Source organism: Flavobacterium branchiicola (genome assembly GCF_018383905.1).
GTDB lineage: Bacteria > Bacteroidota > Bacteroidia > Flavobacteriales > Flavobacteriaceae > Flavobacterium > Flavobacterium branchiicola.
Window position 1 is genome coordinate 1 of the sequence record NZ_JAGYWA010000013.1, and the last position, 52,381, is coordinate 52,381.

At 33.7% G+C, this 52,381-nt stretch carries 57 protein-coding genes; 38 read left to right on the plus strand and 19 right to left on the minus strand.

What is annotated here, in order from left to right:
• Positions 1 to 251 precede the first annotated feature (251 nt).
• From nhaA to KHA98_RS21945, 3 genes are read left to right on the plus strand one after another with little or no spacing between them, the layout of a single operon-like run.
• Complete coding sequence (nhaA, locus tag KHA98_RS21935; protein WP_213260134.1) at positions 252 to 1,403, plus strand: Na+/H+ antiporter NhaA; 1,152 nt, start codon at positions 252 to 254, stop codon at positions 1,401 to 1,403.
• Between the two features lie 25 nt (positions 1,404 to 1,428).
• Positions 1,429 to 1,728: an antibiotic biosynthesis monooxygenase gene (locus KHA98_RS21940; RefSeq protein ID WP_213260135.1), complete on the plus strand. Its 300-nt coding sequence runs from the start codon at positions 1,429 to 1,431 to the stop codon at positions 1,726 to 1,728.
• A gap of 31 nt (positions 1,729 to 1,759) precedes the next feature.
• A complete protein-coding gene (locus KHA98_RS21945) occupies positions 1,760 to 2,161 on the plus strand; it encodes a c-type cytochrome (protein WP_213260136.1) in 402 nt (133 codons plus the stop codon).
• A gap of 71 nt (positions 2,162 to 2,232) precedes the next feature.
• Here the strand turns inward: KHA98_RS21945 and proC are convergent, their stop codons facing one another.
• The 12 genes from proC to KHA98_RS22005 form a co-directional block, all read right to left on the minus strand.
• Positions 2,233 to 3,018, minus strand: a complete 786-nt coding sequence (proC, locus tag KHA98_RS21950; RefSeq protein WP_213260137.1) for a pyrroline-5-carboxylate reductase — start codon at positions 3,016 to 3,018, stop codon at positions 2,233 to 2,235.
• 111 nt (positions 3,019 to 3,129) lie between these two features.
• On the minus strand, positions 3,130 to 4,479 hold the full coding sequence (gene mgtE / locus KHA98_RS21955; protein WP_213260138.1) for a magnesium transporter: 1,350 nt from the start codon (positions 4,477 to 4,479) through the stop codon (positions 3,130 to 3,132).
• Complete coding sequence (gene rsmA, locus KHA98_RS21960; RefSeq protein ID WP_213260139.1) at positions 4,463 to 5,248, minus strand: 16S rRNA (adenine(1518)-N(6)/adenine(1519)-N(6))-dimethyltransferase RsmA; 786 nt, start codon at positions 5,246 to 5,248, stop codon at positions 4,463 to 4,465. The genes mgtE and rsmA overlap by 17 nt, the downstream gene beginning before the upstream one ends.
• 32 nt (positions 5,249 to 5,280) lie before the next feature.
• Positions 5,281 to 5,934, minus strand: a complete 654-nt coding sequence (locus KHA98_RS21965) for a hypothetical protein (RefSeq protein ID WP_213260140.1) — start codon at positions 5,932 to 5,934, stop codon at positions 5,281 to 5,283.
• Positions 5,935 to 6,037: 103 nt separating this feature from the next.
• Positions 6,038 to 6,349 (minus strand): DUF4286 family protein, encoded by a 312-nt coding sequence (locus KHA98_RS21970; RefSeq protein WP_213260141.1) that lies wholly within the window; start codon positions 6,347 to 6,349, stop codon positions 6,038 to 6,040.
• A gap of 123 nt (positions 6,350 to 6,472) precedes the next feature.
• Positions 6,473 to 8,254: a tetratricopeptide repeat protein gene (locus KHA98_RS21975; protein WP_213260142.1), complete on the minus strand. Its 1,782-nt coding sequence runs from the start codon at positions 8,252 to 8,254 to the stop codon at positions 6,473 to 6,475.
• A gap of 54 nt (positions 8,255 to 8,308) precedes the next feature.
• Complete coding sequence (gene lgt, locus KHA98_RS21980) at positions 8,309 to 9,145, minus strand: prolipoprotein diacylglyceryl transferase (RefSeq protein WP_213260143.1); 837 nt, start codon at positions 9,143 to 9,145, stop codon at positions 8,309 to 8,311.
• Between the two features lie 81 nt (positions 9,146 to 9,226).
• Entirely contained in the window at positions 9,227 to 10,498 is a 1,272-nt protein-coding gene (gene serS, locus KHA98_RS21985) for a serine--tRNA ligase (protein WP_213260144.1), read from the minus strand.
• 234 nt (positions 10,499 to 10,732) lie between these two features.
• Positions 10,733 to 11,152 carry a lipocalin family protein gene (locus KHA98_RS21990; protein WP_213260145.1) on the minus strand — a complete coding sequence of 140 codons (420 nt, stop codon included), beginning with the start codon at positions 11,150 to 11,152 and terminating at the stop codon, positions 10,733 to 10,735.
• Between the two features lie 128 nt (positions 11,153 to 11,280).
• The gene (locus KHA98_RS21995) at positions 11,281 to 12,825 is read right to left on the minus strand and encodes a patatin-like phospholipase family protein (RefSeq protein ID WP_213260146.1); all 1,545 of its coding nucleotides are present in this window, start codon (positions 12,823 to 12,825) and stop codon (positions 11,281 to 11,283) included.
• Between the two features lie 76 nt (positions 12,826 to 12,901).
• Positions 12,902 to 13,468 (minus strand): hypothetical protein, encoded by a 567-nt coding sequence (locus KHA98_RS22000; RefSeq protein ID WP_213260147.1) that lies wholly within the window; start codon positions 13,466 to 13,468, stop codon positions 12,902 to 12,904.
• Between the two features lie 158 nt (positions 13,469 to 13,626).
• The gene (locus tag KHA98_RS22005) at positions 13,627 to 14,169 is read right to left on the minus strand and encodes a DMP19 family protein (RefSeq protein ID WP_213260148.1); all 543 of its coding nucleotides are present in this window, start codon (positions 14,167 to 14,169) and stop codon (positions 13,627 to 13,629) included.
• 201 nt (positions 14,170 to 14,370) lie between these two features.
• Here KHA98_RS22005 and KHA98_RS22010 point away from each other — a divergent pair, with 201 nt between their 5' ends.
• Positions 14,371 to 14,649 (plus strand): hypothetical protein, encoded by a 279-nt coding sequence (locus KHA98_RS22010; RefSeq protein ID WP_213260149.1) that lies wholly within the window; start codon positions 14,371 to 14,373, stop codon positions 14,647 to 14,649.
• A gap of 71 nt (positions 14,650 to 14,720) precedes the next feature.
• Positions 14,721 to 15,194, plus strand: a complete 474-nt coding sequence (locus KHA98_RS22015) for a hypothetical protein (RefSeq protein WP_246522489.1) — start codon at positions 14,721 to 14,723, stop codon at positions 15,192 to 15,194.
• A 299-nt stretch (positions 15,195 to 15,493) separates the two neighbouring features.
• Here the strand turns inward: KHA98_RS22015 and KHA98_RS22020 are convergent, their stop codons facing one another.
• Complete coding sequence (locus KHA98_RS22020) at positions 15,494 to 15,667, minus strand: hypothetical protein (protein WP_213260151.1); 174 nt, start codon at positions 15,665 to 15,667, stop codon at positions 15,494 to 15,496.
• Positions 15,668 to 15,918: 251 nt separating this feature from the next.
• On the opposite strand from KHA98_RS22020, the gene KHA98_RS22025 reads away from it, so the two are divergent.
• The 3 genes from KHA98_RS22025 to KHA98_RS22035 all read left to right on the plus strand — a co-directional run bounded on the left by KHA98_RS22025 (position 15,919) and on the right by KHA98_RS22035 (position 18,231).
• Positions 15,919 to 16,476, plus strand: coding sequence for a YdeI/OmpD-associated family protein (locus KHA98_RS22025; protein ID WP_213260152.1), 558 nt, complete (start codon positions 15,919 to 15,921; stop codon positions 16,474 to 16,476).
• A 73-nt stretch (positions 16,477 to 16,549) separates the two neighbouring features.
• Positions 16,550 to 17,452, plus strand: a complete 903-nt coding sequence (locus tag KHA98_RS22030) for a PhzF family phenazine biosynthesis protein (RefSeq protein ID WP_213260153.1) — start codon at positions 16,550 to 16,552, stop codon at positions 17,450 to 17,452.
• 20 nt (positions 17,453 to 17,472) lie between these two features.
• A complete protein-coding gene (locus tag KHA98_RS22035) occupies positions 17,473 to 18,231 on the plus strand; it encodes a DUF2695 domain-containing protein (protein WP_213260154.1) in 759 nt (252 codons plus the stop codon).
• 42 nt (positions 18,232 to 18,273) lie between these two features.
• Here KHA98_RS22035 and KHA98_RS22040 read toward each other — a convergent pair whose 3' ends face one another.
• Entirely contained in the window at positions 18,274 to 19,410 is a 1,137-nt protein-coding gene (locus tag KHA98_RS22040) for a DinB family protein (protein ID WP_213260155.1), read from the minus strand.
• 132 nt (positions 19,411 to 19,542) lie between these two features.
• Positions 19,543 to 19,770, minus strand: coding sequence for a CDGSH iron-sulfur domain-containing protein (locus KHA98_RS22045; RefSeq protein ID WP_213260156.1), 228 nt, complete (start codon positions 19,768 to 19,770; stop codon positions 19,543 to 19,545).
• A gap of 342 nt (positions 19,771 to 20,112) precedes the next feature.
• Here KHA98_RS22045 and metG point away from each other — a divergent pair, with 342 nt between their 5' ends.
• The 12 genes from metG to KHA98_RS22105 all read left to right on the plus strand — a co-directional run bounded on the left by metG (position 20,113) and on the right by KHA98_RS22105 (position 30,615).
• Complete coding sequence (gene metG, locus KHA98_RS22050) at positions 20,113 to 22,248, plus strand: methionine--tRNA ligase (protein ID WP_213260157.1); 2,136 nt, start codon at positions 20,113 to 20,115, stop codon at positions 22,246 to 22,248.
• A 157-nt stretch (positions 22,249 to 22,405) separates the two neighbouring features.
• A complete protein-coding gene (locus KHA98_RS22055; protein WP_213260158.1) occupies positions 22,406 to 22,588 on the plus strand; it encodes a hypothetical protein in 183 nt (60 codons plus the stop codon).
• A 274-nt stretch (positions 22,589 to 22,862) separates the two neighbouring features.
• Positions 22,863 to 23,141, plus strand: coding sequence for a hypothetical protein (locus KHA98_RS22060; protein WP_213260159.1), 279 nt, complete (start codon positions 22,863 to 22,865; stop codon positions 23,139 to 23,141).
• A 47-nt stretch (positions 23,142 to 23,188) separates the two neighbouring features.
• Complete coding sequence (locus tag KHA98_RS22065) at positions 23,189 to 23,452, plus strand: hypothetical protein (RefSeq protein ID WP_213260160.1); 264 nt, start codon at positions 23,189 to 23,191, stop codon at positions 23,450 to 23,452.
• 128 nt (positions 23,453 to 23,580) lie between these two features.
• Positions 23,581 to 24,468: a DMT family transporter gene (locus tag KHA98_RS22070; protein WP_213260161.1), complete on the plus strand. Its 888-nt coding sequence runs from the start codon at positions 23,581 to 23,583 to the stop codon at positions 24,466 to 24,468.
• 339 nt (positions 24,469 to 24,807) lie between these two features.
• Positions 24,808 to 25,515, plus strand: coding sequence for an HAD family hydrolase (locus KHA98_RS22075; RefSeq protein WP_213260162.1), 708 nt, complete (start codon positions 24,808 to 24,810; stop codon positions 25,513 to 25,515).
• Entirely contained in the window at positions 25,515 to 26,144 is a 630-nt protein-coding gene (locus tag KHA98_RS22080; RefSeq protein WP_213260163.1) for a chloramphenicol acetyltransferase, read from the plus strand. The genes KHA98_RS22075 and KHA98_RS22080 overlap by 1 nt, the downstream gene beginning before the upstream one ends.
• A 97-nt stretch (positions 26,145 to 26,241) precedes the next feature.
• Positions 26,242 to 27,375: an OmpA family protein gene (locus KHA98_RS22085; RefSeq protein ID WP_213260164.1), complete on the plus strand. Its 1,134-nt coding sequence runs from the start codon at positions 26,242 to 26,244 to the stop codon at positions 27,373 to 27,375.
• Positions 27,376 to 27,502: 127 nt separating this feature from the next.
• Entirely contained in the window at positions 27,503 to 28,963 is a 1,461-nt protein-coding gene (locus KHA98_RS22090) for a hypothetical protein (RefSeq protein WP_213260165.1), read from the plus strand.
• A 94-nt stretch (positions 28,964 to 29,057) separates the two neighbouring features.
• Positions 29,058 to 29,576 (plus strand): ferritin, encoded by a 519-nt coding sequence (locus KHA98_RS22095; protein WP_213260166.1) that lies wholly within the window; start codon positions 29,058 to 29,060, stop codon positions 29,574 to 29,576.
• 82 nt (positions 29,577 to 29,658) lie between these two features.
• Complete coding sequence (locus KHA98_RS22100; RefSeq protein WP_213260167.1) at positions 29,659 to 29,844, plus strand: hypothetical protein; 186 nt, start codon at positions 29,659 to 29,661, stop codon at positions 29,842 to 29,844.
• Positions 29,845 to 29,922: 78 nt separating this feature from the next.
• Positions 29,923 to 30,615 carry a DUF2461 domain-containing protein gene (locus KHA98_RS22105; RefSeq protein ID WP_213260168.1) on the plus strand — a complete coding sequence of 231 codons (693 nt, stop codon included), beginning with the start codon at positions 29,923 to 29,925 and terminating at the stop codon, positions 30,613 to 30,615.
• 73 nt (positions 30,616 to 30,688) lie between these two features.
• Here the strand turns inward: KHA98_RS22105 and KHA98_RS22110 are convergent, their stop codons facing one another.
• A complete protein-coding gene (locus tag KHA98_RS22110) occupies positions 30,689 to 31,021 on the minus strand; it encodes a single-stranded DNA-binding protein (RefSeq protein WP_213260169.1) in 333 nt (110 codons plus the stop codon).
• A 177-nt stretch (positions 31,022 to 31,198) separates the two neighbouring features.
• On the opposite strand from KHA98_RS22110, the gene KHA98_RS22115 reads away from it, so the two are divergent.
• The 5 genes from KHA98_RS22115 to KHA98_RS22135 are packed head-to-tail and all read left to right on the plus strand — an operon-like array spanning position 31,199 to position 36,787.
• The gene (locus KHA98_RS22115; protein ID WP_213260170.1) at positions 31,199 to 32,725 is read left to right on the plus strand and encodes a carbon-nitrogen hydrolase family protein; all 1,527 of its coding nucleotides are present in this window, start codon (positions 31,199 to 31,201) and stop codon (positions 32,723 to 32,725) included.
• Complete coding sequence (locus KHA98_RS22120; protein ID WP_213260171.1) at positions 32,725 to 33,072, plus strand: hypothetical protein; 348 nt, start codon at positions 32,725 to 32,727, stop codon at positions 33,070 to 33,072. The genes KHA98_RS22115 and KHA98_RS22120 overlap by 1 nt, the downstream gene beginning before the upstream one ends.
• Positions 33,073 to 33,083: 11 nt before the next feature.
• Positions 33,084 to 35,474, plus strand: a complete 2,391-nt coding sequence (locus tag KHA98_RS22125) for a M28 family peptidase (protein ID WP_213260172.1) — start codon at positions 33,084 to 33,086, stop codon at positions 35,472 to 35,474.
• A gap of 21 nt (positions 35,475 to 35,495) precedes the next feature.
• Complete coding sequence (locus tag KHA98_RS22130; RefSeq protein WP_213260173.1) at positions 35,496 to 36,365, plus strand: tetratricopeptide repeat protein; 870 nt, start codon at positions 35,496 to 35,498, stop codon at positions 36,363 to 36,365.
• A 2-nt stretch (positions 36,366 to 36,367) separates the two neighbouring features.
• Positions 36,368 to 36,787, plus strand: a complete 420-nt coding sequence (locus KHA98_RS22135) for an SRPBCC family protein (RefSeq protein WP_213260174.1) — start codon at positions 36,368 to 36,370, stop codon at positions 36,785 to 36,787.
• A gap of 54 nt (positions 36,788 to 36,841) precedes the next feature.
• Here the strand turns inward: KHA98_RS22135 and KHA98_RS22140 are convergent, their stop codons facing one another.
• Entirely contained in the window at positions 36,842 to 37,237 is a 396-nt protein-coding gene (locus tag KHA98_RS22140) for a rhodanese-like domain-containing protein (RefSeq protein WP_213260175.1), read from the minus strand.
• A gap of 149 nt (positions 37,238 to 37,386) precedes the next feature.
• Between KHA98_RS22140 and KHA98_RS22145 the strand changes: the two genes are divergently transcribed.
• The 11 genes from KHA98_RS22145 to KHA98_RS22195 all read left to right on the plus strand — a co-directional run bounded on the left by KHA98_RS22145 (position 37,387) and on the right by KHA98_RS22195 (position 48,937).
• Positions 37,387 to 38,289 (plus strand): LysR family transcriptional regulator, encoded by a 903-nt coding sequence (locus KHA98_RS22145; protein WP_213260176.1) that lies wholly within the window; start codon positions 37,387 to 37,389, stop codon positions 38,287 to 38,289.
• Positions 38,274 to 38,723 carry a GNAT family N-acetyltransferase gene (locus KHA98_RS22150; RefSeq protein WP_213260177.1) on the plus strand — a complete coding sequence of 150 codons (450 nt, stop codon included), beginning with the start codon at positions 38,274 to 38,276 and terminating at the stop codon, positions 38,721 to 38,723. Before KHA98_RS22145 ends, KHA98_RS22150 begins: the two co-directional genes overlap by 16 nt.
• Before the next feature lie 77 nt (positions 38,724 to 38,800).
• The gene (locus KHA98_RS22155; RefSeq protein ID WP_213260178.1) at positions 38,801 to 39,616 is read left to right on the plus strand and encodes an NAD(P)H-binding protein; all 816 of its coding nucleotides are present in this window, start codon (positions 38,801 to 38,803) and stop codon (positions 39,614 to 39,616) included.
• Positions 39,617 to 39,688: 72 nt separating this feature from the next.
• Entirely contained in the window at positions 39,689 to 41,572 is a 1,884-nt protein-coding gene (locus KHA98_RS22160; RefSeq protein WP_213260179.1) for a DUF2207 domain-containing protein, read from the plus strand.
• Between the two features lie 72 nt (positions 41,573 to 41,644).
• On the plus strand, positions 41,645 to 42,121 hold the full coding sequence (locus tag KHA98_RS22165) for a methylated-DNA--[protein]-cysteine S-methyltransferase (RefSeq protein ID WP_213260180.1): 477 nt from the start codon (positions 41,645 to 41,647) through the stop codon (positions 42,119 to 42,121).
• Between the two features lie 169 nt (positions 42,122 to 42,290).
• Positions 42,291 to 43,004: a 3'-5' exonuclease gene (locus tag KHA98_RS22170; RefSeq protein ID WP_213260181.1), complete on the plus strand. Its 714-nt coding sequence runs from the start codon at positions 42,291 to 42,293 to the stop codon at positions 43,002 to 43,004.
• A gap of 90 nt (positions 43,005 to 43,094) precedes the next feature.
• Positions 43,095 to 44,168 carry a winged helix DNA-binding domain-containing protein gene (locus tag KHA98_RS22175; protein WP_213260182.1) on the plus strand — a complete coding sequence of 358 codons (1,074 nt, stop codon included), beginning with the start codon at positions 43,095 to 43,097 and terminating at the stop codon, positions 44,166 to 44,168.
• Between the two features lie 110 nt (positions 44,169 to 44,278).
• Positions 44,279 to 45,718 carry a nucleoside recognition domain-containing protein gene (locus KHA98_RS22180; RefSeq protein ID WP_213260183.1) on the plus strand — a complete coding sequence of 480 codons (1,440 nt, stop codon included), beginning with the start codon at positions 44,279 to 44,281 and terminating at the stop codon, positions 45,716 to 45,718.
• 347 nt (positions 45,719 to 46,065) lie between these two features.
• The gene (tnpA, locus tag KHA98_RS22185; RefSeq protein ID WP_213260184.1) at positions 46,066 to 46,527 is read left to right on the plus strand and encodes an IS200/IS605 family transposase; all 462 of its coding nucleotides are present in this window, start codon (positions 46,066 to 46,068) and stop codon (positions 46,525 to 46,527) included.
• Positions 46,528 to 46,531: 4 nt separating this feature from the next.
• Positions 46,532 to 47,260, plus strand: a complete 729-nt coding sequence (locus tag KHA98_RS22190; protein ID WP_213260185.1) for a hypothetical protein — start codon at positions 46,532 to 46,534, stop codon at positions 47,258 to 47,260.
• Positions 47,261 to 47,332: 72 nt separating this feature from the next.
• Positions 47,333 to 48,937 (plus strand): fumarate hydratase, encoded by a 1,605-nt coding sequence (locus KHA98_RS22195; RefSeq protein ID WP_213260186.1) that lies wholly within the window; start codon positions 47,333 to 47,335, stop codon positions 48,935 to 48,937.
• A 122-nt stretch (positions 48,938 to 49,059) separates the two neighbouring features.
• Here the strand turns inward: KHA98_RS22195 and KHA98_RS22200 are convergent, their stop codons facing one another.
• Both KHA98_RS22200 and dinB read right to left on the minus strand, forming a co-directional pair.
• On the minus strand, positions 49,060 to 49,560 hold the full coding sequence (locus tag KHA98_RS22200; protein WP_213260187.1) for a PAS domain-containing protein: 501 nt from the start codon (positions 49,558 to 49,560) through the stop codon (positions 49,060 to 49,062).
• Between the two features lie 91 nt (positions 49,561 to 49,651).
• Entirely contained in the window at positions 49,652 to 50,734 is a 1,083-nt protein-coding gene (gene dinB / locus KHA98_RS22205) for a DNA polymerase IV (RefSeq protein WP_213260188.1), read from the minus strand.
• Between the two features lie 139 nt (positions 50,735 to 50,873).
• Between dinB and KHA98_RS22210 the strand changes: the two genes are divergently transcribed.
• Entirely contained in the window at positions 50,874 to 51,608 is a 735-nt protein-coding gene (locus KHA98_RS22210; RefSeq protein WP_213260189.1) for a metallophosphoesterase family protein, read from the plus strand.
• Positions 51,609 to 51,656: 48 nt separating this feature from the next.
• A complete protein-coding gene (locus KHA98_RS22215; protein WP_213260190.1) occupies positions 51,657 to 52,187 on the plus strand; it encodes a DUF6646 family protein in 531 nt (176 codons plus the stop codon).
• Positions 52,188 to 52,381 lie beyond the last annotated feature (194 nt).

Below are 52,381 nucleotides of genomic sequence, written 5' to 3' on the forward strand. Positions count from 1 at the left end.
CAAGCTCATTTGCAAAATCAAGTAAAATTGAAAACATGGAAAAAAATAAATCGGAACAAAAGCAATTCTGTTCCGATTTAATTAATTTTATATTATTAATTCAGTCAACCTTTTTCAGGATAACTCACTACATAAAATCTCAATAGCCAGTAACGTTGCGTGTCTGAATTTTTTATTCGTCAGATTTTTTTTAACTTTGAAAAACTGGGCAACAGAAATTATTACTTCTAATTCTTTACAATCTCTCCAAAATGAAACTAACTAAGACTTTTAACTCTTTTTTTAATAATGAAAAATCTGGAGGGCTACTATTATTGTTCGTAACAATTTGTTCTTTATATCTGGCAAATTCAGCTTATTCAACAGAATATGTTGCTTTTTGGGAAAAAGATTTAGGAGGTCATTCTATAACACATTGGATCAATGATGGTTTAATGACGATTTTCTTTTTACTGATTGGATTAGAACTGGAGCGCGAAATTTATCATGGGGAATTATCTAATATAAAAAATGCTTCTTTGCCCATCATGGCGGCTATTGGCGGAATGCTCGTTCCTGCCGGAATCTTCCTGGCGCTAAATTATGGAACTGCAACTCAAAACGGTGCAGGAATCCCAATGGCGACCGACATTGCGTTTGCAATTGGAATTTTATCTCTTCTGGGCAACAAAGTTCCTTCATCCTTAAAAGTATTTCTGACTGCTTTGGCTGTTATAGACGATTTGGGCGCTATCATTGTAATTGCCGTTTTTTACACTTCGTCTATTGCTTTTATCAATCTTGCTATTGCATTGGGAATCTGGATTTTGTTATTTGTTTTAAACCGAATGAAAATTCACAATTTGATTCCGTATTTAATTGGAGGCGCTATTATGTGGTATTTCATGCTAAACTCGGGAGTTCATGCTACAATAACCGGAGTTATATTAGCTTTTGTTATTCCGTTTGGAGATGGCGGCGAAAAAACTTCTTCTTATCGTTTACAGCACTTTTTACACAAACCGGTCAGCTTTATAATTTTACCGCTTTTTGCTATCGCCAATACTTGTATTGCAATTGACTCTGACTGGCATGAAGGACTAAATCATCCCAATACATTCGGAATTATTCTAGGTCTTGTTCTTGGAAAACCACTGGGAATTGTGCTTTTCTCTTCAATTGGAGTAACCGCCGGTTTATGCGCTTTGCCCAAAAACTTAAAATGGTCTCATATATTAGGCGCAGGAATGTTAGGAGGAATTGGATTTACGATGTCTATTTTTATAACTATTCTTGCCTTTACAGATCATGAAACTATTGTTTTTTCTAAAATAGCAATTTTAATCGCTTCCGTTCTTTCTGGTCTTTTTGGTTTTACTTTTTTGAAATTAATCTTAAAAAAGAAAAAAAGCGCAAAACAATGATATAAACAACCTAAAACCCATTATCATGATTGCAAGAATCTGGCACGGAAAAACTAATATTGAAAATTATGAGGCTTACACGCAATTTTTAATTGAAACCGCCATTCCGGATTATGAGAAAACAGCGGGTTTTGTTAAGCTATCTTTTTTAAGGAACATCAAAAATAATGAAGGTCATTTTACACTCATAACCTATTGGGAAAACTGGAAAGCAATTAAAAACTTCGCAGGAAAGTCTATAGATAAAGCAAAATATTACCCGGAAGATGATCATTTTTTATTGGAGTTTGAAGAAAATGTCGAACATTATGAAGTTTTTGCCTAAACAAAAAAATAACTTTTGATGAAAAGATAAAATGAAAAAAATCAGATTCATATTACTTTCTTCCATAGCTGTAATTATTCTGCTTTCCGGAATAATTATTTATAAGATGAATACCGTTTCTGAAAATCCTGAAATTGTCACAACAAATACAATGTTTTGCGGAAACCCCGATTTAACAATCAATCAGGAAAAAGGCAAAATAATATTCGATTCTAATTGTGTAGCCTGTCATAAATTAAACTCTAAATCTACCGGACCTCCACTTCACGAAACCGACTCCATTGTTTTTATAAATTGGTTAACCGATAAAAAACACAAAATTGACAGTACAAAAGTCGAAATACTGGCAATTGATTATCACAAAACAATGTTTTCTAAAACTTTAAAAAAGGAAGATGTCTCTTTTTTAATTGAATATTGTCATTCGAAATAAAATTCTAAAAAATAAAAAATCCAAACCCCAACAAAAAAATTGGAATTTGGAATTTTAAGTATTGTTATTTTTTATTTTAATAATCCTTTGATTTGCTTTAAAGACGTTTTAATACCTTTTATCAAAGAAGAACTGAAACCATTATGCTCCATTTCATTTAAACCTACAATTGTACAACCCTGAGGTGTTGTTACACGATCGATTAATTGTTCCGGATGCACTTTCTCCTCCAATAACATTTTGGCTGCTCCTTTTACCGTTTGTGCCGCAATTGCCAAAGCAGTATTAGAATCAAATCCTATTTCTATTCCGGCTTGCATAGAAGCACGAATATATCGTAATGCATAAGCTGTTCCACATGCGCCTAAAACAGTTGCCGCATCCATTAATTTTTCGTCAATAACCGGAGCAGTTCCTAAATCCTGAAATAAGTCTACAATTGGCATTGCTTCTTCACGATCTGTTTCCGGAAAAGATATACATGTCGCCGATTCTCCAAATTGTGCTGCAATATTAGGCATAATACGCACCACCGGAAACTCATTATTCGTTTTAGACTGAAGCATATCCAAAGATAAACCACTTACTGCCGAAGCAATGGTTTTACTTTGAATAACGGGCAGAATTTCAGCCAGAACAGTATCAACCTGATACGGCTTGATGGTTAAAATCACAACATCAGCTTCCTGGATATTGTGTTTATTATCATTAGAAACGGTGATTCCATATTCAGATAAATATTGAATGCTCGCTGTGTTTCTTCTTGTAACGGTAACCTGATTGTTTTTTGAAAATTTTGCAATTCCTAAGGCAATAGAAACCCCAAGATTCCCTCCTCCTATAATGTGTACTTTCATCTGGTTTGGTTTAATTTATTTCCGGCTGATAAACAGCCTATTTTCCGGCTACAAATTACATAGAATTTAGAGATCTTAAATCACTCTAATAGGCTAATTTGTGGCAAAAATCTAGAATCCAAGAATCATTTTAGCTACTCCAAAGTAGAGCATAATTCCAAATACATCATTGGTTGTAGTGATAAACGGACCTGTTGCAATCGCGGGGTCTATTTTATTTTTATGCAGAAAAAGTGGTACCAAAGTTCCTAAAGTTGCGGCAAACATAATAACCACTATCATAGAAATTGAAATTGCCAATCCTACCAGATATTGACCGTACATTAAAGAATGATACCCTAAAAGTAGTAATGAAATTATTGTTCCTGAAATCATAGACACGGTAATTTCTTTGCTAAAATAACTGCGACTGAATTCTTTTAAAGTTCCGTTTGCTAAACCCTGTACAACGATTGCCGATGCCTGAACACCAATATTTCCCGCAGTTGCCGAAAGTAAAGGCACAAAAATAATTAAGGTTGAATATTTCTGAAAAGCAGTTTCGTTATCTTTTAAAACAAAAGAAGCTACAATTTCGATCACCATACCAATTAAAAGCCATGGTAAACGTGCTTTGGTTAATTCAAGAACACTGTCATTGGTTTCAATGTCTTGTGTAATACCCGCCGCCAATTGGTAATCTTTATCAGCTTCATCTTTAATTACATCTACGATATCATCAATTGTAATTCTACCTACTAAACGTCCTAACTCATCCACAACCGGAATAGCTTCCAAATCGTATTTTTGCATGATACGCGCCACCTCAACATCTTCAGTATCTACATTTACGAAATTTAATTTTCTGATGTAAACATCACCAATTTGGGTTTTGGTCGAAGAAGTAAGTAAATCTTTCAAAGACAATCTTCCTTTTAAACGGTTTTCATCATCAACTACATAAATAGAATGTACTCTTGATACATTTTCAGCCTGAATTCGCATTTCTTTCACGCATGTAAGTACATTCCAGTTTTCATTGACTTTGACAAGCTCTTTTCCCATCAAACCACCCGCCGTGTTTTCGTCATAGCGTAAAAGTTCGACAATGTCTTTTGCGTGTTCAACGTCAATTAACTCCGAGATTACTTCTGCTTTAATTTCCTGCGAAAGTTCAGCGATAATATCGGCCGCGTCATTGGTTTCAAGCTCATCAAGCTCTTCTGCGATTTCTTTTGGAGAAAGTCGGCTTAAGATATTTTCACGCAAATCATCTTCCAGTTCAAGAAGAATCTCTGCAGTTTTATCACTATCTAAAACCTTAAAAATGTAGGTTGCTTCGTCAAAATCCAGTTCATCGAGGATCTCGGCGATATCGGCATGGTGCAAATCATTAAGTAAAACTTCAAGTTCTTTGTCGTTTTTACTAACAATGTGCTCCTCTAATTGCTGGATTAATTCTTTACTAACTTTGAACTCCATCGGCTTCTATTTTTTGAGTCAAAACAATAAATTCGTCAACGCTAAGCTGCTCGGGACGTTTATCAAAGATAGTGTCTTCTCGCAGTTGGTCTGATAAATTTAATGTTTTCAAACTGTTACGTAATGTTTTTCGTCTTTGCTGAAAAGCCGTTTTTACAACCGTAAAAAATAACTTTTCACCACAAGGAAGACTATAATCTTCCTTTCGGGTCATTTTCATCACACCCGACTTGACCTTGGGCGGAGGAATAAAAACATTTTCGTCTACAGTAAACAAGTACTCTGTATCATAGAAAGCCTGGGCCAGAACGGATAAGATTCCGTAAGCCTTTGAGCCTTTTTTCTCGCAGATTCGTTCTGCAACTTCTTTTTGAAACATTCCTGAGAATTCAGGAATCTGGTGTTTAAACTCTAAAGTCCTGAAAACAATCTGAGTCGAAATATTATATGGAAAGTTTCCAATTATTGCGAATTGTTTGTCTTCGTAAACCTCTTTTATATTGTATTTCAGGAAATCCTGAGAAATAATCTTATCTTTTAGTTTTGGATAATTTTCACCCAAATACACCACAGATTCTGTGTCAATCTCAATTACGTGTGTATTAATTGGCTTATCAAGTAAATACTTAGTCAACACACCCATCCCTGGTCCTATTTCTAAAACCTCATCGTATCCCTTTAAGCTCAAAGTATCGGCAATTGCTTTTGCGATACTTTCGTCTTTAAGGAAGTGTTGTCCTAAATGTTTTTTGGCTTTTACTTTTTCCATGTTTGCTCTTTGCTTTCTGCTTTTGGTATTATTTAATGAGCAGATCCTATAATCGTATTCATGAACATATATTGAAAATGAATAACATCAAATTGAATTTTTTCTAAACCTGTCAAAAGTCCAATATTGGCTTTGTAACCGAATTTATAGTTTAAAAAATCTACACTTTTATTTTCCTTATTTGTAAAGGTTTTATTTGTGTTAAATAGTTTTTCATTCTCTCCTTTAAAAGAAGCGTAAACCCCCGGAGAAGCTGTAATCACTTTGTTTTGTTTGTAAAATTTGTCAATTTTACTTTTTAAAATAGCATATTTTTGTTCTACAAATGCATCATAAAGTGCAGTATCATCTGTTACAAAACAATCTTCCTCTGAGATTTCTGCTTTAATCTCATCAATGTATTCATTAATTTCATTCCCTGTATCATAAATCTGTGTTGCAAATCTTGCCATTTCTCCAAATGATTTAGGCGCCTCTTCGTTTTTTATTTTCAACACCTCATATTTAGAAAAGGCAATATTTTTTAAAATTTCTTTCGAAGTATTTCCAATATCCCTAAACTCATTAAGCTGTAAAATAATCGATTTTGAGGTTTCCTCTTCATTCAACACCTCTTTTTTACTTTGACAACAAACATTTAGACTTAACAATAAAAATAAAACAAGTTTTATGTGTAGATGTTTCATAAACAAGACGAGTGAACAAGCACAACTTTTAAATAGAAATTATTATTTTTTGCAAATATACTTTTTTTAGGTATTAAGCAGATAGACCTGTTAATTTTAATCTTTAGTGTTCAGAAATAACTTCCAGTTCTGTTCTGAAAGAAAGCATCTTATCTGCAAATAATTCCAAAGCTTCTTTGTCAAATTGCGGCTGATCTTCCAGATAATATTTCTCCAGAGTATCTTTACTGTCTGTTGTGTATTGCACCGAATACGTAATTCCGCCCATTTCTTCTTCAACTAAAACTTTTACAATTTTAGCCGATGAAAATTTTTGAGTAGCCAGAATTTCCGGAATGTGTTTTTCCTGCATCCATTTTAACCATTGGTCATGAACGCTTTCGTGTATATTGGTGGTGATGTTGTATATTATCATTTTTTTTCTAAGGTTCTGAGGTTCTGAGATGCTAAGATTCTGAGGTTTTTTACTCAAAAACTTAAACCAGACCTACATATTTGTAATTCTATTTTTGGAATTTGGAATTTAAAAATTGGATTTTTACAAATTCTTATCTCCTCTTAACTCCCGATATCTTTTTCTTGCATCAACAAAGTAAATACTGTCCTGATGGTTAAAAATTACCTTTTCATACAAAGGCTTTGCCTTTTCTGTATCTTTTAATTCGTCATTGTAAATTTCTGCCGAAAAGAACAATGCTTCATCCACATAAATTCCGTCTCCGTGATGGTCTATAATTTGCTGATATTGACTTAAAGCCGAATTATAATCTTTCAGACTTTCATAGATTTTACCTAAACGCAACATCGTAACCGCTTCAATTTCCTGACCTTTAAAATTTTTCAAAATACCCTGAAACTGTGTGATAGCTTCTGGCTTTTTATTCTGATAAAGTAAAAAATCACCTTTGGCAAACTGTTTCAAAGCAGTTTGAGTTGAGTCGGCAACTGTATTATCATTTATCAATAAAAAATATTCGAGTGCATCATTGGCAATTAATTGTGTACTCGCTGCTTTTAATTCTTTGAACTGTTTTAAAGCCCATTCAAAATCAGTTTTAAAATAACTGGTTTTAGCGGCTTTTAAACTCGCTTCATGCGCCATAACATCATTCTTTAAATCCAGCTGAATTTGCGAATAGTAAATTAAAGCCTGATTGAATTTTTCTTCCAACAACAAAATATCAGCCAGCTCCATTTTAGCATCTGCTTCCTGATAACTGTTTAGATTTAATGTTAAGGCTTTTTTGACAATCTCCTTGGCTTCTTCCGGTTTCTTTAAATTAAAGGCCAGAAAATGCGCCTGAATCAATTGCAAAGATAAGCTAAAAGGAGTTACCTCATAAGTCGCAAGCAATTGTTGCAATTCTGTGTTAATTGCCGGATAATCCTTTTCCTGTGCTTTATCGATTTTCATCTGCATTAAATAAGCGTTGGACTGAATTAACAAATCCAGATCTTTGGTATTTAGCAGAATAAAATTCAGTATTTCAGTTGCGGTTTCGGTATCATCTTCGTTCATTGCAAACTGACTTAAGTTCACAATACTCGAGAGCGATTCCGGATCACGTTTATAAATTGCCTTTTCCTGAATAAATGCCTTTCCGAACTCTTTTTGCTGGACATAAAACCAGCTTAAATAATGATTCCAGAAAACGTCCTGATCTTTTTGAGTTCTTAGAATTAACGCTTTTCGCATTGCATCTTTAAAAGCCGTGTTATCTGTTTCACCATTCATGAAACGGGATAATTGGGTTTGAATCAAATTACTGTTTTGCTGATTCTGATAAGATTCCGTGAGCAAAAGATCAATCATTTCATCCGTTTTTCCAAGTTGGCCATACAACATTCCAATCTGAAAATTAAAATTGTAATTCGGCTGAACCAACATTGCAGTCTGATAAGCTTTCAGTGCATATTCAAGTAATACTTTCTTTTCGAAAGAATTTCCAATTCCGTATACGTCATTTGGATTTTTTTTAATTTTTTCGATTGCCTGATCGTAATAGCCTTTAGCTTTCGATTCATTTTTCTGCAACTGAAAATTATATCCCAATTCAACTAAAAAAACGCCTTGTTTGTATCTGTTGTAACGTTCCAAAAGTGCTTTTTCAGCCAATGGAAATTGTTGTAATTGCTGATAACAATCTACCGTTCTTAAAAAATATTGAGTATTGGATGGCGAATTGTTTAAAAGCTCTTCATAACTGATTTTTGCTTTCTCAAAATCGCCTTTATCAAAGTAATATTGCGCCAACTGCTCGTTTTGACTAAACGCAAAACCAGAACATAATAAAACGATACAGATCAATATGTTTTTCATATTTCAGTTTTTAAAGTTGAAATTTTCAATCGCAGTCAGAAAGCAAAATAGTATTTACGAAAATTCGATAGATTCTTTTTCTTTTGATTTCCAAACAATCAGCAACAAACCAATTAAAATAAAGGGAACACTCAAAATTTGTCCCATATTAATTAGCATACTGTTCTCAAAACTCTCCTGATTTTCTTTAAAAAATTCAATTATAAATCGGGCTGAGAATAATAAAGTTAAGAAAGTTCCGAAGATTAATCCTTGTGCATTTCTGATTTTTTCGGATTTATACATGAAAAACAAAATTCCGAAAATCAACAAATAAGCAAATGCTTCATATAATTGAGTTGGATGTCTCGGAATCATATCATCTCTTTGAAAAACAATACCCCAATTTCCATTAGTTGGTTTTCCGTAAATTTCAGAATTCATAAAATTTCCCATTCTGATAAATGCACCCGTTACAGGAACTGCAACTGCCATTTTATCTAAAAGTCCTAAGAATTGCACTTTGTATTTGCGGCAATATAAAATCATTGCCGTAATCACTCCGATTGAACCTCCGTGACTTGCCAGACCCTGATAACCCACAAACTGATAAACTCCTTTTATTTTTTGAATTGGTAAAAGAATTTCTATCGGATGTTTAAAAAAATATTCGGGTTCGTAAAAGAAACAATGCCCAAGTCTCGCACCCAAAACGGTTCCAACTATGACATAAATAAGTAAGCTGTCGAGATTGTCTAAGGAAAGATTTTCTTTTTTATAAATATTTCTGACAATATAAAACCCGAGAAGAAGTCCACAGGCAAAAAGAGCTCCGTAATATTTAAGAGGAAAACTATCTGTAATCCAGAATATAACGGGATCGACATTCCAGTTTAAAATTCCATTCATCATGCTCATTTTTTTAATTTCTAAAAATTAAGAAACCTAACAGGTCTTAAAAACCTGTTAGGTTTAATATCTTAAATCTAAAAACTAGTTTATAATATCAAATCCACAGTATGGACGTAAAACTTCTGGAATTACGATTCCTTCCGGAGTTTGGTAATTTTCTAAAATTCCGGCCAAAACTCTAGGCAAAGCCAATGAACTTCCGTTTAATGTGTGTGCTAATTGGTTTTTTCCGTCTTTGTCTTTGAAACGTAATTTCAAGCGGTTTGCTTGGAAAGTTTCAAAGTTAGAAACAGAACTAATTTCTAACCAGCGGTCTTGTGCTGTAGAAAACACTTCAAAATCATATGTTAAAGATGATGTGAATCCCATATCACCTCCGCAAAGACGTAAAATTCTGTATGGTAATTTTAATTCCTGAAGAATATTTTTTACGTGCTCTACCATTCCGTCAAGCGCTGCATAAGAATTATCAGGATGCTCCACACGAACGATTTCTACTTTATCAAATTGGTGCAAACGGTTTAATCCGCGTACGTGTGCTCCGTAAGAACCTGCCTCACGACGGAAACATGGTGTATACGCTGTATGTAAAACAGGAAGATCACTTTCGTTTAAGATAACATCACGAAATAAATTCGTAACCGGAACCTCAGCGGTTGGAATCAAATATAAATCATCAATTGTTGAGTGATACATTTGTCCTTCTTTATCCGGCAATTGTCCTGTTCCGTATCCTGAAGCTTCGTTTACCAAATGCGGCACCTGAACTTCATTGTATCCTGCAGCAGTATTTTTATCTAAAAAGTAATTGATTAAAGCACGTTGTAAACGAGCTCCTTTTCCTTTGTAAACAGGAAATCCTGCTCCGGTAATTTTTACACCCAATTCAAAATCGATGATATCGTATTTCTTTACCAATTCCCAGTGCGGTTGTGCACCTTCATGCAAAACGGGAATATCTCCTTCCTGAAAAACATTCAAATTGTCATCTGGTGTTTTTCCTTCAGGAACAATATCAGCCGGAAGATTTGGCAGTGTGTATAATTTATTTGTTAATTCAACAGCAAGAGCTTCGGCTTTTTCGCTTAGTTCTTTACTTTTTTCTTTTAATGAAACTGTTTTTTCTTTCAAGATTGCTGCTTTAGCTTTCTCTCCGGCTTTCATCAATTCACCAATATCTTTGGACAATTTATTAGATTCTGATAAAGTATTGTCTAATTCTACTTGCGCTGCGCGACGGTTTTCGTCTAGTTGCACCACTTCTTCAACAACGCTTTTAGCATCGATATTTCGTTTTGCTAAAGCCTTGATTACTTTCTCCTGATTCTCTCTAATAAATGCGATTTGTAACATAGCTTGGTTTTTATAACTATTGTATTTTTATATAAAGGAAGCAAATTTAAGCAAATGTTTCCTAAGATTACTACAAAGTTTAGCCTAAAAAGTTATTGCACAGAGAGACGCAAAGTCTTTTCTTTTTAAATCTTTGCAAAACTTCGCATAACAAAAAACGGAAACAACTTTAAAAAAGCCATTTCCGTTTTAATGCTTAATCCCTCAATGAGATTTCGCAATATAGATCTAATATTATCTTGTATATACTGTAATTATACCAGCGGCATCTCTAACTTTTAATTCAGATAAAGTTAGGTTTACAATATCCTGCGTTTTGCTCACACCATCAATTACGGTAGTTAAATTGTTGTGTGATCTTGAATAGATCCCTGCTTTGGTTGTTAATGCACAAGCACTTACAGCCGAATCATAATCTCCAATTGTTGCAGTATTATCCAGTTTAAGTTCCAGGTAATCCCTGTTACAGCCACTTGCATTTTCTGGCGCATCGATTAGTGTTTCTGTTCCTCCAATCACCGATCCTGTTTTACTAAGATTCCATTTTCCTTCTAGCGGAATTAATGTTTCTCCTTCATTGTCGTCGCTGCTGCACGACGCAGTAAATAATCCGATGCATACTAATAGTCCGAAAAATATACGTTTAGTTTTCATGTTTGATTTCTTTAAAATTAATATTGCTAAATTAATTTCAAAGTCGCTCCAACATGTTACACAACTTATTCAATCGTTTATATAATTTCTAGGAATTCGTAAGTATATTCATAAATTACTTAAAAGAATTACTTTTGCTCTACCAGTAATCCTTTAAGTTCTGCCGTTTTTAGGAAAACGGCAACTCTACCAGCCAATAAAAGCATTTCTTTTTCTTCGGGTGTTATTTTAAGTTTGGTTTCTACATGCGAAGCATATTCATACAGCATCAAAAGTTCGCTGGCGCCAAAATCTTTAAACTTTTCCTTATCAAGACTAGAAAGCTGTGCTTCGCCATTTTTATCATTTTTAAAACTTTCCGAACCAAATTTTGCAATTAATTGCGTTCTAAAATCATCATGAAGCTTTAGCCAGCTTAGAGCATCGTCATTGGTGTTTTTTAACTGCATTACCAAATCTTCATACGCCTGATCTTTTTTTAATTTCAGTAAATAGTCGCGTAAGGTTGTAAAACCAATTATCTGATAGTTTGAAGTCGGAATTTTATATCTGTCCAGAACATTCTCAACATCTCTTTCAAAAGTAATATATCGGGTTTGAACCGTATATAAAGAGGCTGTTTCCAGCAACGAAATCAATCTGATTTTTTCATCGTTTATAAATGGCGCTTTTTTTCCTTGTCCTAAACAATCAATAAATAAGGCTTTTTTATTTTTGTCTTTTACTTTTGTATCGTCGTGAAGCAATTCGATTAATGTTTCATAACCCATATTATCAGAAGCACCGCCATCAATTACACATAAAATTTTATCCTGATTTTTGATTCCGAATTTGGTTTTAGGCAAAACACCCGGAAAAGCAGAACTTGCCGTAATTGCATAAGTAAGCGGAAAATCATAGCCGTTGCTAATTTCATTTCCGTCAAGCGGAATTGACGCTTTATTGGGCGCCAAAGACGAATTTATTTTTAAGGCGCGGATAATATGTGGCATAAACGGAAAACGTTCACCATTGTTATACGCCGTTCCGTTAGCAACCATTATAGGCAATTGCGGACTTAGTTTACTGTCTTTCGGAATAAAAAAGTCAGACAAAAGCATCTGGGTCTTAAACTTATTCTGATTATTTGGGTTTGTACTGTCGTATTGCAAAACTTCCAAATCTAATCTTTGTGCCATAGAGACTTTTTCACCCTTTTCGTTTCGGCTATTATTAAGAAGAGAAAATAATGTTGCCGATTTATTTACATCAGATTTGTAAGCATCGGCTTTGGAGAAATAAAACTCGTTGAAAGAGCAATTATCATATTGCAGTTTATTTTTCAGAATCGTAAGATAATATCCAGCCGAATAACAACCTCCGGAAACGGTTGAGAAATAATCGATTTCATTCAGAAAATTACGACTTGAATTGTCTTCCTGAATTTCCTCTAATCCTAAAAGAACGCCCATGCTAAAAAACTGCGCTCTCGATCCGCCACCGGAAATACCAACTCCCAAGGCAATATTTGGATTTTGAACCTGAACATTTCGTTCTTGTACCGATTTATAATCGTTTAATGAAACCGCAGGAATAGAATTATAATTGATCTCTGAAAAAAGATTGATTTTGTTTTGAGAAAATCCTATTTGTACAAAAAGAAAAAACAATATCGGGCCGAATTTACATTTCATTTTGAATCTTTTAAATCAGTTCATGCGAAGTTACGGGAATAGGAAGAAACTTAAAATCAAATCCCGAAATCTTTTTTTATTCTGTATTAAATAATCTTAGAATATACGAGAGTTCATAAACTATAAAAAGTATTGCCAAAATGGTATGAAAAACTTTGTTATGAATTTTTATCCCTGCAAAACAAAGCACAACATGAGTACAAACCCTTACATAATATTCCGTTTGATTGTACAAGAAATAATTACCTCCTTTTATCGCTGTATCGACCATATCGGCAATAAAACTGATGGCTAAAATGGCGAAGAACCAATTTTTCCTCGAATAAAAATAGTCTTCATAACCTTCATAATCGGCCAGATCATCAGGATACAAAATGGCGCACAGCAAATAATAAATAAGAATATAGCAGATGATGAAAAAGTAATCTGCAAAATACCATTCCTTAATTAAATTAAGATTAAACTCCCACCACCAAAAATGAATAAGCAGCAAAAACACATAAAACACCCAAAGCGAGTGCACAAAATACATTTTCTTGCGCCCGGGATGCTGAATAAAAATAACAGACCCTTTTATAAGATGCGTTAAACCCAAACCCAGAATAATCCCAATAACCGATTTAATATGCGTAAGTTCTTCCATAAATAATTCGACTTAAGAAAGAACTAAAATTAAATCAATTTATTGAAAAACAAATATTTATCATTAACTTTTTACTAAATAGACGTAAGGTTTTTAGCCACCTAAAAATCCATTTTCTTAGAACCTCAGAACCTAAGTATCTCAGAATCTTAAAAAAACTACGCTCTCTTAATCTCATGCCCCACAAATTCTTCCAAAACGGCAAAAATTTCATCGATAGGAAGCACTTCAAAATCAGGGTGGTTTTTCAGGAAGTTGGCATTTAGTTCCGTAAGATTTTCATCCAGTTCAAAAAAGGTATTATTGTTCAATAAATCTCTGGTTGGGTTTACACCTTCAAATTTTCCTTTTAAGAATTTTGCAATTTTAACCGTACTCAACAATTTTACTCTTTTGGCCTGCGCCTGAAATAACTCTAAATGTTTTTCGGCACCAATTAAAGCCAAACTTTCTTCGATAAGCTCATTCAGTTCTTTGTTCCAGCCTGAATTGTATACAAACTGCGAAAAATTACCTTCGGCATATTGTTGCGCATAAAAATCCAGATAATAACTCATTAAAGCATCTTCGTGAATCAAATCATCATCGACTTTTTCTTCGCGCATTAAATTGATTACCGAAATATTGGAGTTGATAACATCCTGCGGATTCTCACTATTCATTGCCGTTTCTGAAACTATTATTCTGCCGAATTCTTCCATCTGAATTTATGTTTAAGGATTGTTTTGCAAAGTTGCGGCAAATTTTGATAGGATTCATCATCTTTTTTCAGACTATTCGCTGTTGTCCTTGCAGCCCAATTATTTTCTAAATAAAAAAGAGTATTTTTAGCAACATATAAAAACGGAAAGTACCAATTTTCAATCCTAAAAAATCCAAATAACAAGCACTATTCTTAACCAATGAACCTCCCAAAAAACCTAACCTTATTTTACGTTTTAGGAATTCTCTCCATTCTGGCAGGAATCGTTTATGCTATTATACTGATAAACGGAAATTCTGCCCAGGACGGATTACTGGGAATTTATATTTTAATGTGGCTTTTTCCCGTTGCAATTCTTGTTTTCGCAGATCGTTTTTTAACAAAGAAGTTTGGTGCTCAAAAAGTCAATAAAGTTCAATTCTCATTTTTGCTATTTATTCTACTTTTATGGATTATTCGGGCAATTACTAATTTATAAACCAGTATTTAGGCAAAATTTTATTTCCTGATACATTAGAAACATATACTAAATTGAAAATTTTTAACTGGATGAATTCAAAAGCAATCAATTCAGAATTTGAAATGGTATTTTCCAGTCTTAAAAAAATGGGAAACATAATTCCGGCTGCACAAAAAACTTTTGACTTGCTAAAAGAATTAAATCCTGAAACGACAGATTTAGAATCAGATATTCTAATTGCTGAATTTGATAAAATTCAATATCAGTCTAATACCAATAGTTATTTTTACTTTTATTTTCCGATCGTTACTCATATTCTGTATTACAAACCACAATACGAAAAAGAGCTTTTAAAATATCTGGTTGCGCCAAACTTTGCAAACGGAACATCAGAACTCAATGAAATGATTTCGCTTATAAAAAGCGCTATGGATTTTAAACTTTCTGAAAACGAATTTTATTTAACCAAAGAAGGACAATATTGGGTAGTAAATGAACTTCCTAAACTCGAGAAGCAAATTAAAAGAGAAATAGAAATTTGCTGGAAAGAACTGGAAGAATAAAACAAAAAAGAATCTAACCCGTTGGGGGCAATTAAAAATATTTTCTTTAATATATAAAAACATAGCCCAAGGTTTCAACCTTGGGGACGCAACGATAATCGCTTCTCTTTGTGAACCCAAGGTTGAAACCTTGGGCTATAAATTATCTAGAAAAAGCTTTAAACCATAGTCCTAATCCTGAGGTGTTGGGACGGGATGTGTATTATTCTAAGTGAAATGCTTTTTGCAAGCTTCTATCCCTTCACGGACGAGACTATATATCAAAAAACAATTGCACCCGACCGGTTAAGCATCTAATATTATTTATCCGATTCAGCTTGGTCGTTTTTCTTTTGTTCATTTATTTTTGCCACCAAAGCTTTCAGACGCTTTTTTTGCTCTTCTTTCTCCTCGCGAATTTTTGCTTTTTTTCTATTCAGCAATTTGGTATGCAAAGCCTTGTTTTTGGTATTCTTTTCCGGTCCTTTTCCCATGATTTCTAGTCTTTACTTTTTGTTGAGGAATTGTTTTGCAAATTTCGGAGAAATAATAATAGGTTTTAGAATCTTTTTTTGGGCGTTTCCCTCTGGGCCGGGCTATCCGTTGCAAGTCCTCGCACTTCCTTCGTCAGGCTGTGGGCTTTCCTCTTCTATCCCTAACGCAGTCAGGTTTTCATAAGAAGCTTTAATCTTTTTGAATAGAAGAGAGAAAAAGAGTATTTTTAATATCTAAATTCTAAAATCAAATGACCCCAACCTTCTTCCCAACACAAGAAAAATTCAGAGCATGGTTAGAAAAGCATCACGAAAAAGAGACCGAACTTTTAGTTGGTTTTTATAAAGTTAACAGCAAAAAGCCATCGATGTCCTGGTCAGAATCTGTCGATCAGGCGCTTTGTTTTGGCTGGATTGATGGTGTCAGAAAATCAATTGATGAGGAAAGTTATACTATCAGATTTACACCGAGAAAAAAATCGAGTATCTGGAGTGCCATCAATATTAAAAAAGTCGAAACACTTACAAAAGCCGGATTGATGAAAGAAGCCGGAATAAAAGCTTTCGAATTAAAATCTGAAGAAAGATCCAAAATTTATTCTCATGAAAACGAAACTTATCTTCTCGATCCCGATTTAGAAAAACAATTCAGAGCCAATAAACCCGCTTGGGAATATTTTAGTAATCAGGCACCATCTTACAGAAAAGTTATAATTCACATCATTATGACTGCCAAACAAGAGAAAACCAGAATTTCGAGATTAGAAAAGGCAATAAAATTTAGTGCCGAACAAAAACGAATGTTATAAATCCTGTTGTTTTGAAATTTTATAAACTGTAACTTTATTCCGTTTAAAAAATTTCAGCTAAAAAAAGAAAAATATGAACGGAAGAACAGCATTAGAATATTACGTTTTAGATGTATTTTCAAACGAAAGCTACAAAGGAAATCCACTTTCTGTGGTATTTACAAATGGCGATCTAAAATTAGAAACCTATCAGGATATTTCTAAAGAATTTGGCTATTCTGAAACCTCTTTTGTCTATTATTCCACACGGGAAAAATCCCTGATCGTTCGTTCATTTACTCCGACCGGAATCGAGATCGACGGCGCAGGACATAATTTACTTGGTGCTGTTTGTGGCGCTCTTTTAAAAGGAATGCCCATTTTTGACGAACAAAACGAAAGCGAACCTTTTGTAATCATGAAACATTCGGCAATTCCGGTAACAGTAAGTTTTGATCCTGTTACTTATTATCCTGTTGTTCAAATGCACCAAAAATCGGCAGTGATTAAACAGGAAATCCCAACATATAGAATTGCAGTCGCTCTTGGTTTAAAAATTGAAGATTTAGACGTAAATGCTTTTGTTCCAACAATAGTTAATACAGAAGTTGCACATACTATGGTGCCCATAAAAAACAGTCAGTTACTTAATAGCTGTGTTCCCGACAACAAACTTTTAATTGAAATCTCAAAAGAATATAATTTTGAAGGCTTTTATTGTTTCACCCTTGCCGATGAAAATCAGGAACATATAGTGGAAACAAGATTTTTTAACCCAATAATCGGTATTAATGAAGATCCGGCAACAGGAACAGCTGCAGGACCTTTAATTGGCTTTTTAACACAAAAGAAATTCACTAAATCAGACAAGGAATATAAAATTCTTCAGGGTGTAAAATTAAAACAAGCCTCAATGATTGAAGTAATGAATCGTGAAGAGGATATTCTGGTTGGCGGTTCGTCGATTATTACTATGAAAGGGCAACTTTATTTATAACATATCATAGTTGCTGTTTTATGGATAAAAAAAGGCGAAAAGAAATATTGGCCCAAATCAATAAAGAAAATCTAATCGAATTCAGGCAAAATCTTCCTCTTGACGAAAATGTATTTCCTAAATTGTTTGATTTTTTAGACGATGAATTAAAAAAGCAGGGCTGCAATCATAGTTCATCGATAACGCAAACATTTTTACAAAAGACGGGTGTTTCAAATACAATTGAAGTTATTGAATGGTTAGCCGAAAATGGTGGTTTTTGTGATTGTGAAATTCTAGCAAATGTTGAAGATTTGTTCGATTATCTTAATCCTCCTAAAACGATTATCATTCCCAAAAAAAACATACAGAAACAAAAAATCAACAGTTTAAAAACCGACTTTGATTTCTGTATCGAAAAAGTTCCTTCACCTTGGAATCTAATAGAGATAACAGCAACAAACGGCAAAGAATACCTTTTTCAAATTGGAAAAAGCAATAACTGTACAGTTAATTTACAAAGTCCTACCTATACATTTCAATATGATAATGACGAACAATGGATAAATCTCTGGATAAATGAAACCGAATTGCGATATAATATCGAAAACTTAAGTATAGAACGTTTTCATTCAAATAATTATTCCGTGATTATTGTAAAAACCAAAGATTGGGTTCCGGTTAAAATCTGGGCAAGTAGCATAACAAATCCAAAATGGCTTCTAAAAATGAATACGGAATTGAGCAGATATAAAGGTGATATTAAAGCGTTGGAAAAACTCCTAAATAGCATTGTTTGAAATAAAAAAAGCGACATTTTGAATGTCGCTTTTTTTATTACTTTATTTCTTAATCCCCTGTTGTAATTCTTTTTGCGGTGGTTTTTGTGGCGGAATTCTTTTCTTCAAGAATAATATTTGCCCTAAATGACTTGACTGATGTTCCATTACGTGAAACCAGCAATACTGATTACTTATGTCATATTTCTTTTGCACTTCTGCAAACCAGGCATCATCCCTTTTCTTTAATTCCGAAATGGTTTTTGCTCTCACCTCATTATAAATGTCAAGATAATATTGAATGTCATGCCCTTTAAACTCATCCCGAGCACCTTGATCAAGATTTAAAGCAGTTTCCCATTTTTTCTTTTCCTCTTCGTTAAATTCTCTATTTTCAAAAGTAAAAACCTGATAGTATTTTTCGGCTGCAGCCAAATGCATTACAAGTGCTCCAATTCGGTTTGCTTTTTCATCATGCAAATAATCAATTTCGTATTGATCCATATTCTTAACCGTCTCTTCAACGCGATCTTTAAGATCATCGAGCATAGAAATCATGTCTCCAATTTTTGGCGAAGCACCTTCAACATTTCCAATTTTTCCGGTCTCTTTTATCACGATACCACTTCCTTCAAGTAATAACGAATATTTCCCATCTACACTTGATTTATTTGGAGAAATGGTATATTCCTTAACCTTAACGTTTTTTTGTCTACTACCACCCAGATTCCATTTCGGAATATCTGTATTGGTTACAGGCGTTTCAAAACTTGGATTTAAAATGGTTACCGGCTCAAAAGCACCTTTTGCATTTTCGATAAACAATTGAAATTTATCAAAGTAGAACTTTCCGTTTGCCTCAGCGATTCCTCCAAAAAACAATGTTTTACTATTCTCGTCAATTGTTCCTTCGATAGTATAAGATTGCCATTCATTTGATTTTATCGGTCTGTCATTCATATTATCCAAAAAACCTTCTTCTTCGTTTTTATTTAAAACTCTTGCTAAAACTCCGGACCAGGCTTTGGGGTCGTTAGACTCTACTTTTGCCGAAGCAATTACTCTAAATTTTTTCTTTACCGGAGTTTGAATTTCTATTGATTGACAAAAAGCCATCCATACGCTGGAAATATTTTTTTGTGTCTGAGCATAAGTTCCGCTAAAAAACAAAAGCAATAGTGGTATTATAAGTTTTTTCATTTTTGGTATATTAAAATCTAAAGTAAAAGTAATGTTGTTTTCTTAAGTAATAACCTACTTTAAAAAAAATATGCCATAAAAAAAACCGCATCAATCAAAATGCGGTTTCAGGATATTTAAACTATATAGTTCTTAGTTTGTTTTCATTGGTGGCAAATCGAATGCTTTTGAATCGTGTTCGAAGTTGTTTCTGTGTGCTCCATCGCAAAATGGTTTGTTTGCAGAATGTCCGCAACGGCAAAGACCTAAAGCTGATCTTCCTTGTAATCCGTATACTGTACCTTCTGAATCCATAATTTCAAAATCACCCTCGATTTTGATTGATCCGTTTTTATTGATGATTAATTTAGTCTTGCTCATAATATTTGTTTTTTCGGATGCAAAGATTGCGAAATAAATCCCGAAGATTTTGGTGTGAATGCTAGTTTAAATTGGTTCTATTTTATGGGGTAATTTTGTGGACAATGTCAGACTGAGCAAAGTCGAAGCCTCGTATCGTGTGTCGTTCTAGTTTGTCATTTCGAGGAACGAGAAATCTCCACAAGTAACTCCGCTCCTAAAAGCGCCAATCTTTGGCGAGCTACTTGTGGAGATTTCTCGTTCCTCGAAATGACAAGATTGGATGCTTTTTCTTTGCGAATCTCTACGTAATATTAAAATCTCGATTCTATTGCTTATTTTTGCACTCAATAAATTTGAAAGATGATACAGAATCCAAAAAGATATACGATCACAGCGGCATTACCATACACCAACGGACCAATACACATTGGGCATTTGGCGGGGGTTTACGTGCCTGCAGATATCTATTCGAGATACTTGCGTTTGCAAGGAAAAGATGTTGCATTTATTTGCGGAAGCGATGAACACGGTGTAGCAATCTCAATGAAAGCCAAAAAAGAAGGAATTACACCACAGGAAGTTATTGATAAATATGACGGAATTATTCGCAAATCGTTTTCAGATTTCGGAATTTCGTTTGATAATTACTCTCGAACTTCAGCAAAAATTCATCATGATACGGCTTCAGAATTCTTTAGAACGCTGTATGATAAAGGAGATTTTATTGAAGAAGTTACCGAACAATTGTACGATGCAAAAGCAAATCAGTTTTTGGCAGACCGTTTTGTTGTAGGAACTTGCCCAAAATGTGGTAATGATGGAGCTTACGGAGATCAGTGCGAAAATTGCGGGTCTACTTTGAACGCTACCGATTTGATTAATCCGAAATCGACAATTACCGGAGAAACTCCAATTTTAAAAGAAACTAAACACTGGTTTTTACCTCTGGACAGATATTCTGATTTCTTAACAAAATGGATTTTAGAAGGTCATAAAAGTGACTGGAAAGCCAACGTTTACGGTCAGGTAAAATCATGGATCGATGCAGGACTTGAGCCTCGCGCCGTAACACGTGACCTTGATTGGGGAATTGATGTTCCGGTTGAAGGTGCCGAAGGAAAAAAATTATATGTTTGGTTTGATGCGCCTATCGGATATATTTCTTCTACAAAAGAATGGGCAGCACGCGAAGGAAAAGACTGGGAACCGTATTGGAAAGATGAAGAAACCAAACTGGTTCACTTTATCGGAAAAGACAATATTGTTTTTCACTGTATTATTTTCCCGGCAATGCTTAAAGCCGAAGGAAGTTATATTTTACCAGACAACGTTCCGGCAAATGAATTCCTTAATTTAGAAGGAAACAAACTTTCGACTTCTAAAAACTGGGCAGTTTGGTTGCACGAATATTTAGAAGAATTTCCGGAGAAACAAGACGTTTTGCGTTATGCATTAACTTCTAACGCTCCTGAAACAAAAGATAACGATTTTACATGGAAAGATTTCCAGGCTAGAAATAACAACGAATTGGTTGCTATTTTCGGAAACTTCATTAATCGTGTTGTGGTTTTAACCAACAAATATTATGAAGGTGTTGTACCTACGCCAAATGAATTTACAGAAGTTGACGAAGCTACTTTAGCCGAATTAAAAGCGTATCCGGCAGTAATTTCAAGTTCGGTTGAGCGTTACAGATTCCGTGAAGCACTTGGTGAATTAATGAATGTTGCCCGTTTAGGAAATAAATATCTTGCCGACGAAGAGCCTTGGAAAGTGATGAAAGACAATCCGGAGCGTGTAAAAACGCAAATGTATGTTGCCTTGCAAATTGCTGCAGCTTTGAGTGTTCTGGCAGAACCGTTTTTACCTTTTACAGCAAATAAACTTTCTAAAATCTTGAATTTAGGTGATCTTAAAGAGCATTTTGAAGGATTCAGCAAGTTTCTGAAAGAGAAAAATCGCGACGCACAAGACATTGTTCTTGATAAAAAATTGGGATGGAATGATATTTCTGAAAATTCAGATTTAATTCCGGCCGGACATAAAATTGGTGAAGCAGAATTGCTTTTCGCAAAAATAGAAGACGAAGAAATACAAAAACAAATAGATAAATTGGAAGCTACAAAAACCGCTAATCTTGCCGAAAGCAAACAACCAGAACCGCAAAAAGAGTTAATTCAGTTTGAGGATTTTGCCAAAATGGATATTCGTGTAGGAACTATTCTTGAAGCCGAAAAAATGCCAAAAGCAAACAAACTATTAGTTTTAAAAGTAGATACAGGAATCGACGTTCGTACGATTGTTTCGGGAATTGCAGAGAGCTTTTCTCCAGAAGAAATCATTGGTAAACGTGTTTCGGTTTTAGCAAACCTTGCTCCAAGAGCTTTACGCGGTGTAGAAAGTCAGGGAATGATCCTGATGACTACAAATGCCGAAGGTAAATTGGTTTTCATAAATCCAGATGCCGATGCACCAAATGGTGAAACGGTAAACTAAGAGATAATTTATTTCGATAAATAGCTTTATAAAAGAAAGTTATCAGCCTAAAATATCAGGTTGATAGCTTTTTTTATTTTAAGAAGATTACAAATTATCAGAATCAATTAATAAAATCTGAGAATAAATCTTAATTTTGATTTTATAAAGTAATATTATGGATTCGAATTTTATAAATACTCGCAAAACTATTTTTGATTCGTCTGAACCGGAACTTTATAAATTGTCAAATGACCAAAAAGTGGCAATTGAAAATAGTAGAATGGAAATTAAAAATGGTAATTTTCATAAAAATGAAGAAGTAATTTCTGAAATGCGAAAAAGGCTAAAAAAGAAATAGTTCTTACTTCGAAATTCCATTAATAAAGTTCTTTTTTTAAAAAATCGGAATATATAAAAATATAAGAAAATTATTATATTTTTTACTTTTAAATGAGTTTATATTTGTAAGTTTGTCTTGACAAAAAACCTTACATATAATACAGAAACTTTAATAAAAGTTAAAATAAGCGAACTCTCGCCATGATGACCCTATGGAAACTCGGGAAAATCTATCTGTAAGGATATTTTGTCACATCTAAAGCGAGAGTTTCGTGCGTTTAATATTTTCGTATATGACAAGAGAAAATCAAAAACCGACACACCACGATGTAATGCCATCGATGGCAAAATTCCTTTCAGACCTTTGGTTTGAAGGAGATTTTAGAGAACAGCCCAGTTATATGTCTGAAATTTTCAAGCGAATTCTTGAAACAGAATTGGGAGATGACAAAGATCTAAGGTCAAAAATGATGGAATGCATCAAAACCAGTGAAATGCTTGCCGAAACACTCGAACCGTTTTCAGACAAACAAATCGAGAAGGCTTGCCTTAAAGTTCTAAAAGCCTCATAAAGCTTTTACAAAAATTAAAATAAGCTTACCCTCGCCATGATGTCCCTATGGAAACTCGGGAAATCTATCTGAAAAGATATTTAGTCACATCTAAAGCGAGGGTTTTGTGTGTTTTATGTTTTCTATTTGATAATGAAGGAAATAATATAAAAGGCGATTTAAAGCCATTGGCATTTGACAAAATCAGAACCTTTTTTGATGACAATAATGACGTTTCTTCCCAAACTTTATTCAAAATGGAATCTGCTTATTATTTAGGATATTACGATAATAAGACAAAAGAATATACGATTAGAAAGTTTATGGATTAATCAAACTTCATAACATAATCAAAAAGCGCGAATCGGTTAACATTTTTAACCGATTCGCGCTTTTTACTTTTAAAGTAGTTATTTTGTGCATTATCTTTGAAAAATAATACCAGCATAAAATACACTTCATGAAAATTACCAAACCAAGACTAGCTTTAATCTGCGGTATTCTCTGCATTTCGATTTTTCCTATATTGGTTAAATTACGTTTAACACCAGGATTAATTTCAGCTTTTTATAGAATGTTTTTTGCTGTAGTACTGCTTTTGCCGTATGTACTTTTGAGTAAAAACTTTAAAATCCCAACTTTAAAATTTGCCCTTTTAGCAGCGCTTTGTGGTATTTTATTCGCCTCAGATGTTGCCGTTTGGAATATCGCCATTCAGGAATCAAGTGCGACTCAGGCTTCGTTGCTAACTAATTTATCTCCGGTTTGGGTTGGCGTTGGATCTTTTTTATTTTTAAAATCAAAACCCGCAACCAATTTCTGGATAGGAACTGTAGTTTCCCTTTTCGGGATGGTGACTTTGGTTGGCTTTGAATTTTTTATCGATCTTAATTTCAATCAGGCTTTTCTGTTTGCGGTTCTTTCGGGAATATTATATTCGATTTATCTTTTAGTGAGTAAAAATGTACTTTCTCAGGTTGATGTTTTGTCGTTTATGACTATCAGTTTATTTGCATCAAGTATTTATTTGGGAATTCTTTGTTATTCGCTCAACGAACCCTTTACCGGATTTTCAGATACGGGCTGGTTTGTGTTGGTACTTCAGGCAGTAATTTGCCAATTGTGTGCCTGGCTTTCTATAAGTTATGCTACACAGCACATGCGTGCAACGAGAGTTTCGCTGAGTTTATTAAGTCAGGCCGTAATTACCTCTATTTTGGCTTGGTTATTCTTAGAAGAACAAATAACTTTACAAATGGTTTTTGGCGGAATCATTTTGCTCTTCGGAATTAGAATTACGTTTTACGATAAGACTATTTCTTTGAAACGATTGTTTTCCAAAAGCTAAAAGGAAGTTTCCCGCAGATTCGGCAGATTGAGCAGATTTATTTTTTAAAACATGAATAATCATTTAGTCTATGGCTAAAAAAATTTGTGCAATTTGTGTAATTTGTGGTTAAAAAAGTTTCACGCAGATTAAGCAGATTGAGCAGATTATTTTAAAATATTTCTACTCATTTTAATCTGTGACAATACACACAGATTCAAGCAGAAAAAAATTTGCGATAATTCGTGAAATTTGCGGTCAAAAAAATTAGTGCCAATTCGTGAAATTAGTGGCAAAAAAAACTAAAACACAGAAAACCTGAAACCTGAAACAAAACAAAACCTGAAACAAAAAAACACCATGTTACATAAAACTAAAATTCCGAACTTAAAAGTAATCGCATTTGATGCTGATGATACTTTGTTTGTAAACGAACCATATTTTCAGGAAACCGAACATAAATTTTGTGCTTTGATGGAAGATTACCTTTCACATCAGGGAATTTCGCAGGAATTATTCAAAATCGAGATCGCAAATCTGTCTTTGTACGGATACGGAATTAAAGGCTATATTCTTTCGATGATTGAAGCCGCAATGAATATTTCAAACAATACAATTCCTGTTGAAGTAATTGCAAAAATCATTGAATACGGAAAAGAATTACTCGAAAAACCAATCGAACTTCTGGACGGAATCGAGGAAACTTTGCAGGCTTTGCACGGAAAATACAAACTGGTTGTGGCTACAAAAGGCGACTTAAAAGATCAGCACAGTAAATTACACCGTTCTGGTTTGGGTCATTATTTTCATCATATCGAAGTAATGTCAGACAAACAGGAAATTGATTATCAAAAACTTCTGGGACGTTTAGATATTAAAGCACATGAGTTTTTAATGATTGGAAATTCTTTAAAATCAGATATTCTTCCAGTTTTGGAACTTGGCGGATATGCCGTACATATTCCGTTTCATACCACTTGGGAACACGAAAAAATTAATCATACCATCGAACACGAACACTTTAGTTCATTTGAAACAATCAAAGAAGTTGTTCCAAATTTAATATAATGAAAACACTTTTAGACTTAGAAAACTGGAATAGAAAAGAACATTTTGCTCATTTTAGCCAGATGGAAGAACCTTTTTTTGGTGCTACTGTCGAAATCGATTGTACCAAAGCGTATCAAACCGCAAAAAGTATAAACGCTTCTTTTTTCATTTTCTACCTACACAAAACATTAGTTGCTGTAAATGCAATTGAAAACTTCAGGTATAGAATTTCAGAAGGGAAAATATTTATCAATGATCGTATAGATGCATCGGCAACTATAGGCCGTGAAGATGGTACTTTCGGATTTTCATTAATTGAATATAATCCAGATTTTAAAATCTTTGAACAAAACGCCTTAGCCGAAATTGAGCGTATTCAAAATACAACCGGAATTTTTACAAGATCTTTTGATGATGATAATGTGATTCATTTTTCGGCAATTCCGTGGCTAAATTTTACTTCGCTTACTCATGCGCGCAGTTTTACCTATCCGGATAGTTGTCCAAAAATCTCCTTTGGAAAAATGATGACATCAGAAACCGGAAAAAGAACCATATCAATGGCCGTTTATGTACATCATGGTTTGATGGATGGTTTGCATCTCGGACAATTTGTAGATACTTTTCAGAACCAAATGAATCTATAAAAATAAGTCTTATTCTGTTATCTTAAAACCTTATATTGACATATAATTCTTACTATTAATTGTTTTTTTGAGCCAAAATATAAAATCTCAATTAACAATGAAAAAAATTGTAATTACTCTGGCATTAGCTTTAAGCATTATGTCTGTAAATGCACAAACGGAAACTAAAGCTACAGATGATTTTAATAAATGGTCTGTCGAGCTTTCGGGTGGTTTTAACAAACCTCAACGTCCCTTAACATCAAATTCTTATTACACAAGAATAATCAGCCCGTTTACAGTTGATCTTGGAGTAAGATATATGTTTAACAACAAGTTTGGTTTGAAAGCTGATTTTGGATACAATGATTTAACAGAACAAAAAAACAGTTCTATTGCTTTTGATTCTAAATACTACAGAGCAGACATTCAAGGTATCGCAAACTTAGGCCGTATCATGAATTTTGAAACATGGACTAAAACAATTGGTTTATTAGGACATGCCGGTATTGGAGTTGGTCAATTAAAAAGTGATGCTTTTCAAGGTAACGACATGATAGGAAATATCATGGGAGGTCTTACCGGACAAATCAGACTAACAGACCGAATTGCTTTGACAGGTGATGTCACTACAATTTTTAATGCTTTTCAGGATCACACTTTTGATGGTGTATCACCAACAAACGCAAGAGGATTTTCAGGATTACTGTTTAACGGAACTGTCGGTTTGCAGGTTTACTTAGGCAAAGCCACAAAACATGCTGACTGGGTTGTAATTTCAGATCAAACAGATCTTACACCATTAGAAAACAAAATTGCTGACCTTGAAGCTTTAGTTAAGAAAACTCCGGAAAAAGTAATTATAGAAAAACCTATAACAACCAATGTTGTAAGTGATAAAGATATCGTTAAAGAAATGATCAATGATAAATATTACAGTGTTTACTTTGACTTTAACAAATCTACTCCAATCGAAAATTCTACTGCTGCTATTGATGCTGTCTTAACTTATTTAAGAAAAAATCCTTCGGCATCTCTTGATATTATTGGCCATGCAGATCAGGTTGGAAGCGAAGCTTACAATGAAAAATTATCAAATGCAAGAGCAAACAATATAAAAACTATTTTTGAAAAAGCAGGAATTTCGTCTTCAAGACTAAACGTTGTTTCTCAAGGAGCAGATAATTCAATTGCAAAAGAATCTGAAGAAGCAAGAAGATTAGCAAGAAGAGTTACTTTTACAGTAAAATAAACTTACTATAAATAAAAATATGAGCCCTAGATGGAAATTCCATTTAGGGCTTTTTTACTTCTCGATTTTCTTATTTAATATCATTAATTTCCTTAAATTTGAGAAAGACATTTGACTACAAACACCAATGAAAAAACTATTGCTTTTTCTTTTATTATTCTCAAAATCATCACTTTTTAGTCAAACGGTATTAAATTCTTTTCCTATACACCTTAACAAACCACTGGAAAATGGACAGATTTTAAATACCGAAGATGTAAAAACTCATGATGTTTACGTTTTTGCGGCAGACAACAAGAACACTTTTATATATAAATACAATAAATTTCTATTCCTTACCAATCAACTTACAGATTCTATAAACAACATAGAAAACAGAAGTCTAATTGGCCACAGCATTAGTGAAGATGGAAATCCAACACTTTATTGGGGTTCAGACACTGCAAGAAACATCAGAATTATTAAATATTATTTTGAGACTAAGACTTCCAGAGCTTTAAATTTTGAATTTCCGGATTATTCAGGAAGTCTGATTACCTCATTTCAGAAAAACAACATCTTCTATATTCTTTCTAAGGAGAAAAATGAGAATCATTTGCTTCTTTATGAATTTAGCAATGGAAAATGTGAAATAAAAATGTTCGATTTCTCCTCTTTTATATTCAAAAATGAAAAAGGTCAACGATTTACATTTAGTTCACTGATTCAATATTTTCCAATCGAAAATATAGACTCTGATAATTTTAATCCTTTAGAAAAAAGTGTCAATAAAAGCAAGATGTATGTTCTGGATAATCATATTATTCTAACATTAGATTACAATTCAAAGCAAACACATGTGTTCGATTTAAATCTGGAATCTCTTGATGTTACAGAGAAAATATTTAATCAGCCGGTTTCTAAGAAACAATCTGCATCGTCAAATTCCTTTTATCTGGAGAATAAATTACTTCAAATCAATGCAAATAACGAAGAGCTTTTGTTTGAAATTAAAGATTTTGAAAGTGGAAAGAGTATCAAAACGGTTTCAGTTTCAAAAAATGACACTATTCGTTTTAAAAATTCTCCCCTTTTTATTAAATCAAACGGACAAAGACCTGAAAAATTGAAAACAACAAGTAAGTTCTTAAAAAACTTATCGATGGTAAATGTGGGGGTTTCTGCTTTTAAAAACAAAAACAATACATTTATAACCTTTGGCGGATTTGCTGAGTATGAAGTTTCAATTCCAAATTTTGACTACAGACCAAGTGATTATTTTGGAGGTTTTAATGACCGATATACACAATACGCAAATAAAATGGTTTTCTTTGATGCCATGCTGGATTCTAAATTTGATTTTACAACCAACGAACAACCAGAAATTTTAGCGATTGATAATGTTTTTTATTTTATGAGCAAAAATAAAAACATTGCCTTAGAGCATATTCTTAAACTACAGGACTATTACATTTTAGGCTATTATGATTTGTATTCAAAGAAATATGTTATCCGTAAATTTACAGATGGTTTTATGAATGAGGACAACGGAAATCCTATTATCAATAAGGCTCAATTTACTAAATCTGTACCCTTAAATCGAAATTAAATTTATTGAGAATCAATCCAAATGTCTACTGTTTTCATCATTTCGAAAAAACGGTATGGATTATTTTTGTTAATTTTACACAAAAGACATCATTATGCTAGCAAAAAATATTGAATCAGCTTTAAACAAGCAAATCCGCATAGAAGCAGAATCTTCGCAAACTTATCTTTCTATGGCTTGTTGGGCTGAAGTACACGGATTAGAGGGAATCGCTCAATTTATGTACACACAGTCAGACGAAGAGCGCGCACACATGCTTAAATTAGTAAAGTATGTAAACGAACGCGGAGGACACGCTCAGATTACAGATCTAAAAGCACCAAAAACAACATATTCTACTTTTAAGGAAATGTTTGAGGAACTTTACAATCATGAACTTTTTGTTTCGAAATCTATCAACGAATTAGTACATATTACTTTTGAAGAAAGAGACTATGCAACACATAATTTCTTACAATGGTATGTTTCTGAACAAATCGAGGAAGAAGCTACAGCTAAATCTATTTTGGATAAAATCAACTTAATTGGTGATGACAAAGGCGGACTTTACTTGTTTGATCGTGATATTCAGCAATTAACAGTTACAAGCTCGATTGCAATCAATCCAAAATAAAAAAAGTTAAAGTTTATTTAGAATACTTAAAAATAACTTTTTTGATATATATTTGTCTCTGTTTTTATAATACAGAGGAAAATTGGGCAAGAAAGAAAAAGACAAGGACAAGAAAAAGGATAAAAAGAAGAAGAAAAAAGCTGAAATCCTTGATAAGATTAAGAAGATTGAAAACTGTAAATCTTCTTGTTGTGAAAAATACAAGAAAAGCGAAAAGAAACGCTGTTCTCGTTGTCCTATGTTTGATTTATTCAAAAAAACGGCTTAACAAAATATAGTAAAAACCCACCAAAATTTTCGGTGGGTTTTTTATTTTTAAATTAGCATCTTCAGATTTTATACAATTATGGAAAACAGCCTTACAATCCCGAAATCTAGTCTTGATTTTTTAGTACAACTTAAAGATAACAACAACAAACCTTGGTTTGAAGCTAATAAACCACAATATTTAATCGAATTAAATCATGTTGAGAATTTTGCTGGTGCATTATTAAAAGAACTTTCTAAAACTGATGTTTTAGAAAATACTTCCGGTAAAAAAAGTGTTTACAGGATTTATCGTGACATTCGTTTTTCTAAAGACAAAACTCCTTTTAAACATTTTTGGGGAGGAAGTTACACACGTGCAACTGCTACCAGGCGCGGTGGTTACTATTTTCATTTAGAAAAAGGGAATAGCTTTTTTGCTGGTGGTTTCTGGGGACCAAATGCAGCAGATTTAAAAAGAATTAGAGCTGAATTTGCCCATGATCCTGAAACTTTTCAGGAAATATTGAATTCAAAATCTTTTATCAGCAATTTTGGAATTTTACAAGGCGAGCAACTCAAAACAAAACCAAAAGGTTTTGAACTGGATCACCCAGCCATCGATTTACTTCGTTACAAACAATTTCTGGTTATTAAACGCTTTAGTGACGAGGAAGTTTTAAGTCCTAACTTTTTAGAACTGGCTTTGGATGCCTTCAAAAATATGAGACCTTTTTTTGATTATATGAGCGAAGTGCTCACAACCGATATTAATGGCGCTTCGGTTTTATAAATAAATCTAAAAGTTAAACCCGACAGATTTTGAAAACCTGTCGGGTTTGATTCACGTGGCGCTTAATTAATAATTATTTACTCAGCAATAAAATTTCGTTTACAACAACTTCGGTCACATACTTCTTTTCACCGTTTTTGTCTTCATAAGTGCGATGCGTTAATTTACCTTCAACGGCAACTTCTTTCCCTTTTACAACATACTTTTCAATAATTTCTGCTGTTTTTCCCCAGGCCGTTACACGATGCCATTCGGTTTGCTGCACTTTTTCGCCCTTTTCATTTTTGTAATGGTCATTTGTTGCAATCGTTAAATGCGCTAACTTTTTTCCATTTTCTAATGTTTTAATTTCCGGATCATTTCCAACGTTCCCGATTAATTGTACTTTGTTTTTCATTGCGTTCATGGCGTATACTATTTAAATGTTCATATAAAGAATTCGTTCATCAAATTCAACAAGGCAAAATTGCGTCACTCTCCCCTAATTATTCGGTTGACAACTATTTACTTTCGGTTGTAATTATTTGTAAGCGTTTGTAAATGGAAATTATTTTTCCTATATTTGAGATAAATCGTACAATATATGCAGGCAGAAATCAAAAAAGTAGAATTAAGAAATTTAGAATTTGTCGATTATAAGCAGTTGAAAAATTCAATGGTTGAATCTTATCCTGAAATGGCAGATTCGTATTGGAGATCGGCAGACATAAAAAAACTTCTTTCGGTATTTCCCGAAGGACAATTAGTAATATTAGTTGATGGTGCCGTTGTTGGCTCCGCATTATCGCTTATTGTCGATGAGAAATTAGTAGACAAAAGACACAATTACAAACAAATTATTGGCGATTATAGTTTCTCGACTCATAACCCAAATGGTGAAATCTTATACGGAATTGATGTATTCATTCACCCAAACTATCGTGGCTTGCGTTTAGGCCGACGTCTTTATGATGCCCGAAAAGAACTTTGCGAACAGCTTAATTTAAAAGCTATTGTATTTGCAGGGAGAATTCCGAATTACAATCAGTTTTCTAAAAAATTTACTCCTAAAGTTTATATTGAAAAGGTAAAAGACAAAGAATTATACGATCCTGTATTGTCTTTTCAGTTAAGCAACGATTTTCACGTACTCAGAATTATCAAAAATTATCTTGAAGGCGACGAAGAATCTAAAGAATTTGCTGTTTTATTAGAATGGAACAATATTTATTATGAAGAAAATCCAAAACTGATTAATCTTGAAAAAAGTGTTATTCGTTTAGGATTAATTCAATGGCAGATGCGCCAGCTTAATAATCTTGACGCTTTATTTGAGCAAGCCGAATTTTTTATCGATGTCGTTTCGGGCTACGGAAGTGATTTCGCATTGTTTCCCGAACTTTTCATCGCTCCGTTAATGGCCGATTTTAATCATTTATCAGAAGCCGAAGCTATTCGTGAACTTGCCAGATATTCTGAACCAATCAGAAAGCGTTTTCAGGAATTCTCTATTTCATACAATATCAATATAATCACAGGAAGTATGCCGTATATGGAAAACGGTAATTTATACAATGTTGGTTTTTTATGCAAAAGAGACGGAACTTCAGAAATGTATACCAAAATTCATATTACTCCCAACGAGGTTGTTCACTGGGGAATGAAAGGCGGATCGCAATTTAAAACCTTTGATACTGATTGTGGTAAAATTGGAATTTTAATCTGTTACGATGTTGAGTTTCCGGAGCTTCCGAGACTTCTGGCAGATGAAGGTATGAATATTCTGTTTGTCCCATTCTTAACTGATACCCAAAATGGTTATACCCGAGTAAAACACTGTTCGCAGGCACGTGCCATCGAAAATGAATGTTATGTAGCCATAGCAGGTTGTGTGGGCAATTTACCAAAAGTGAACAATATGGATATTCAATATGCACAGGCCTCTGTATTTACACCGTCTGATTTTGCTTTTCCAAGTAACGGAATTAAAGCCGAAGCTACTCCAAATACTGAAATGACATTAATTGTTGATGTGGATTTAAACTTATTAAAAGAACTTCATGAACACGGAAGTGTAAAAACATTAAAAGACAGAAGGACAGATTTATATGAAATAAAAAAGATAGAATAATGAAGACATGCCTCGAATGTTCTGAAAAAATTGTCGGCAGAGAAGACAAGAAATTTTGTTCTGATAGTTGCCGAAATGCCTACAACAATAAAATAAACAAGGATAGCACTAATTTCATGCGAAATGTAAACAATAAGTTACGAAAAAATTACCGTATTTTGTCGGAATTAAATGTTGAAGGAAAATCAAAAGCAACACGCGATAAAATGATTAATAAAGGTTTTGATTTTGATTTCTTTACCAATATCTTGCAGACCAAAACAGGCAATACCTACTATTTCCTGTATGACCAAGGATATCGCTCTTTGGACAATGATTATTTTATGCTTGTTAAAAAAGAAATATAGTACAGTTTGTCATGAAAAAAAACCCCACCTCAATTCTAGGCTTTCTTTGTGTTTTAGCAATTTTGGGCATTATATATGCCACAATGATGCCACAATACGTTTCGAGAGAAGAAGAAGCTCTTGCTGAATTCTCTACCGAACGAGCCTTAAATCAGGTTGAAATTATTGCACAAAAACCCCATTATGTAGGTACAATAAATCATGAACTAGTTGCTAATTATTTAAAACTGGAGTTAAACAGAATTGGTTTAGAAACCAGTGTTCAGGAAGGATTTACACTTAATGATAAAGGTCTATTAGTAAAATCTAAAAATATTCTCGCCCGAATTAAGGGTACAAACAATACAAAGGCACTTTTATTACTTTCTCATTACGACAGTGCGCCACATTCTTTCTCCAAAGGTGCAAGCGACGATGCTTCCGGAGTTGCTACAATTCTAGAAGGTATTCGTGCTTTTTTATACTCCAAACAACCTCAGAAAAATGACATCATTATTCTATTTTCTGATGCAGAAGAGTTAGGTTTAAACGGAGCTGCTTTATTCGTCAACAAACATCCTTGGGCAAAAGATGTCGGTTTGGTTCTTAACTTTGAAGCCAGAGGTTCTAACGGCCCAAGTTATATGCTAATGGAAACCAACAAAGGAAATCAGGCACTTGTAAAGGAATTTGCAAATGCTAAAACATCTTATCCCGTTTCAAACTCGTTGATGTACAGTATTTATAAAATGCTTCCAAACGATACTGATTTAACGGTTTTTAGAGAGCAAGGTAATATTCAGGGATTCAATTTTGCTTTTATTGATGGACATTTTAATTACCATACCCAACAAGACGATGTTCAGCATTTAAATAAAATGACACTAGCGCATCAGGGAACTTACTTGATGCCTTTATTAAAATATTTTTCGAATGTTGATTTAAATGCAACTAATTCAACAGAAGACGAAGTGTATTTTACGGTTCCTTTCTCCTTCATTAATTATCCTTTTTCATGGGTTATGCCGATGACCTTAATTGCTTTAGGATTATTAATTATCTTTATTTTTATCGGAAAAGCCAAACATATGGTCAACTTTAGAGACATATTTAAAGGCTTTGTTCCTCTTTTGGGCGCTATAATTATTTCCGGTTTAGTTACTTTTCTTGGATGGAAAATCGTTTTGCAGATTTACCCTCAATATTCAGATTTATTAAACGGCTTCACATACAACGGTCACGCTTATATTGGCGCATTTGTTACTTTAAGTATCGCTATTTGTTTTGCATTCTATCATCATTTTTCTGAAACAAAAGTAACAATGAACCATTTTGTAGCTCCGTTACTACTTTGGATCATTATCAATGCATTTATTGCGAATAATTTGACTGGTGCAGGTTTCCTGATTATTCCGGTTTATTTTGGAGTTATTTTATTCGGAATCTATGTGCTTACGCAGCACAATAGCATGGTTTTAAACTTATTGTTCGCTATTCCGGCTTTGGCAATCGTGGCTCCTTTTATTGTCATGTTTCCTGTAGGTTTAGGATTAAAAATTCTTTACGGAAGTGCAGTATTAACGGTTTTACTATTTGGTTTAATACTTCCTGTTTTTGGATCTTTCATAAAAAAAGGAATCTGGACAATGTTCTTTTTTGCGATTTCAATTGCATTTTTTATCTACGCCGGATATAATTCAGGTTATGAGCATGGCAAAGCAAAATCAAATAGCTTATTGTATGTTTATAATGCCAATACCAATTCGGCAGTCTGGACAACTTATGATGTTAATCTGGACGACTGGACAAAATCATATTTAGGAGAAAAAAATCAGAAAGCGGTAGGTTTAAATAGTCTTCCAATTGCCAGCAAATACAATTCTGGCTTTACTTACAGTGCGATCGCTCCGGTTGTTGATGTTCCAAAACCAACTATTGCGTTCTTAAAAGACAGTGTTGTTGGAAATAACAGATATTTAAAAATCAAAATAACGCCAAATCGTAAAGTAAACCGTTACGACATTTTCGCCAATCCAAAAATGACTTTTTACAACTTTAAGGCAAATGGTGTTTCCGCTTCGGGCGCAAAAACAAATCGTCTGGAACATGACGGAATGAAAATTCTATGCTATTATGTTGTAGGGAATGAACCTCTTGTCATGGACTTTTACATCAATAAGTCGTCTATTTTTGATATGGATTTACTAGAAAGTTCATTTGATTTAATGACGAATCCGTTACTTAAAGTAAAACCAAGAAGTGACTGGATGATGCCAACTCCATTTGTTTTAAACGATGCTGTTGTAATTCAGCAAAAAATAAAAAGATATGTCGCTCCTGTTGCACCAATCGTAACTGCACCAGTAAAAGACAGTCTGACAATCGTAAAAGACAGTTTAAAACCAGCCCTAAAAACAGAATAAAACGCATTCAATAATTTAACCATGAAAAAGAATTTCCTGCTTTTTGTCACATTAATAAGTTTTTCGACTATTAAAGCACAGACTATAGAAGACAAAATAGCTATAAAAGCATGCGATTGTTTGCAAAAAAGTGCAAAGGTTACCGAAACTATTTTTAGAGATTGCTTAACAAATTCAATGTCTGAAACCATACTTGCAGAAAAAGATCCTAAAGTAAGAGAATCTATTAATACGGTTGACGGCATTAAAAGCATGATTATAAGAGCGACTGAAGTGGTCATAAAAAAATGTCCACAACTAGTTCCTGACAAACCAGAAGATAAAACGGCTGTTTTTTATGCTGATTCCAAAAATCCAAAAGCACAAAATTTTTACGCCTCTGCAAAAGACTTCATGCGCAACAAAAACTACAAGCAGGCTATAGAAAGTTTGCTGTTGTCCTTAAATGAAGACCCAAATTTTGTACTCGCACTTGATGATATTGCGGTTTGCTACAGACAATTGGATGATTATGATAATGCTATCAAATATTATAAAAAATCACTTGCTGTATTTCCCGAAGGTAATCTTGCTTTGATGAATATTGGCGTTGTTTATTCTTTAAAGTCTGATTTTAATACCGCAATCGAATATTACGAAAAACTGATCAAATTTGAACCGGAAAATGCTGAAGGCTACTTTGGTGCCGGAAAAAATTATTTCCTTCTAAATAATGACGAAATGGCTCTGGATAATATTTTCCTGGCTCATATTATCTACAGTAATGAAAATTCAGAATATTCTAAAGATTCTGAACAGCTTCTTGGGGCTATTTACCAAAAAATGAAATCTGAAAATAAAGAAGATCTATTCAAAAAAATTGCAGCTAAAAACAATGTTAAAATTGAATAAGTATGGCAACAAATATTTCTGTTATAATACTGAATGCTCCGGCTGAAAAAGTCTGGAATGTTTTAACTCAGCCAGAAATTGTCAAACAATGGCAATACGGAAGCGATTTAATTACCGACTGGAAAGTGGGAAATGAAATTCGATTTAGAAATGAATGGGAAGGACAGGTTTTTGAGCAATGGGGAACCGTTTTAGAAGTCATTCCAAATCAAAAAATCAAATATTCTCTATTTTTTCCAAGACCGGAACTGGAAGACAAGCCGGAGAATTATTTCATTATGAGTTATATTCTAACAGAAGAAAATCAGAAAACAAAACTCGAAATTATTCAGGAAGATAATCGTCCCGGTGCCGTTCAGGAAAAACCTCAGGGTGAAGAAAATCCGATTCTTCAAGGTTTGAAAGCCTTGATCGAATCTTAGCGATTATAAAAAATAAGCAAAGACAAACTTTTCGATCAAAGTTTGTCTTTTTTTTTAACAGGCACATTCAATTTTGAGTCCTGTCTTTTCTCCTTTTGTTCCTTCGGTTGCATAACCATCAAACTTCCACCATTCAATTCCTCCTATTAATTCTTTTACTTTAAATCCGAGTTTTGTCATATTCAAAGCGCCTTTAGTTGATGCATTACAACCAATTCCATCGCAATAGGTAACATACAAAACATCACGATCCAGATGTTGCGTGGTTTCTAAATTCATTTCACGATGCGGAATATTTATAGCATTCGGAATATGTTCCGCTTCAAAGCCAAAAGCCTTTCTGGCATCAAGCGCAATCACTTTTTCACCATTATTTAAGGCATCAAACAAATCTGAAGGATCCATTTCAAAAGCTAACTTGTTTTCATAATGTTTAATTTGTGCTTCCATTTTAATTTTGTTTTTAAGGTTTTGTTTCTCCAAAAGTATCATGATTATAACTCTCATAAAAACGAAAAGAATTCATGTTCAGCATTACTTTTTTTCATACAAAACCCAATGTAAAATTTTGTTACTTTGTGTATTAATCTAGATAAGAAATGGAAATACGCCACTTAAAATTGATCAAAGCGATTGTTGAAGAAGGAAGCATTACCAAAGCAATCGACAAACTTCACCTTACCCAATCGGCTTTAAGCCATCAGCTCAAAGAAGCAGAATATCAATTAGGCACGGCCATTTTTTTAAGAACCAACAAAAAACTGGTGCTCACAAAAGCCGGTGAAAAAATATATAATCTTGCCAACGAAATTATAAGCAAACTGGCAGAAACTGAAGCTCAGATCAAACAAATGGTTTTTGGTGAATATGGCGAAATCCGAATAAGTACTGAATGTTTCTCCAGTTATCACTGGCTTCCGTCTGTTTTAAAGCAATTTCATCTCCTTTACCCCAATGTCGAATTAAAAATTGTTGCCGAAGCGACTCATATTCCGCTGCAAAAAATTCTGGAAAACACCATCGACATTGCCATTATAAGTGATCAGATTAAAGATAATAATATAAAATACATCGAACTTTTTCAGGATGAAGTAGTAATGGTTGTTTCTGAAAATCATGCCTGGACTGATAAAAAGTATGTAGTTGCTGAAGATTTCATCAATGAGCATTTGATTATTCATTCATTACCACTAGAAACAGTTACCATACATCAGTTTCTTTTGGCTCCGGCAAAAATCTCTCCGAGAAAAATAACACCAATGCCATTAACAGAAGCTTCTCTGGAAATGGTTAAAGCTGATATGGGTGTCATGTCGATGGCAAAATGGGCACTTCTGCCCCATTTAAAAACCAGTCCGATTAAAGCCATCAAAGTTGGAAAAAATGGTTTGAAAAGAAAACACTTCATCGCCGTAAGGGCAAATGAGAATTATCCGGACTATTTTCAACATTTTATTCATTTTTTACAAAACGAAATTAACCTGCAATGGAATATTCAATAAGAAACTGTGAAATTAACGACCTTTCTAAATTGGTCATTTTATGTCAAAAACATGCCGAATTTGAACGTGCCGAATATTCATCAGAAGGAAAAGAAGAAACTTTAAAAAATGCTTTATTCTGTGAAAATCCAAAATTGTTCTGTCTCGTTGTAGCCACAAAAGAAACCATTATTGGGTATGCCTCATATACTTTTGATTTTTCGACCTGGGATGCTGCCTCTTTTATGTACATGGATTGTTTGTTTCTTGAAGAAAAAGCCCGCAATTACGGAATTGGCGAATTACTAATTGAAAAATTAAAAGAAATTGGAACTCAGAACAATTGCGTTAATCTGCAATGGCAAACACCAGAATTTAACGAACGAGCCATTAAATTCTACAATAGAATTGGCGCAAAAGGAAAAGACAAAGTTCGATTTACTTTAACTTTGTAAAAAATTAATCTCGCAAAATCGAAATGACAAACGTTGCGTCTTAGCGACTTTGCGAGATTAATACATAAAATAAAAAAATGAAACAAATAAGCATATTAGGCTGTGGCTGGCTCGGATTACCTTTGGCAAAAAAGCTAATTGAGAAAGGAAATTCAGTTAACGGATCAACAACCTCAGAAAACAAACTTTCTGTTTTAAAAGATTCACGAATAAATCCGTTTTTAATAACTGTCGAAAGTGATAGTGTTTCTGAAAACATCAATGCTTTTTTAGCTGAAAGTGAAATCTTAATTATAGATATTCCGCCCAAATTACGAACTGTAGATCCTAATTCTGACCAAAAAGTTTTTGTCAAAAAAATCCAAAATCTAATTCCTTTTATAGAAAAATCGTCTGTAAAGAAAGTGCTGTTTGTAAGTTCAACATCGGTTTATGGCGATGATAATACTGTTATTACAGAAAAAACGTCTCCAAATCCAGAAACAGAAAGCGGTAAACAATTATTTATGGCCGAAAATCATCTTCGTGAAAATCAAAATTTTGAAACTACAATTTTACGTTTCGGAGGATTAATTGGAGAAGATCGTCATCCTGTTAAACACCTTACCGGAAAAGAAAATATCGAAAACCCGGATGCACCCGTTAATTTAATTCACCAAAACGATTGTATTCTGATCATTGAAGAAATCATAAATCAGTCCATTTGGAATGAAGTTTTCAACGCCGTTGCACCTTTTCACCCAACAAGAGAGGAGTATTATACCCAAAAAGCGATTGAAAAGAATTTGCCTAAACCGAAATTCAGTTCTGAAAAATCAAACATTAAAAAAATCATTTCAAGCGAGAAAATTGAAAGTATTTTAAATTATAAATTTGGATTGGAGGATTATTAAAACTTACAATCCCATAGATTTTAAAATAAAAAACACTATTTTTCCTTCAGCAAAAAACATTTGTTTTTCCACATGAAAAAATTCCGCTTTCTATTTTCCTTTTGCCTTTTATTATTTTCTTTTCTACAAAGTTATGCTCAGGACGAAGCTTATTCTTCTGATATAAATGAAAATCCTGAAAAAATAAAGCAATTTCACACTGATATTTTCTTAAAAGAGAATGGAAATATCATCGTTACCGAAACTATAAAAGTTTATGCAAAAGGCGAGCAAATAGATCACGGTATATTTAGAGAACTTCCGTTGATAAGTAATTCATCAAAAGTTTCTAAAAACACTTTTTACACTGTTTTAAATGTGACCAAAGATCACTACAAAGAGCCATATCATATCGATGAAGATTCTGAAACATTTAAGATCTATATTGGCGATAAAGATCATATGCTTTCAGAAGGGACTTACACCTACCAATTGACTTATGAAGTCGAAGCACAAATACATTCTTATGATGAATTTGATGAAATCTATTGGAACGTTACCGGAAACTATTGGCAGTTTGAAATTGAAAATGTAACCGCAAAAATAACTTTTCCAAAAGGAGCCAAAGCTTTTCAAACCTATTGCTACACTGGGATTTTAGGATCGAAAGCGCATGAATGCGACGCTAAAATAATTGGCAATTGTGTTTATTTTACTTCCAAAAATCTAAAGAAAGAAGAAGGTTTTACCATTGCAGCAGGTTTTCCTAAAGGAATTATTCATCAGCCATTTTTTTCGCCGCATTATAAATTGGAGGAATTTTTAGCTCCGGATAAAATACTATTAGCAATCGCATTTGTTTCGATTTGTTTTGCATTTTACTATTTTTCATGGAAAAGATATGGTGAAGATCCATTGTTAAAAGATGAAAACAGCAAAATCGATTTAAAAAATCTATATTCTCCAGCATCTTTATATTACTTAAAAGAACGTTACGTCTCGACACAAACACTTTTGATTGCGATAATTAATCTTTCTATGAAAGGAGCTATCCAAATTTCTGACAATGGAAAAGAAAACTGGGCAGATGAGTTTCAATATACTCTTAAAAAAACAAACGCAACAACAGATTTAACTAAAGAAGAAAATACAGTTTTAGAAGCTTTATTTGAAGAAAATGATTCGTTTGTAATTGATAATAAAACCTACTCAATCTTCAATAAAGCTAAATATGTCCTTCAGGAATCACTCGAAAGCCAGTATAACTTAAAGAACTATTTTTCGAGTAATTATAAACAAATTTTACTTGGTTTTGCAATTACAATTTCTGCATTATTAGGATATTGCCACCTTGCAAAAGGAACCATTTTTTGGGCCGCTATTTCCGGATTTATGTTTTTAATATTCAACATATTAATTATAAAATCACTTTTCAAAGCAATTATTAAAGTTAACGTTGGCGGAATTTTAATTTGCCTCTTTCTTTTAGTCTTTACAGGTGTTTTTTGCTTTGGGTCATTTTTTGCGATCAATGTAGATAAAAGCTATTCGATCCTAAATTTACTGGTTCTCTTTACAATCATTTCCGGATTTAGTATCTATTTGAGTTTGATAAGTGCCTACACTGAACTCGGAATTGAAACAAAATCTCAAATTAAAAAACTGAAACAGTATTTATTAGATTACAAACCCGAAGAAAATGCAACTGCAATACGCATTTATGAAGAAAATCTACCTTATGCCTTTGCATTGGGAATTGAAGAGGAATGGAATAAAAATTTTATTGATATTTTAAAAAGACTGAACTATACTAATAATTGGATCAAAACGACTAACACTTCTTCGGGATTTTCGATTAAGCTAATAACAAACTTTAGCTCTACTTACAACACGTTTTCGAGCAGCTCAGGCAGCGGAAGTTCCGGTGGAGGGAGCTCTGGTGGCGGAGGTGGTGGTGGCGGAGGCGGCGGCTGGTAAAATCTACATTAAACTCAGAATGAACTAATCAGGTTTAAAATATTTACGATCTTTGTAATTGAAAATCAAAATATGGAAACAGTCTTCATCAACTCACCATTAGGAATCACCAAAATTATTGGAGATGAAAATGGTATTGCAGTAATTTCTGTTTCAGACGTTGGTACAAATGAAGTTTCTAAAACCATTCCCGATGTTTTAAAAGAAGCCGTTTTACAACTAACTGAATACTTTGAAGGAAAAAGAACCGACTTTGATCTAAAATTAAACCCAAAAGGAACTGAATTTCAACAGAAAGTATGGAAATCATTACTGGAAATTCCATACGGAAAAACGGTAAGCTATATGGATCAGACCAAAAAACTAGGAGATGTAAAAGCAATTCGCGCCGTAGCATCGGCAAATGGTAAAAATCCGCTTTGGATTGTAGTTCCTTGTCACCGGGTTATTGGCACAAATGGCTCACTAACCGGATATGCCGGTGGATTATCCCGTAAAAAATGGCTTTTGGAACATGAAAGCCCTTCTCTTCAACAAAGTCTATTTTAGTTTTCGCCACGAATTTCACCAATTTGCACGAATTTTTATTCGAATAAAACTAAGAAAAAACTTTCTTTTTGTCATATTCTTGTTTTAGTTTATTACCAATTTGTGTATATTTATCCACGCAAAGAATTAGTGGAATTCGTGAAATTCGTGGCAAAACCACTACCATACTATGATTGAAAAAATAAACCTCAATAACATTTTATTTCTTGATATAGAAACTGTTCCCGAAGAGGAAAACTTTAATTTGCTTGATGCCGAGATGCAATCGCTTTGGGATTTAAAAACGCAATATCAACGAAAAGACGATTTTACTCCCGAAGAATTTTATGAGCGTGCCGGAATTTGGGCTGAATTCGGAAAAATAATCTGTATTTCTGTTGGCTATTTTACAATTAAGGGAGATGTTCGAAATTTCAGAGTGACTTCGTTTTTTGGTGAGGAAAAAAAGATTCTAAAAGACTTTAATAATCTTCTGAATAATCACTTCAATCAGCCACAACACCTTTTATGCGGACACAACGCTAAAGAATTTGATATTCCGTTTATTGCACGCCGAATGATTATCAATCAAATTGCTATTCCTGATAAACTGAACTTGTTTGGGAAGAAACCTTGGGAAATTGCACATTTAGATACTTTAGAATTATGGAAGTTTGGTGATTATAAACATTTCACCTCTTTAAAATTGTTAACCAAAATTCTCGGGGTTCCATCGCCAAAAGGCGATATTGACGGAAGTCAGGTAGGACATGTTTATTATGTCGAAAAAAACATTGACAGAATTATAACGTATTGTGAAAAAGATACTATTGCAGTAGCACAGGTTTTTTTACGCCTACGCCGGGAAGATTTACTCATAGATGATGAAATTATTCATGTATAGATTTTTTGAGGTACAAAGTAGCAAAGGTTCAGAGGTACTAAGATTGAAACGCAAAGTTTAAATGAACTTATATCACTTATATGGTTTAAAATGACACATCAGGAAATTTCACATCATCGGCTGGTTTCTCAAAAACTTTATAAGACGAGCTCAAATTCGCCACAGGAAATTGTACAGCATTTGGGCGCAATGCAGGCGCAGGATTATGCGATGGCGAAATGGGCAATTGGTTCCCGTGGCACTTCTACTGAAGCAGAAATAGAAGAAGCCATAAATTCAGGAAAAATTATTCGAACTCATATTCTTCGGCCAACCTGGCATTTTGTTTCTGCTGATGATATTTACTGGATGCTAGATCTTTCTGCTCCGCAGGTAAAGCGTTTTACAAATTCTGCGAGTAAAAAATATGGCTACGATGCCAAAAAACTGGATCAGGCAAATAATGCAATCCAAAAATTACTAGCTGGAAACAACCATTTAACCCGCGAAGAAATCATGTTGGAGCTCAATATCAAAAAAACTTCAAGTGATGATTTTTTGAGTGCAGCAATCATGATGAATGCAGAACTTGATGGTTTGGTCTGCAATGGAAGAATGAAAGGTAAGCAAATTACTTATGCTCTTCTTGAAGAACGTGTTTTGAAACCAATAACTAAATTATCTAAAGAAGAAGCGCTGTCAAAATTAGCCCTGCGATATTTTGAAAGTCATGGTCCTGCAACGTTACTTGATTTTTCGTGGTGGTCTGGTTTTCCGCCTACTATTTGCAAAATTGCCATTAATGCAATTGAGTTGCAACTAAATAATATTACTATTGATAATCAGCAATATTGGTTTAAAAAAGAGTATTCTGACGCAGACAACTTCTGCGAAAGCGTACATTTTCTTCCGGCATTTGATGAGATTCTAATTTCTTATAAAACTCGCGAAGTGGCCATTTTATCAGAACATCAATCAAAGGCTTTTACAAACAATGGTATTTTTAAACCTGTAATCATGGAAAATGGAAAAGTCATTGGAGTCTGGAAAAGAACCATAAAAAAAGATCATGCTAAAATAGAAGCGCATTTTTTTAACGAACCTGAAAAAAATAAAAAACAACTCATTTTTCAGGAAATCAAATCTTTTGAAAATTATCTGGAAACAAAAATTGTTATCGAATAAATTTAATTTCATCTAAAAAATTGTTGTTTTAGAGAAATACTTCCGGTTTCAGCATCAAAATCTTTGTGCTTATTATGGCTAAATAATTACATTTACAAAAAATTACAATTATGGTATTAAGCAGATTTTGGTTAGCGATTTTTATTTCTTCAATTGTCTTTATTGTAGTGAGTTTATTTACAGCCAATACTTATACTATTGATTCTGTTTTGAATGGAAAGAAAGACGACCCAATCTTAGTTTCTGAAAAATACATTCATGAACTTCCTGCTTTCATCAAAGACAGCATTTCAAAAGCTAAAGATCAAACCATGATCGTCAATCGTGATACGCTAAATGCCGACACGACTTATGTTTACAAAAACAAAACGGTAAAAATTTACAGCGGTCTTCAAAAATCGGATGGTTTATTACCTACTTGTAAAAGCACTTTGGTCGATTTAATCCTGCCTCTTATTGCTTATCTGGCTTTTTTCTGCGGATTAATGGAGCTTTTAATCATTTCTGGAGCTTCGGGAAAATTAGCGAAAGGATTAAGTCCGGTATTTGTAAAAGTATTCCCGAGTATTCCTAAAAACCACCCTTCGATTTCTTACATGACTTTAAACTTTGCTGCCAATTTCCTTGGATTGGATTCGGCTGCAACTCCTTTTGGACTTAAAGCCATGGAAAGTTTACAGGAAATAAACCCCGAAAAAGATAAAGCCAGTGATGCACAAATTATGTTTATGTGTCTGCATGCTTCTGGTTTAACTTTAATTGCAACTTCTATCATTGGATACCGTGCTGCCGCAAATGCAAGCAACCCGGCCGATGTAATGTTGCCTTGTATCATTACATCATTTATTGGAACAATTGCAGCTTTTCTTTTAGTTGGAATCAGACAAAAAATCAACTTTAAAAGTGCTTCACTTGTTATTGGTTTAATGGTTCTAATTGCGGCAATTGTTGGTTTATTAATGTACGTGAATCACTTGGATTTAATTGGAAAAAATTATTTCACTTCTAATCTTTCAGGATTAATTCTACTTGCTATTATTGTCTTTACCTTGATTTTCTCTTTCATGCATGAAAAGAAATTTATTGAAGCTAACACAACGGTTTTTGACGCTTTTGTGGTTGGAGCAAATAATGGTGTTAAAACAGGTGTCACCATTTTTCCTTACGTTCTTGGGATGTTAGTTGCTATTTCGCTATTCAGAAACAGTGGTTTATTTGAAATTATTAGTGACGGAATTGGATTTGTGTTTTCAAATCTGGGCGTTAGTAAAGAAATTACTAATGCGCTTCCTGTTGCCATGCTTCGTCCTTTTAGCTCCGCAGGATCAAGAGGATTCCTTATTGATTCTATGAATACTTTTGGCGCAGATTCTCTAACAGCAAGATTGAGCAGTATTTTTCAGTGTAGTGCCGAAAGTACTTTTTATGTTATTGCGGTGTACTTTGGTTCTGTAAATATTAAAAACACTCGTTATGCTTTAGGAACCATGCTTCTGGTTGATTTGATTTGTGTGATTACCGCGATTTTTGTGGCGACCTGGTTTTTTTAACATAGACTGGACTGAAGTCCAGCCCTACAATATGATTTGAGCCGTTGGCTCAATTTCTGTTCCTGAGGAACAATTGGTATTGTATGGTTGGACTTCAGTCCTGTTTTTTATTGGTAATCTAGATCGCAATTCAAAAAAATGTTCCACAGGAACAAGCAATATTATAGGGCTGGACTTCAGTCCTGTTTTTTAATAGTAACCCAAAAGGCAATCCAAAAAAATGTTCCAGAGGAACAATCAATATTGTAGGGCTGGACTTCAGTCCAGTTACAATTATGGAATAATGCAAAATATTTATAAGATAATTCGTATTTTTATAAAAAATATTTATCAATAAATAATATAAAATGCCAAACACATTTCATCAGGTTTATATACAAACCGTTTTTGCAGTTAAGTACAGAGAAGCATTGATTATCAACGAATGTAAAGCAGAAATATTCGGCATAATTGGAAATTTAATCAATAAAACGGGTTGCAAAACAATAATTGTAAATGGTGTTGAAGATCATGTTCATTGTCTTTTGGCACTTAAACCAACAATCTCGATTTCAGATTTAATGAAAGCGGTAAAAGGAAAATCCTCTAGATATATCAACGAAAATAAATTGACAAAGGATAAATTTGAATGGCAGGAAGGTTATGGAGTCTTTTCCTATAGTAAATCTCAAATTGATTCTGTCTATAAATATATTGCAAATCAGGAACAACATCACAAAAAACAAAGTTTTAATGATGAATATCTAAATTTTCTTAATAAATTCAGCATTCAATACGAAGAAAAATATATTTTTGAGGCACTAAAATAAACACATGAAAATCCACACTTTATTCTTTTTACTTCTTTTGATTGGTTGCCAAAAACCGAAACCTGCTGAGTCAGCAGCAAAAAAAACTGTTTCAGAAAAGCACAAAGTTGCCAACGTTGCAGATCCTTTTATTTCATCGGATACCATACATTTTTATGCTGAGGGAGAAACATCCTCTACCAACTATATTTTAGCAAATCTAGTTGATCAAAAAGTAGATAAGGACAGTATTGTAATATCAAGATATCAGCTAGATTTTTATGAAAATAAAACTAAAACAGCATCTTCAAAAGTAACAATCAATGGCTACGAAAAAGGATCAGAGTGGAGTGCTACATACGGTTTAAGTTCAGAATCGACCAATACATCTTCTTTTATTCAGGTAAGTTTTGGCTATCCGGCATGCGGATATAATCAAAGCCATTATTTATACCATCTGAAAAACAAAAACCTGCAACTCGTTTACGAATGGGACTCAATGACTGACAGCGGCTGGGGAAGCTGGGTTGAGTTTGATAACCCAACTGCCAAAAATGATCCTGAAACATTCTATTGCAAGAGAGTTGCATTTGAACCGGAAGAAGATGATGACAACATGGGAACCGTTACGCATTCTGATTCGATTGAATTTCGCTTAAGCGGAAATCACTGGAAAAATCAACTTCTTTCTGTGCAGGAAAAAGTATATTATCAGAAGAAAGTTTCTTTTGATGACTTTTATAAACAGAAATAAAGTCCACAAAACAAGGCTAATTCAAATTCTTTCTTAGGTAAATAATTTCTAACTTTGTAAAAAAACAAAGCAATGATTGATTTTATATACCAAGATCCTTATCCAATTTTGAAGGATGATACGCAATATCGCAAAATTACTTCTGATTTTGTAAAAACAGAACAATTCGGTGAACGTGAAATTTTAACTGTTGATCCAAAAGGTTTAGAGTTATTAGCTGAAGAGGCGCTTACTGATGTTTCGTTTATGCTAAGAACAACGCATTTGCAAAAACTAAGAAACATTCTTGATGATCCGGAAGCAACTGACAATGATCGTTTTGTAGCTTACAATTTATTACAAAATGCTTCTGTGGCTGTCGAAGGTCAATTACCAAGCTGCCAGGATACCGGAACAGCAATTGTAATGGCAAAAAAAGGTGAAAACATCTTTACAGGTGCCGATGATGCAGAATGGCTAAGCAGAGGGATTTTTAATACGTACCAGAAACGTAATTTACGTTATTCTCAAATTGTTCCAATTTCGATGTTTGAAGAAAAGAATTCAGGTTCTAATCTTCCGGCTCAAATTGATATCTATGCTAAAAAAGGAGCTTCTTACGAATTCTTGTTTATGGCAAAAGGTGGCGGGTCTGCGAATAAAACCTACTTATACCAACAGACAAAATCGTTATTAAACGATAAATCAATGGATGCTTTTGTTCGTGCAAAAATCAAAGATTTAGGAACTTCTGCTTGTCCTCCATACCATTTGGCTTTAGTAATTGGTGGAACTTCTGCAGAAGCGAACTTAAGCGCTGTTAAAAAAGCATCTGCGGGTTATTATGATCATTTGCCAACTTCAGGAAACATGGCCGGTCAGGCATTTCGTGATTTAGAATGGGAAGCACGTGTTCAGAAAATTTGTCAGGAAAGCGAAATCGGAGCTCAGTTTGGAGGAAAATATTTCACACATGATGTTCGTGTAATTCGTTTGCCACGTCACGCGGCTTCTTGTCCGGTTGGATTGGGAGTTTCTTGTTCTGCAGATAGAAATATTAAAGGAAAAATTACAAAAGACGGAATCTTCGTTGAGCAATTAGAAGTTAATCCAAAACAATTTTTACCAGAAACGGCTCCGCATTTAGAAGCTCCGGTTGAAATTGATTTAGATCAGCCAATGTCAGATATTCTGGCTACATTATCAAAATATCCAATCAAAACGCGTTTAAAACTAAACGGAACTGTGATTGTTGCACGCGATATTGCACACGCAAAAATTAAAGAATTACTAGACGCCGGAAAACCAATGCCGGAATACTTTAAAAATCACCCCGTTTATTATGCGGGACCAGCAAAAACTCCGGAAGGAATGGCTTCAGGTAGTTTTGGACCTACGACTGCCGGGCGTATGGACGTTTATGTTGACGAATTCCAGAAACATGGCGGAAGTATGGTTATGCTTGCTAAAGGAAATCGTACTAAACAGGTTACAGATGCCTGCAACAAATACGGTGGATTCTATTTAGGTTCTATTGGAGGTCCTGCTGCTATTTTGGCGCAAGACAACATCTTAAAAGTAGAAGTTGTTGATTTTGAAGAATTAGGAATGGAAGCTGTTCGTAAAATCACTGTTAAAGATTTCCCTGCTTTTATCATTACTGATGATAAAGGAAATGACTTTTTTGAAAATTTATAGTTTTTTTTAGTGACTAAGATTCTAAGGTACTGAGATACTAAGCTTTTTTTAAATAATGAAAACCGCCTTTTGGGCGGTTTTTGCTTTTATATACTTTTTGTAATTCTTAAACTGTATTTCTTTTAAGCACTTTTAACTTCTTTTTCGAATGCTATGAAATGTGATACTTTCCCTTTTAAATTGTAAACAGGGACTGCATCTACACTGCATCTGTACGTTTCTCCATTTTTTTTATAATTATCTAGTGTCTTTTTAAAAGGAATATTTAGCTGAATTGCTTCTTTAATCTCTTCTAAAACAATTTTGGATGTAGCTGGTCCCTGAAATATTTTTGGCGTATGCCCCAAAACTTCATCTTCTTTATAGCCAGTCATTCTTCTTATTCCGTTTGAAGCAAAAATAATTTTTAAACTCAAATCTGTAATGAGAACAACTTCATTTTTAATTCTTTCTTCAATTTTCAGATCTTCCATATTCCAGTAAAACTGATCTGAAATTTCATTGACTTTTTTCAAATCGGCAAAAGTAGATTTTAATTCATTTAAATATAAATAATGAAAATCCCAGGACATTAGAGGTACTGAATGGCGACAAGAAGTTTCTTTATAATTATTGTCTTTCATCTGAATAATATTAAATGGTACTCTCTCAAAGATAGAAAGAAAATTCTTCACAAAAAAATACTAACGTTCAATTTAAGCAAAAATTAATGTATCAAAATGCAAATTTAAGTTGTACTACTACAGCTTTTCTCTCTTCAATATTTAAGTTGTTCAGCGAAATGCCAAGTAAACGAACAGAATCTTTCATTTTTTCCTGATATAATAATTCTTCCACAATTTCCATAATCAGACTTTTATCTGATATAAAATAAGGCAGCGTTTTACTTCTGGTCTGTTGAGTAAAATCGCTGTATTTTATTTTCAAAGTAACGGTTTTCCCCGATATTTCATGTTTTTTTAATCTTTTTTCTAAAGATGTAGCGATTCTATCCAGCTGTTCGAGCATAAAGATTTCCGAAGATAAATTGACATCAAAGGTATGTTCTGCAGCAACCGATTTGGTTATACGATGTGGTTTTACTTCACTGTTATGAATACCACGAACGACATTGTAATAAAAAGCCCCCGATTTTCCAAAATGCTTTTCAAGAAACTCCAAAGATTTACTTTTTAAATCTGTTCCTGTAAAAATCCCTAACTGATACATTTTTTCTGTAGTTACTTTTCCAACGCCATAAAACTTCCGAATGGGCAATTCTTCCAAAAACTCCAGAATTTCATCCGGATTAACTGTCTTTTGTCCATTTGGTTTATTGATGTCACTCGCAATTTTAGCCACAAATTTATTGACCGAAATTCCGGCAGAAGCTGTAAGACCAACTTCGTTCAGGATTCTTTGCCTTATTTCCTGAGCCAATAAACCGGCACTCGGATTTCCTTTTTTGTTTTGAGTAACATCCAGATAAGCTTCATCTAAAGAAAGCGGTTCAACTAAATCGGTATATTCATGGAAGATTTTATGAATTTTTGAGGAAATCTCTCTATAACGATCAAATCTTGGTCTGACGAAAATAATCTCGGGGCAATATTTTTTAGCCAAAACGCCACTTATTGCACTGCGAACGCCAAATTTTCTAGCTTCATAACTTGCTGCCGAAACTACTCCTCTGTTTTCTGACCCTCCAACTGCGACAGGTTTGCCGCGTAACATTGGATTATCCATCTGCTCGACCGAAGCATAAAAAGCATCCATGTCGATATGGATAATTTTGCGATATGTTGGCACATCTGACATTATGCAAATTTAGAAAGTAAAGCCATAAAAAAGCATCGCAAATAGTTATAAATAATATCAATTTTTAAAGATTGCAAAAACGATGAGATCAAACCAATTATTCTTTCTATTTTTGCTTTTCTACACGAAAAATTAAATAATGCGAACATTTGTTATAGGTGACATTCACGGCGGATTACTTGCACTGGAACAAGTGATAAAAAAAGCCGAAGTCACTACAGAAGATACTCTTATATTTCTAGGCGATTACGTGGATGGCTGGAGTCAGTCTGCAGAAGTAATCGACTATTTGATTGATTTAAAAAGCAAACAGAACTGCATTTGCATTAGAGGAAATCACGATCAGCTGGCCTTAGAATGGCTTGAAAACCGTCATGATGACCTTGATGAGGAAATGTGGTATAAACATGGCGGAAAAGCTACAGTAGAGGGCTATTCGAAGATGTCTGAAGAGAAGAAGAAAACGCATATTGCTTTTTTAGAACAGCTGAAGGATTATTATCTTGATGATGAAAACCGTTTATTTGTTCATGCCGGATTCACTAATTTAAATGGTGTAGTCTGGGAATACTTTCCGAAATTATTTTACTGGGACAGAACACTCTGGGAAACCGCACTTTCTTTAGACCCAAACTTAACACCTGACGATTTATACTATCCTAAGCGTTTTACTGTTTATAAAGAAGTTTATATCGGCCATACTCCTGTTACCCGAATTGGACAGACAGTTCCAGTTCAAAAAGCTTGTGTCTGGAATGTGGATACAGGCGCTGCATTTAAAGGGCCTTTGACGATTATGGACATTGATACCAAAGAATTCTGGCAAAGCGATCCGTTAAATGAATTATATCCTGACGAAAAAGGTAGGAATTAATCCATAAAAATTTAATTTTGCATTTTAAAATAATTAATATTTAAGTTTATGAAAAAGGTTATTACACTTTTGTTTTTAGTATCATTCGGATTTGTTAATGCTCAAAAAGCATTTACAGGAAAAGGAGATGTAAGAGTTAATGTTGGTGCTAATTTACAAGATGGTGGTTCTGGAATTCAAGGATCTGTAGATTTTGGTTTAGGAGAAAATTTCTCATTTGGTTTTGTTGCCAATTATTTATTGGGAGTTGATAATTTTACTGGTTTTTACCACGGAAGTTCATCAGCTTACAATGATCAAACTCCTGATTTCTCTGATCGTTTTGATGCAAAAGCGAGAATTAATGCTAATTTATCAAGCGTAATTGGAGTAGAGCAATTAGACATTTATCCAGGTCTAAGTTTAGGTTTACACAATTTTGGAGGTCATGTTGGAGGTCGTTATTTCTTCACAGACGGATTTGGTGTATTTACTGAAGTTGGATTCCCAATTGCAAAATACGGAAGTAACAATGATCCGTTTTACCATTTAAATAATCAGGCAACTTTCAGTTTAGGAGCTTCTTTTAATTTAAATTAAACTTAAACCATTTGGTTTTGCTAAAAAGAAAGTTTTAAAAGGTCAAAAGAAAGAATGGCCATTTATATTGAGTTATCCTGAAAAAGGTTGACTGAATTGATAATATAAAATTAATTAAATCGGAACAGAATTGCTTTTGTTCCGATTTATTTTTTTCCATGTTTTCAATTTTACTTGATTTTGCAAATGAGCTT

What these genes read in the sequence shown, in the direction of transcription:
- nhaA (WP_213260134.1), top strand. Translation starts at nt 252, where the DNA reads ATGAAACTAACTAAGACTTTTAACTCTTTTTTTAATAATGAAAAATCT.
- KHA98_RS21940 (WP_213260135.1), top strand. Translation starts at nt 1,429, where the DNA reads ATGATTGCAAGAATCTGGCACGGAAAAACTAATATTGAAAATTATGAG.
- KHA98_RS21945 (WP_213260136.1), top strand. Translation starts at nt 1,760, where the DNA reads ATGAAAAAAATCAGATTCATATTACTTTCTTCCATAGCTGTAATTATT.
- proC (WP_213260137.1), bottom strand. Translation starts at nt 3,018, where the DNA reads ATGAAAGTACACATTATAGGAGGAGGGAATCTTGGGGTTTCTATTGCC.
- mgtE (WP_213260138.1), bottom strand. Translation starts at nt 4,479, where the DNA reads ATGGAGTTCAAAGTTAGTAAAGAATTAATCCAGCAATTAGAGGAGCAC.
- rsmA (WP_213260139.1), bottom strand. Translation starts at nt 5,248, where the DNA reads ATGGAAAAAGTAAAAGCCAAAAAACATTTAGGACAACACTTCCTTAAA.
- KHA98_RS21965 (WP_213260140.1), bottom strand. Translation starts at nt 5,934, where the DNA reads ATGAAACATCTACACATAAAACTTGTTTTATTTTTATTGTTAAGTCTA.
- KHA98_RS21970 (WP_213260141.1), bottom strand. Translation starts at nt 6,349, where the DNA reads ATGATAATATACAACATCACCACCAATATACACGAAAGCGTTCATGAC.
- KHA98_RS21975 (WP_213260142.1), bottom strand. Translation starts at nt 8,254, where the DNA reads ATGAAAAACATATTGATCTGTATCGTTTTATTATGTTCTGGTTTTGCG.
- lgt (WP_213260143.1), bottom strand. Translation starts at nt 9,145, where the DNA reads ATGATGAATGGAATTTTAAACTGGAATGTCGATCCCGTTATATTCTGG.
- serS (WP_213260144.1), bottom strand. Translation starts at nt 10,498, where the DNA reads ATGTTACAAATCGCATTTATTAGAGAGAATCAGGAGAAAGTAATCAAG.
- KHA98_RS21990 (WP_213260145.1), bottom strand. Translation starts at nt 11,152, where the DNA reads ATGAAAACTAAACGTATATTTTTCGGACTATTAGTATGCATCGGATTA.
- KHA98_RS21995 (WP_213260146.1), bottom strand. Translation starts at nt 12,825, where the DNA reads ATGAAATGTAAATTCGGCCCGATATTGTTTTTTCTTTTTGTACAAATA.
- KHA98_RS22000 (WP_213260147.1), bottom strand. Translation starts at nt 13,468, where the DNA reads ATGGAAGAACTTACGCATATTAAATCGGTTATTGGGATTATTCTGGGT.
- KHA98_RS22005 (WP_213260148.1), bottom strand. Translation starts at nt 14,169, where the DNA reads ATGGAAGAATTCGGCAGAATAATAGTTTCAGAAACGGCAATGAATAGT.
- KHA98_RS22010 (WP_213260149.1), top strand. Translation starts at nt 14,371, where the DNA reads ATGAACCTCCCAAAAAACCTAACCTTATTTTACGTTTTAGGAATTCTC.
- KHA98_RS22015 (WP_246522489.1), top strand. Translation starts at nt 14,721, where the DNA reads ATGAATTCAAAAGCAATCAATTCAGAATTTGAAATGGTATTTTCCAGT.
- KHA98_RS22020 (WP_213260151.1), bottom strand. Translation starts at nt 15,667, where the DNA reads ATGGGAAAAGGACCGGAAAAGAATACCAAAAACAAGGCTTTGCATACC.
- KHA98_RS22025 (WP_213260152.1), top strand. Translation starts at nt 15,919, where the DNA reads ATGACCCCAACCTTCTTCCCAACACAAGAAAAATTCAGAGCATGGTTA.
- KHA98_RS22030 (WP_213260153.1), top strand. Translation starts at nt 16,550, where the DNA reads ATGAACGGAAGAACAGCATTAGAATATTACGTTTTAGATGTATTTTCA.
- KHA98_RS22035 (WP_213260154.1), top strand. Translation starts at nt 17,473, where the DNA reads ATGGATAAAAAAAGGCGAAAAGAAATATTGGCCCAAATCAATAAAGAA.
- KHA98_RS22040 (WP_213260155.1), bottom strand. Translation starts at nt 19,410, where the DNA reads ATGAAAAAACTTATAATACCACTATTGCTTTTGTTTTTTAGCGGAACT.
- KHA98_RS22045 (WP_213260156.1), bottom strand. Translation starts at nt 19,770, where the DNA reads ATGAGCAAGACTAAATTAATCATCAATAAAAACGGATCAATCAAAATC.
- metG (WP_213260157.1), top strand. Translation starts at nt 20,113, where the DNA reads ATGATACAGAATCCAAAAAGATATACGATCACAGCGGCATTACCATAC.
- KHA98_RS22055 (WP_213260158.1), top strand. Translation starts at nt 22,406, where the DNA reads ATGGATTCGAATTTTATAAATACTCGCAAAACTATTTTTGATTCGTCT.
- KHA98_RS22060 (WP_213260159.1), top strand. Translation starts at nt 22,863, where the DNA reads ATGACAAGAGAAAATCAAAAACCGACACACCACGATGTAATGCCATCG.
- KHA98_RS22065 (WP_213260160.1), top strand. Translation starts at nt 23,189, where the DNA reads ATGGAAACTCGGGAAATCTATCTGAAAAGATATTTAGTCACATCTAAA.
- KHA98_RS22070 (WP_213260161.1), top strand. Translation starts at nt 23,581, where the DNA reads ATGAAAATTACCAAACCAAGACTAGCTTTAATCTGCGGTATTCTCTGC.
- KHA98_RS22075 (WP_213260162.1), top strand. Translation starts at nt 24,808, where the DNA reads ATGTTACATAAAACTAAAATTCCGAACTTAAAAGTAATCGCATTTGAT.
- KHA98_RS22080 (WP_213260163.1), top strand. Translation starts at nt 25,515, where the DNA reads ATGAAAACACTTTTAGACTTAGAAAACTGGAATAGAAAAGAACATTTT.
- KHA98_RS22085 (WP_213260164.1), top strand. Translation starts at nt 26,242, where the DNA reads ATGAAAAAAATTGTAATTACTCTGGCATTAGCTTTAAGCATTATGTCT.
- KHA98_RS22090 (WP_213260165.1), top strand. Translation starts at nt 27,503, where the DNA reads ATGAAAAAACTATTGCTTTTTCTTTTATTATTCTCAAAATCATCACTT.
- KHA98_RS22095 (WP_213260166.1), top strand. Translation starts at nt 29,058, where the DNA reads ATGCTAGCAAAAAATATTGAATCAGCTTTAAACAAGCAAATCCGCATA.
- KHA98_RS22105 (WP_213260168.1), top strand. Translation starts at nt 29,923, where the DNA reads ATGGAAAACAGCCTTACAATCCCGAAATCTAGTCTTGATTTTTTAGTA.
- KHA98_RS22110 (WP_213260169.1), bottom strand. Translation starts at nt 31,021, where the DNA reads ATGAACGCAATGAAAAACAAAGTACAATTAATCGGGAACGTTGGAAAT.
- KHA98_RS22115 (WP_213260170.1), top strand. Translation starts at nt 31,199, where the DNA reads ATGCAGGCAGAAATCAAAAAAGTAGAATTAAGAAATTTAGAATTTGTC.
- KHA98_RS22120 (WP_213260171.1), top strand. Translation starts at nt 32,725, where the DNA reads ATGAAGACATGCCTCGAATGTTCTGAAAAAATTGTCGGCAGAGAAGAC.
- KHA98_RS22125 (WP_213260172.1), top strand. Translation starts at nt 33,084, where the DNA reads ATGAAAAAAAACCCCACCTCAATTCTAGGCTTTCTTTGTGTTTTAGCA.
- KHA98_RS22130 (WP_213260173.1), top strand. Translation starts at nt 35,496, where the DNA reads ATGAAAAAGAATTTCCTGCTTTTTGTCACATTAATAAGTTTTTCGACT.
- KHA98_RS22135 (WP_213260174.1), top strand. Translation starts at nt 36,368, where the DNA reads ATGGCAACAAATATTTCTGTTATAATACTGAATGCTCCGGCTGAAAAA.
- KHA98_RS22140 (WP_213260175.1), bottom strand. Translation starts at nt 37,237, where the DNA reads ATGGAAGCACAAATTAAACATTATGAAAACAAGTTAGCTTTTGAAATG.
- KHA98_RS22145 (WP_213260176.1), top strand. Translation starts at nt 37,387, where the DNA reads ATGGAAATACGCCACTTAAAATTGATCAAAGCGATTGTTGAAGAAGGA.
- KHA98_RS22150 (WP_213260177.1), top strand. Translation starts at nt 38,274, where the DNA reads ATGGAATATTCAATAAGAAACTGTGAAATTAACGACCTTTCTAAATTG.
- KHA98_RS22155 (WP_213260178.1), top strand. Translation starts at nt 38,801, where the DNA reads ATGAAACAAATAAGCATATTAGGCTGTGGCTGGCTCGGATTACCTTTG.
- KHA98_RS22160 (WP_213260179.1), top strand. Translation starts at nt 39,689, where the DNA reads ATGAAAAAATTCCGCTTTCTATTTTCCTTTTGCCTTTTATTATTTTCT.
- KHA98_RS22165 (WP_213260180.1), top strand. Translation starts at nt 41,645, where the DNA reads ATGGAAACAGTCTTCATCAACTCACCATTAGGAATCACCAAAATTATT.
- KHA98_RS22170 (WP_213260181.1), top strand. Translation starts at nt 42,291, where the DNA reads ATGATTGAAAAAATAAACCTCAATAACATTTTATTTCTTGATATAGAA.
- KHA98_RS22175 (WP_213260182.1), top strand. Translation starts at nt 43,095, where the DNA reads ATGACACATCAGGAAATTTCACATCATCGGCTGGTTTCTCAAAAACTT.
- KHA98_RS22180 (WP_213260183.1), top strand. Translation starts at nt 44,279, where the DNA reads ATGGTATTAAGCAGATTTTGGTTAGCGATTTTTATTTCTTCAATTGTC.
- tnpA (WP_213260184.1), top strand. Translation starts at nt 46,066, where the DNA reads ATGCCAAACACATTTCATCAGGTTTATATACAAACCGTTTTTGCAGTT.
- KHA98_RS22190 (WP_213260185.1), top strand. Translation starts at nt 46,532, where the DNA reads ATGAAAATCCACACTTTATTCTTTTTACTTCTTTTGATTGGTTGCCAA.
- KHA98_RS22195 (WP_213260186.1), top strand. Translation starts at nt 47,333, where the DNA reads ATGATTGATTTTATATACCAAGATCCTTATCCAATTTTGAAGGATGAT.
- KHA98_RS22200 (WP_213260187.1), bottom strand. Translation starts at nt 49,560, where the DNA reads ATGAAAGACAATAATTATAAAGAAACTTCTTGTCGCCATTCAGTACCT.
- dinB (WP_213260188.1), bottom strand. Translation starts at nt 50,734, where the DNA reads ATGTCAGATGTGCCAACATATCGCAAAATTATCCATATCGACATGGAT.
- KHA98_RS22210 (WP_213260189.1), top strand. Translation starts at nt 50,874, where the DNA reads ATGCGAACATTTGTTATAGGTGACATTCACGGCGGATTACTTGCACTG.
- KHA98_RS22215 (WP_213260190.1), top strand. Translation starts at nt 51,657, where the DNA reads ATGAAAAAGGTTATTACACTTTTGTTTTTAGTATCATTCGGATTTGTT.